38 protein-coding genes are annotated in these 41,635 nt (G+C 64.1%); 23 read left to right on the top strand and 15 right to left on the bottom strand.

The window, feature by feature from the left end:
• Positions 1-334: 334 nt before the first annotated feature.
• The 6 genes from ABTX60_RS40490 to ABTX60_RS40465 all read left to right on the top strand — a co-directional run bounded on the left by ABTX60_RS40490 (position 335) and on the right by ABTX60_RS40465 (position 5,238).
• Positions 335-658, top strand: a complete 324-nt coding sequence (locus tag ABTX60_RS40490; RefSeq protein ID WP_351944480.1) for an NYN domain-containing protein — start codon at positions 335-337, stop codon at positions 656-658.
• A gap of 94 nt (positions 659-752) precedes the next feature.
• Positions 753-1,169, top strand: a complete 417-nt coding sequence (locus tag ABTX60_RS40485) for a hypothetical protein (RefSeq protein WP_350834936.1) — start codon at positions 753-755, stop codon at positions 1,167-1,169.
• 184 nt (positions 1,170-1,353) lie between these two features.
• Complete coding sequence (locus ABTX60_RS40480; protein ID WP_081377651.1) at positions 1,354-2,043, top strand: 8-oxoguanine DNA glycosylase OGG fold protein; 690 nt, start codon at positions 1,354-1,356, stop codon at positions 2,041-2,043.
• Between the two features lie 132 nt (positions 2,044-2,175).
• A complete protein-coding gene (locus tag ABTX60_RS40475; RefSeq protein ID WP_003945410.1) occupies positions 2,176-3,459 on the top strand; it encodes an IS256 family transposase in 1,284 nt (427 codons plus the stop codon).
• A 298-nt stretch (positions 3,460-3,757) separates the two neighbouring features.
• Positions 3,758-4,198, top strand: coding sequence for a helix-turn-helix domain-containing protein (locus ABTX60_RS40470; RefSeq protein WP_241199208.1), 441 nt, complete (start codon positions 3,758-3,760; stop codon positions 4,196-4,198).
• Positions 4,199-4,611: 413 nt separating this feature from the next.
• On the top strand, positions 4,612-5,238 hold the full coding sequence (locus tag ABTX60_RS40465; protein ID WP_081377650.1) for a TetR family transcriptional regulator: 627 nt from the start codon (positions 4,612-4,614) through the stop codon (positions 5,236-5,238).
• A 135-nt stretch (positions 5,239-5,373) separates the two neighbouring features.
• On the opposite strand, the gene ABTX60_RS40460 is transcribed toward ABTX60_RS40465, so the two are convergent.
• On the bottom strand, positions 5,374-5,589 hold the full coding sequence (locus ABTX60_RS40460; protein ID WP_073513685.1) for a hypothetical protein: 216 nt from the start codon (positions 5,587-5,589) through the stop codon (positions 5,374-5,376).
• 315 nt (positions 5,590-5,904) lie between these two features.
• Complete coding sequence (locus tag ABTX60_RS40455; protein ID WP_073513684.1) at positions 5,905-6,486, bottom strand: hypothetical protein; 582 nt, start codon at positions 6,484-6,486, stop codon at positions 5,905-5,907.
• Between the two features lie 440 nt (positions 6,487-6,926).
• Here ABTX60_RS40455 and ABTX60_RS40450 point away from each other — a divergent pair, with 440 nt between their 5' ends.
• The gene (locus tag ABTX60_RS40450) at positions 6,927-7,172 is read left to right on the top strand and encodes a hypothetical protein (RefSeq protein WP_064113952.1); all 246 of its coding nucleotides are present in this window, start codon (positions 6,927-6,929) and stop codon (positions 7,170-7,172) included.
• 563 nt (positions 7,173-7,735) lie between these two features.
• Positions 7,736-8,098: a hypothetical protein gene (locus ABTX60_RS40445; protein ID WP_350834933.1), complete on the top strand. Its 363-nt coding sequence runs from the start codon at positions 7,736-7,738 to the stop codon at positions 8,096-8,098.
• A 124-nt stretch (positions 8,099-8,222) separates the two neighbouring features.
• Here ABTX60_RS40445 and ABTX60_RS40440 read toward each other — a convergent pair whose 3' ends face one another.
• Entirely contained in the window at positions 8,223-8,831 is a 609-nt protein-coding gene (locus tag ABTX60_RS40440) for a hypothetical protein (protein ID WP_351944446.1), read from the bottom strand.
• Positions 8,832-9,073: 242 nt separating this feature from the next.
• Between ABTX60_RS40440 and ABTX60_RS40435 the strand changes: the two genes are divergently transcribed.
• Genes ABTX60_RS40435 through ABTX60_RS40425 form a run of 3 tightly spaced genes read left to right on the top strand, consistent with a single transcriptional unit; the run spans position 9,074 to position 10,564 of the window.
• Positions 9,074-9,961, top strand: coding sequence for a replication initiation protein (locus tag ABTX60_RS40435; protein ID WP_064114090.1), 888 nt, complete (start codon positions 9,074-9,076; stop codon positions 9,959-9,961).
• Positions 9,958-10,251: a sigma factor-like helix-turn-helix DNA-binding protein gene (locus ABTX60_RS40430; RefSeq protein ID WP_064114091.1), complete on the top strand. Its 294-nt coding sequence runs from the start codon at positions 9,958-9,960 to the stop codon at positions 10,249-10,251. The genes ABTX60_RS40435 and ABTX60_RS40430 overlap by 4 nt, the downstream gene beginning before the upstream one ends.
• Positions 10,238-10,564, top strand: a complete 327-nt coding sequence (locus ABTX60_RS40425; RefSeq protein ID WP_064114092.1) for a hypothetical protein — start codon at positions 10,238-10,240, stop codon at positions 10,562-10,564. Before ABTX60_RS40430 ends, ABTX60_RS40425 begins: the two co-directional genes overlap by 14 nt.
• 894 nt (positions 10,565-11,458) lie before the next feature.
• On the opposite strand, the gene ABTX60_RS40420 is transcribed toward ABTX60_RS40425, so the two are convergent.
• Positions 11,459-12,235 carry a ParA family protein gene (locus tag ABTX60_RS40420; protein ID WP_064114095.1) on the bottom strand — a complete coding sequence of 259 codons (777 nt, stop codon included), beginning with the start codon at positions 12,233-12,235 and terminating at the stop codon, positions 11,459-11,461.
• Positions 12,236-12,508: 273 nt separating this feature from the next.
• On the opposite strand from ABTX60_RS40420, the gene ABTX60_RS40415 reads away from it, so the two are divergent.
• Together ABTX60_RS40415 and ABTX60_RS40410 are read left to right on the top strand one after the other, a co-directional pair.
• Complete coding sequence (locus tag ABTX60_RS40415; RefSeq protein ID WP_350834930.1) at positions 12,509-17,458, top strand: DEAD/DEAH box helicase; 4,950 nt, start codon at positions 12,509-12,511, stop codon at positions 17,456-17,458.
• Between the two features lie 389 nt (positions 17,459-17,847).
• Complete coding sequence (locus tag ABTX60_RS40410) at positions 17,848-18,060, top strand: hypothetical protein (protein ID WP_143173140.1); 213 nt, start codon at positions 17,848-17,850, stop codon at positions 18,058-18,060.
• 42 nt (positions 18,061-18,102) lie between these two features.
• Here ABTX60_RS40410 and ABTX60_RS40405 read toward each other — a convergent pair whose 3' ends face one another.
• Positions 18,103-20,160 carry a DEAD/DEAH box helicase gene (locus ABTX60_RS40405; protein WP_178377376.1) on the bottom strand — a complete coding sequence of 686 codons (2,058 nt, stop codon included), beginning with the start codon at positions 20,158-20,160 and terminating at the stop codon, positions 18,103-18,105.
• Between the two features lie 465 nt (positions 20,161-20,625).
• Between ABTX60_RS40405 and ABTX60_RS40400 the strand changes: the two genes are divergently transcribed.
• Positions 20,626-21,309, top strand: a complete 684-nt coding sequence (locus ABTX60_RS40400) for a recombinase family protein (RefSeq protein ID WP_081377648.1) — start codon at positions 20,626-20,628, stop codon at positions 21,307-21,309.
• Positions 21,310-21,467: 158 nt separating this feature from the next.
• On the opposite strand, the gene ABTX60_RS40395 is transcribed toward ABTX60_RS40400, so the two are convergent.
• Genes ABTX60_RS40395 through ABTX60_RS40385 form a run of 3 tightly spaced genes read right to left on the bottom strand, consistent with a single transcriptional unit; the run spans position 21,468 to position 23,371 of the window.
• Positions 21,468-22,319: a ThiF family adenylyltransferase gene (locus ABTX60_RS40395; RefSeq protein ID WP_073513681.1), complete on the bottom strand. Its 852-nt coding sequence runs from the start codon at positions 22,317-22,319 to the stop codon at positions 21,468-21,470.
• The gene (locus tag ABTX60_RS40390; protein ID WP_350834927.1) at positions 22,312-23,160 is read right to left on the bottom strand and encodes a lysophospholipid acyltransferase family protein; all 849 of its coding nucleotides are present in this window, start codon (positions 23,158-23,160) and stop codon (positions 22,312-22,314) included. Before ABTX60_RS40390 ends, ABTX60_RS40395 begins: the two co-directional genes overlap by 8 nt.
• A 4-nt stretch (positions 23,161-23,164) precedes the next feature.
• A complete protein-coding gene (locus ABTX60_RS40385; protein WP_073513679.1) occupies positions 23,165-23,371 on the bottom strand; it encodes a hypothetical protein in 207 nt (68 codons plus the stop codon).
• A 316-nt stretch (positions 23,372-23,687) separates the two neighbouring features.
• On the opposite strand from ABTX60_RS40385, the gene ABTX60_RS40380 reads away from it, so the two are divergent.
• The 5 genes from ABTX60_RS40380 (at position 23,688) to ABTX60_RS40360 (ending at position 30,284) form a co-directional block, all read left to right on the top strand.
• The gene (locus tag ABTX60_RS40380) at positions 23,688-24,071 is read left to right on the top strand and encodes a hypothetical protein (RefSeq protein ID WP_073513678.1); all 384 of its coding nucleotides are present in this window, start codon (positions 23,688-23,690) and stop codon (positions 24,069-24,071) included.
• Positions 24,072-24,379: 308 nt separating this feature from the next.
• Positions 24,380-25,042: an RNA polymerase sigma factor gene (locus ABTX60_RS40375; RefSeq protein WP_125053153.1), complete on the top strand. Its 663-nt coding sequence runs from the start codon at positions 24,380-24,382 to the stop codon at positions 25,040-25,042.
• 19 nt (positions 25,043-25,061) lie between these two features.
• Positions 25,062-25,706, top strand: a complete 645-nt coding sequence (locus tag ABTX60_RS40370; RefSeq protein ID WP_073513676.1) for a hypothetical protein — start codon at positions 25,062-25,064, stop codon at positions 25,704-25,706.
• Positions 25,703-28,828 carry a CHAT domain-containing protein gene (locus ABTX60_RS40365; protein WP_125053151.1) on the top strand — a complete coding sequence of 1,042 codons (3,126 nt, stop codon included), beginning with the start codon at positions 25,703-25,705 and terminating at the stop codon, positions 28,826-28,828. The genes ABTX60_RS40370 and ABTX60_RS40365 overlap by 4 nt, the downstream gene beginning before the upstream one ends.
• A gap of 520 nt (positions 28,829-29,348) precedes the next feature.
• On the top strand, positions 29,349-30,284 hold the full coding sequence (locus ABTX60_RS40360; RefSeq protein WP_238587940.1) for a tyrosine-type recombinase/integrase: 936 nt from the start codon (positions 29,349-29,351) through the stop codon (positions 30,282-30,284).
• Between the two features lie 157 nt (positions 30,285-30,441).
• Here the strand turns inward: ABTX60_RS40360 and ABTX60_RS40355 are convergent, their stop codons facing one another.
• Genes ABTX60_RS40355 through ABTX60_RS40330 form a run of 6 tightly spaced genes read right to left on the bottom strand, consistent with a single transcriptional unit; the run spans position 30,442 to position 34,678 of the window.
• Positions 30,442-31,821 (bottom strand): dihydrolipoyl dehydrogenase family protein, encoded by a 1,380-nt coding sequence (locus ABTX60_RS40355; protein WP_050655197.1) that lies wholly within the window; start codon positions 31,819-31,821, stop codon positions 30,442-30,444.
• Entirely contained in the window at positions 31,818-32,720 is a 903-nt protein-coding gene (locus ABTX60_RS40350; protein WP_050655198.1) for a cytochrome c biogenesis protein CcdA, read from the bottom strand. The genes ABTX60_RS40355 and ABTX60_RS40350 overlap by 4 nt, the downstream gene beginning before the upstream one ends.
• Positions 32,720-33,250 (bottom strand): TlpA family protein disulfide reductase, encoded by a 531-nt coding sequence (locus ABTX60_RS40345; RefSeq protein WP_050655199.1) that lies wholly within the window; start codon positions 33,248-33,250, stop codon positions 32,720-32,722. The genes ABTX60_RS40350 and ABTX60_RS40345 overlap by 1 nt, the downstream gene beginning before the upstream one ends.
• Before the next feature lie 39 nt (positions 33,251-33,289).
• Positions 33,290-34,048, bottom strand: a complete 759-nt coding sequence (locus ABTX60_RS40340; RefSeq protein WP_134999797.1) for a hypothetical protein — start codon at positions 34,046-34,048, stop codon at positions 33,290-33,292.
• On the bottom strand, positions 34,029-34,349 hold the full coding sequence (merT, locus tag ABTX60_RS40335; RefSeq protein ID WP_350834922.1) for a mercuric ion transporter MerT: 321 nt from the start codon (positions 34,347-34,349) through the stop codon (positions 34,029-34,031). The genes ABTX60_RS40340 and merT overlap by 20 nt, the downstream gene beginning before the upstream one ends.
• Positions 34,346-34,678 (bottom strand): ArsR/SmtB family transcription factor, encoded by a 333-nt coding sequence (locus tag ABTX60_RS40330; RefSeq protein WP_350834920.1) that lies wholly within the window; start codon positions 34,676-34,678, stop codon positions 34,346-34,348. The genes merT and ABTX60_RS40330 overlap by 4 nt, the downstream gene beginning before the upstream one ends.
• A 179-nt stretch (positions 34,679-34,857) precedes the next feature.
• On the opposite strand from ABTX60_RS40330, the gene merA reads away from it, so the two are divergent.
• From merA to merB, 3 genes are all read left to right on the top strand, one after another.
• Positions 34,858-36,294 (top strand): mercury(II) reductase, encoded by a 1,437-nt coding sequence (gene merA, locus ABTX60_RS40325; RefSeq protein WP_050655202.1) that lies wholly within the window; start codon positions 34,858-34,860, stop codon positions 36,292-36,294.
• A 37-nt stretch (positions 36,295-36,331) separates the two neighbouring features.
• A complete protein-coding gene (locus ABTX60_RS40320) occupies positions 36,332-36,763 on the top strand; it encodes a MerR family transcriptional regulator (protein ID WP_238587942.1) in 432 nt (143 codons plus the stop codon).
• 142 nt (positions 36,764-36,905) lie between these two features.
• Complete coding sequence (gene merB, locus ABTX60_RS40315) at positions 36,906-37,547, top strand: organomercurial lyase MerB (RefSeq protein WP_050655203.1); 642 nt, start codon at positions 36,906-36,908, stop codon at positions 37,545-37,547.
• Between the two features lie 73 nt (positions 37,548-37,620).
• On the opposite strand, the gene ABTX60_RS40310 is transcribed toward merB, so the two are convergent.
• Entirely contained in the window at positions 37,621-40,650 is a 3,030-nt protein-coding gene (locus tag ABTX60_RS40310; RefSeq protein WP_050655204.1) for a Tn3 family transposase, read from the bottom strand.
• A 222-nt stretch (positions 40,651-40,872) separates the two neighbouring features.
• Here ABTX60_RS40310 and ABTX60_RS40305 point away from each other — a divergent pair, with 222 nt between their 5' ends.
• Positions 40,873-41,244, top strand: a complete 372-nt coding sequence (locus ABTX60_RS40305; protein ID WP_351642795.1) for a hypothetical protein — start codon at positions 40,873-40,875, stop codon at positions 41,242-41,244.
• The last annotated feature ends 391 nt before the right edge of the window (positions 41,245-41,635 follow it).

Below are 41,635 nucleotides of genomic sequence, written 5' to 3'. Positions count from 1 at the left end.
AGTGAGATGCCCAACCGTTCCACAGCCCTGATCCAGAGCCTGAATACACTGCTCACTCCCGAACGCCTCGCACCGTACAAGGCCGCGGCCGGAGACGACATCGAAGGTGCACTGGATCTCTACGAATGGAACAGTCGCATCAGCGCTGCAGTGTTCGAAGACCTCGGTTACCTCGAAGTCGCGCTACGCAACGCCTGCCACAACCAGCTCATAATCTGGAATCAGCGCGAAAACAACGACGTGCCTTGGTATTTCAGAACAATATTCGGCCAGGAATCCCAGAAGGACATCGAAAAGGCTCGCCGGCGCTCTACTCGAACTGCCGATGTTGCGGGTGTATTGGTACGACTCTGCCCGCAACGGGATCCCGGACGCGCAGCAGGAACGCATCGGCGAACTCCCGAAAGTGAAGCTCCGACTCGGACGGTTCGGCGTCAACGGCGAGCAGAAGGGCGTCGATCTTCGGATCGGCCTCGACCTGGTGGCCCATGCCCGCAACAGGGCATCCGATGTGTTCTTCCTCGTCTCCGGCGACGACGACCTCGCCGAAGCAGTCGAAGAGGCCCAGGTGCACGGAGTGCAGGTCCTGCTGCTCGCGGTACCGACCGCCGACGGTAAAGCGCACGGCGTGAGCCGGCATCTGGTCCGCGGCCGATGACCTCGACAACATCGACGGCGCGGCGCTCGATGCCGCAGTGGTCAAAGTCGATCGCCACCCCGGGCCGGCGCCGAGACCCCCGCACCGGCCGTCGATGTCGACGACGACCGCAGCGGCGGCGCACCCGCCCACTCGCACTCCCCTCGACCTCGCGAGGCCTCAGCACACCCCGACAACGCCGCGACCGACATCGGTTCTGGCGTACAGTGTTTCAACGGGATCGCCCGCCCACAACCCGCACGGGTACGGTGACGACAACGACGAGCACGGCCCACTGATCGACGACGTCGTCTCCCGCGTTCTCACAGCGTTTCAGGAAAGCGCGACCGGTGAGGACCAACTCGAACTTCAGGCGGCGCGGCCCTCGATTCCACCGGACATCGACCGCGCACTTCTGCGGGACGCCTGCGACGTCACCCAGAAGTACGACCTGGACGAGAAGATCCGATACCGGTTGCGGGCACGGTTCTGGACGAAGTACGACCACTCCTGCGCCACGCCGCGAAGCTGACACACACCGACCCCGACGAACACCAGAGCACCGGCGCGAAAAAATGCAGTGCTGCAACAGATTCCGAACACACTGGACTGTCGGTGGGTACTGTCACGATGTTCCCATGGACCCCCGTGATGAACCGTTGACCGTTCCCGACGACTGCGTTCGGTGGTGCAGCGCCCGCGATCAAGGTCTTGCGGTGCTCGACGACATGGCCCTCGTCGACCTCGACTGGTGGAACACCCGCCTCGATCGCCACCGGATCCCGGTGCGGATCGCCGGCCACGACCGCGACGGACACCAGATAGACACCGGGACAGCGTATCTGAGCCGCAGTGATCTTCAGTGCGAGAGCGGCACCCTCGAAGTCGACGGTTGGCGGGATCTGAGCGCCCTCTACCTGTGCGCGGCGTGGCTCTACGCGCACCCGCACCGGGGCCGGGCACGGCGCTTCGTCGACGTCCGCACCCCGAGCACCCCGGATCAACCGTTCCGGGTCATCACCGAAGCGTTCGCCGCGTGCGAGCGATCCCCGGCGCTGACCGACGCCGGCCCGTTCCGGCAATGGTCCGGATGGCCGAAAACCCCCGGCGTCGGGCCGTCACTGTTCTCGTTGTACTGCTGGGCCACCCACCCCGACAGCATCTGGCGACCGCAACTTCTCGATCAACAATCCGTGTCGACCCTGCTCCAGCACGGCTGGCTGGAAAACCCCTCGGTCCCCCAGTTCACCGTCGCCCGCTACACCCGCTACACCGACCTGCTCCACCACTGGGCCCGACAAGCCGACACCACCGCCGAACTCGTCGAAATGTGGCTCACCCACCACTGGCGCACACAGATCACCGACGCCGACCGGGTGCGCCGCGCTCACCGCAACAACACCTGAACCCACACCCGTCGAGGCACCGGAAAAGACGGGCCCACCTCCCCGAACAGTCTCAGCCGGCGAACGGGGGGCGGCGCGATCTCATCGGGACTGTAAGAACAACGGTGTAACTCTGAAAGGAGATACGCCACTATGACTGATGTGATTGATCGTGAGACAGAGACGAACTCGGCTCAGCCGGGTATCAGCGATGCGCGGCTCAAAGAGCTGGTCGAGCAGGCGCGAGCCGAAGGGCTGCAGTTGACCGGAGATGGTGGATTGCTGTCGAAGCTGACCAAGCTAGTCGTGGAGTCCGCGCTCGAAGGCGAGATGGACGACCACCTCGGATACGGCAAGAGCGACCCGGCAGGCAGGGGCAGCGGCAACTCCCGCAACGGTAGACGCACCAAGAACGTGTTGACCGAGGCCGGCCCGGTCGAACTCGAGGTGCCCCGTGACCGGGATTCCTCCTTCGAACCGAAGATCGTGGCCAAGCGGCAGCGTCGGCTCTCAGGCGTGGAGGACATGGTGATCTCGTTGTCATCCAAGGGTTTGACGACCGGTGAGATCGCTGCACACCTGGCCGAGGTGTACGGAGCCGATGTGTCCAAGCAGACGATCTCGACGATCACCGAGCGGGTGATGGAAGGCATGGCCGAGTGGCAGAACCGGCCGTTGGACCCTGTGTACCCGGTGCTGTTCATCGACTGCATCCACGTCAAGATTCGCGAGGGCAACGTCGCCAACCGGCCGATCTACGTCGCGATGGGGGTGACTGTCGACGGCACCCGCGACATCCTCGGATTGTGGGCCGGTGAGCACGGCGACGGGGAAGGGGCGAAGTACTGGCTTCGGGTGTTGTCCGAGCTGAAAAACCGTGGTGTGCAGGATGTTCTGATCGTCGTGTGCGACGGTCTCAAGCATCTACCCGACTCGATCGAGCAAGTGTGGCCACAGACCATCGTGCAGACTTGTGTGGTCCATCTTCTCCGTAACACCTACGCCTATGCCTCCCGCAAGGACTGGTCCGAGATCGCCAAGGACCTCAAACCCGTCTACACGGCGCCGTCGGAGCAGGCCGCGCTCGACCGATTCGCAGAGTTCAGTGACAAATGGGAGAAACGCTATCCCGCGATCATCAGGCTCTGGACCAATGCCTGGGCTGAGTTCGTGCCGTTCCTACAATTCGACAACGCCATCCGGCAGGTCATCTACACGACCAACGCCATCGAAAGTGTCAACGCCCGAATCCGCAGGGCTATCAAGGCCCGTGGACACTTTCCGACCGAGGCCGCGGCCTTGAAATGCGTGTATCTGGCCATCATGAGCCTCGACCCGAAAGGCACCGCCCGCCAACGCTGGTCCAACCGATGGAAGGCAGCACTGAATGCCTTCGAGATAACGTTCGACGGACGGCTGTCTGCCGGACGAAAGTAGTTAGAAATCAATCAATTACACCGTTTTCTGGACAGACCCATCTCATCCGATACAGTCCCAAGGTTCAGCGGCTGGGGAGCCGGCATCGGCCGACGGCCCGTCGGTATGGGGAAGGGGAGAGTCGGCTGTTCAGGGCATTGTGCGCAACCGCAGCGATAAGTCGAGGGAAATTCGCATTCTGTGCCCGCATGGTGGAACCGTTCGGACACGGCGTGCCCGGCGTGCCGAGCGGCGGTCGGCCCCTGGTTCTCGTTTTCCGCTCGGTACTGTTTTCGGCCTTTTCGACGTGAGGAATCGTATGTTCGCTGACCGGTTGAATATGTTGTTCGAGGATTCACCGCGACTCGGTCACCCCGTCACCCAAGCAGAGGTGGCAGACGATCTGACAGCCGGCGGCTGGCGTATGTCGCGGCCCTACTTGTCTCAGTTACGCCGAGGTCTGCGGACGAGCCCTTCTCCGGATGTCGTTGCCGTGCTTGCGGATTACTTCGGAGTCGATCACGACTACTTTTTTCGGCCGGCCGGCAGCGAGTCCACGGACGCGTCGGCCGTCATCGACCGGCTCGAACAGGGGCCGCTGCGGCGCTTGTTGTCCTGCGTGGACGGTCTTTCCGAATCGTCCGCAGGGCTGGTCCTCGACATGGCCGAACGTTTGCGGCGCGCAGAGAAGTGTCCGGCAATCACTGCGGGCGACGGGTGCCACCAAAAAAATCTGACGTCCGGCCGAAGGCGAGTCTGAGATTCACACACGACCACCGATACCGAAACCTCGCGCGGGTCCTGGGACTGGCGCCACCCATTTGGGTCGATTCCGATACGCCCAAGCTCCTGTTTCGTCGGTCGCTGTCGGGTCGGGTTTCTCGGTGCCGCCACACTTGGGGTCGGCTACATCGGAGGCTGCTGCTCTCGCTCGATCGGGATTTGTGAGCTTGTGGCCGTGACGGTCCTCGATTGTTCGGCACTATTGATCTCGACAAAGATGTGACGGCTTTGCCGCCCACGATCGGGAAAAGGGAGTTCACTGATGGGCATGGCGAGTACGGGGCCGCGCACGGTCGTGCCCTCGGGCGTTCGGAATGAGCTGTACGAAATTCTGCGGAGCGGTGGTCCTCGCACCGCCCGAGACCGAGCGACCCTGATTGGACTGGTGAGATGACCGAGCGCAACGGGACGTACGTCGTCGCCGACCGTAAACCCTTGCAACCTCGAGCCGAACGAACGCGAGGAAAACTCCTCGCCGCGGCAGCCGCACGATTCGACGCCGAAGGCTACACACTCGCCAACGTCAACACCGTCATCGCCGACGCCGAAACCACCAAAGGTGGAATGTACTTCCATTTCGCATCCAAAGAATCGATGGCGCAAAACCTCATCGAAGAATGGTCCCGCGCGGTGCACCACGCTTTCGCAGATGCCAAAGCGACCCGATCTACCGCCCTGGCGCAGGTGGAGATGATCTTTCGGATACTCGCCCGCCGCCTCGACGCGAACCAGATCCTCCGGGCCGGAATGAAACTCAGCCTCGAACCCTCGATCGAGGGCTCGCACCAGACCTACCTGCGGTGGGTAGAGAACACCGACGACCTCGTCGCACGCGCCATCGAGGCCGGCGACGTCCGTGAAACCCCGGCGGTACATCGACTCGCCTGGAACCTGTGGGCGGGAACAATCGGCGCCACACAAGCGATTCCCGCGGACTGCGACGAGGTCAGCCTGTCGACCCGAATCGACGATGCCATCGCAGCGCACTTCTCGTCCATCGCGACCAACCACATCTGACATCGAGACCGGCAACACCTCCGGCGAAGACGCGAACCGCGCCGGGTCGGCAAACCCCCACCGCGTGCTGCACCGCATCGGACAGCGTCGAGGGCATCGGAAAGGACGGGCACACCCGGCTTCCCCCGGGCGGTCTCAGTCGGCGGGTGGGGGTGCGCTCGAGGCGATATCGGATCGTCGCCGGATGATCGCATCGAGGGCATCGCACAGGCTGATGCTCTCCTGCAGCAGCTGCATGAGCAGTTGTTGGCTGTGCTCGTCCATCGTGCGGCCCTCCACCGCCATGATCGGGGTGAGCGCGGCGAGCTCCGAATCCGCCTGCGCCTCGGTCACACCTCGCTGTGCCGCCACTACCGCTCTCCTCTCGCTCCCTGATCCAGTCCACCGTCATCGACGGTGGCTCCATCCCATCACCATCAGTACATCGGTGGAGGGAACGACAGCGAGCCTGCCATCGTCGAGTGCTGATTCCACACCATTTTCGTGGACTCCGCGCGGGCCTGAAGCGGTACCACCCTGGCGGATCAATGCCCGGAACGGCCGGCTTCAAGCCTCCGCCGCGCCGGCGACATGGACGTCGACGACATGATTTCGTTCGGCCCACGCCGCACCTACCCGTCGACCCTTGTCGTGAACGGATCGGTGCATCTCACCCACACAGCGCAACTATCGGCGGACGTGCGCGGTACGGATGAGGTCTGCCACAGCGCGCCGGGTCCGGTCGTGCCGGGGGTCGTGGGCGAGGTCGCCGGTACGCACGCGCTCGGTGAGTGCGGCGATCACTTCCGCGCAGGCGCGGGGACTACCCAGCACGATGGGCACCGCCGTCTTCGGGTCCGGCGCAGCGGGGCTTTCGGTCCGGTAACTGATGAGGCCCACGGCATGCGGGGGGACGGTTCGGCGGAACGTCGCCCGCAGATCGTTGATACCCCGGTACAGCCGGTCGAGGTCGGTGAGGGCGACCTCGTCGGCAACGAGCCTGCGTTGCAGAGCGCTGAGCACCGACAGTGCCGCGTCGATGTCCTCGGCCGCGCGGGCCGCCGCGACGGTCGCGCTCATCCGCTCCGGAACCGGTTTCTCCACCACCCGCGTGTGGTCGCGGATCTGCAACCCGATCGCGCCGCGTTCGCCGGCGCGACGCTCCTCGGAGGCGAGTTTGCGGCAACGATCCGAACACCACCGGGCCGGCCGGCCACGTGGCTTGACGGTGACCGAGTTACCGCAGCGTGGGCACAGGTTCGGGTCCATTTCGTCAGCATAAACATTTCGTCGCCCGAAAACATTGTCAGTCTCGTCACCTGAATGCAAGAGGTGTGTGGCACCTGGGGCGAGCGAGAAAGAACCCTTCGGGATAGAGGGCGGTAGAGATCGGTAGAGATCGGTAGATGTGGGCAGAAGCGCGTGACGAGCGAGCACGGCCAGGAGAGCAGCGCGGGCGATGAGAAGGCGTCGAGAACTGGGGAGGTAAGCCGGGAACGGCACCCGAGCCCGGCAGGTTCATCGCCTGGTGCCGAGGTCCGGAACGGCGTCCGCCGCCTGAAAAACATTTCGTCGCACGAAAGTACGCCCCCGCAGTCTGAAATTCAGCAAGAGGTGTGTCTGAAATATCTGGGTGAGGTCGTCACGGACAGCGACGCGCGTTGCCATGGACCCTTTCAGGGAGTAGGTCGTTGTCGGCAGGTGCTGCGATGCTCGAAGGCGTGCAAGAAATTCGGGTGAAAGTCAGTCGATGGGAATCGCGCCGACTGTGGTGGCGCGCCGGCACCCGGGCGCCGGGGTTGGTGCTCCACATCGAGGGATACAGCACCCCGACCCAGACCTACCGAACCCGCGATCTCGACCGCGCCCGCGCGATGGTCCTCGACTACCTCGAGGTGATCGGGAAGCCGGCACCGCCCGACATCGCCATCTGCTGGATCGAGACCGGCACATAGCCGAGACCCTCGGCGGCCCCAATCGAAGAACACCGGCACGAGCACGCCGGAGCGTCTCGCGGCTTCGCAACAGAAACCCCGCGCTGGGCGGGCGCGGATGTGATGCCGGAAACGACGCGTGACCGATTCACCGGCAGATTCTGTCGAGCTGCTCTGCGCGTGAGCGACCGTAGCCAGCTCTCTGGTCGACGGTTATCGAGGTGTCGGTTTCTCGTTGCCCAGCGCAGCGCCCCGGACACCGGGACGCGGCCGGCAGGCCGCGGTAGCCGACTTAGGGCACCTAAGTTTCTATCTTGCTCCGTTGCCTCCCCCGCGGAGTTCGGCGCGACCGCTCGCGCACCCGACCGCACGGGCGGAATCCAAAACCACGGGGTTTTGCAATATCTTGCTCTGCTCGAGGTGCTCTGCTCGAGGAGGGCGGCGCACGGGGAATCTGCCCGTGGTGTCACCGCGCGATCAGCCCACCGACACGAGGACGGCCGCGGGTGTGGTGCTCGGATCAATGCCGACGCGATGCGCACAACGCCCGCAAAGCAGCCCGCGCCGGCGTCGTCGGAATGCGCGTGATCCGGCAGACGGAGACCGTCGCACCCTCGGCCCCACCCGTGCAGCCGACCGAAAGACCCGGCGCCGCATCCGAGACGTTCGACCCCGCCGACGCGCTCCTGCACGTCACCCACTCCCCCGAACTGATCGCCCGCGTCCTGCGTGTGGTCACCGCCAACCTCGGCCCCCGCAGCATCGACCGTCAACTCCCCGGCCCCATGCACGACGCCGCCGTCGAACTCGCACCGCTCCTGGCCGATTACATCCGGCGCACCCGTGCGCCGGCGGCCGAGGCGACACCGAAAAACGGAGCCGCCGCTGCCTTGTCTCGTCAACAGCGGCGGGCACTGCAGCGCAGCACCGGAAAAAGTCGGCACTGACACCCGACACCGAAAAACTTTCCACCCACCCCGCTGTGGCGATGCCTCCACGTGACGATGCGAAACGAGACCACCGGATTGACCGGGTCGATCAGTGTCCGTGCAGATCGCTGATCACCCCTCCCTACGTCTGCCGCCGCAGTGAAGGTTGCAGAAGCAGATACCTGAGTCCGAAGGACTGCGTACCGCCGTAGTCCCGCCACGAACACCGATACCCCGATTCGAACCCCAAGCTCTCCCCGACCCGGTCGTTCTTGAGCTGCCACTGCAACGATCCGGGTTCGACACGACGGCCCTCCCACAACCGGAACTCGTGCGCCTGCGAGCGCACCGTGGAATTCCGCTCACTCCAAAACGGGTAGTTCGTCAACGTCAGAGAAGCCCCGGCCTCGACACTTCCGTCGAGAATGAGCCGTTCGACGCGTTGAGCGTCCCGCCAGGTTGCCGCCGTATCGAGATCCGGCGCCCCCGAAGAAGAAAGCTCGAACACCTCACCGTCGACGTCCGCCAGCAGACGCTTCTTCGGGTACTTCAGCTCCAACGCGATACGACGACCACCGAGCCGCCCGAGCACATCGACCGCCAGCCGAGACCGTCCGCCCACCCGCTCACTGACGGCCACCTTCTTCTCCAACCGAACCTGCTCCACCTCATCCGCCATCACCGTTGCCAGCGCAAGCTGGAAGTCGCTCTCCGAGTGGAACAGAGGCCGCTCTTTACCGAGTCGTTCCATCCACGACTCCACGTACGGTGCAAGATCGAACATTCAGCAGCTCCACTTCGATAGACGGATGCTCTCCAGACCCGGTCAGGGAAATTCCGTAGACGTAGCTTTCCAGCAGGAGGCCAAGCGCGCGGATTTTGGGTGGGGGGCCGGGATACCTGATATGGCTTGGCACGTCCCACCCGAATAATTTTCTATATGGCTCGGCGTGTCCGACCTGAATAGTGATCGTGATGCGGCACGCTGTCCCCATGGACACCTCGGGGGCACTGTTACTCAATGACACGCAGTGGGCTGACGAGGTACTCCTCCCACACCGCCCCTACGCGACGAACTACCTCGAGCGTGGCCAGTACCGGATGCACCGCGACGACGCCCTGACGATGCGTTACGTCGAGCACTCCCCCCACGCACTGCTCGGCTCGATCGTCATCGACTGCGACCATCCAGATGCGGCGATGCGAGCCTTCGAGAAACCCTCGGACCATCCCGCCCCGAACTGGGTCGCCCAGTCCCCCTCCGGACGCGCGCACCTCGGCTGGTGGCTCGGACCCAACCACGTCTGCCGCACCGACTCCGCCCGCTTGACCCCCATTCGTTACGCGCACCGCATCGAGACCGGGCTCAAGGTCTCCGTCGGCGGCGACTTCGCCTACGGCGGGCAACTCACCAAAAACCCCATTCACCCCGACTGGGAAACCATCTACGGACCGTCCACTCCGTACACGCTGCGGCAACTGGCCACCATCCACACCCCCCGCCAGGCACCCCGCCGCCCCGATCGCGCGGCCGGCCTCGGCCGCAACGTCACCATGTTCGACACCGCCCGCAAATGGGCCTACCCCCAGTGGTGGCATCACCGGAACGGCACCGCCGATCAGTGGCTACGTCTTGTCCTGCAGCACTGCCACGCCGTCAACACCGAGTTCGCCGATCCCCTGCCCTTCGTCGAGGTTCGGGCGACCGCGTACTCCATCGGTAAATGGATCTGGCGCAACTTCGACGAAGCCGCCTACCGCGCACGCCAAGCTCACCTCGGACGTAAAGGTGGCAAGGTCATGACACCTGCAAAGATCGAAGCAAACCGGAAACGAGCCACGAAGTTCGATCTCGCCACAGCAATGGAGTACGCGCTATGAGCCAAGGTGGAGCACGAGCCAAGCAACGTCGAACCATCACTGCACGAGAACTCGCGGAACGCCTGGGGTCTTCCGAGCGAACCGCTCGACGCCTCATCGCCGAACCACGGGATGAGTTCCTCGAGCGCGCCAAGGTCCGCCGTGACCGCGTGGTGTCACTACGAAACCAAGGCATGAAATACCGGGACATCGCCGAGGAAATGGACATCACCATCGGAGCCGTCGGGCGGATACTGCATGACGCCCGCAAAATCGAAGAGAAGGAAAACCCGGTCCGTGACGCCTGCTGACCTGAGCGGTCCCCCGTGGCAGCCGAACCCTGCTCACTTGCGCGCTGCGTCTACCGTGCCGATGCAGTATCCGAGTGCACTGATCCGCACTATTCATTACGCGCTGAATTTCCTCGACCGTGAACTCGCCGAACACCCAGAAGACGAGATGATGGCTCAAGCCGAGACCCGCGACGTCTACAGCCTTCTCGTGGAGATCACCGCGGCTCTGCATGGTCTCAGCTCCGAAGCCGATGTCACCGACGAGCAGATCCAGAACGCCCGGTACTGGATGCTCGGACAGTTCGATAATCCTCTTAACCCCACTACGTAGGACTGTACTTAGGACTGAGAGCAAACTGGCTTGCATCCTGGTCCAGGCATCGAATACTCCAAAACTCAAAATTTCTAGAAAGCTTTATTGTTAGAAACAATCTGCAACCTGCAAAATATCCGTTCAACCAAGGACGAGGAAAGATGCCCCCCACTAACTACGCAGCCTGCAAGCACAGCGCCACCTTGAAGGTGACGGATGAAGCTGTCCTGAGCATGCTGAGAGGACTCGCTCAGTACTGCGAATCAGGAACCTACCCACAGATCGCCTGGGGAGGCACCAAAGTCAATCACTGGCTGGCAGCTCGTAAGCACGCCACCTTCCGGTTCACGCAGCCCGACGACCGGGAATTCTTTATCAAAGAGGCAACCCGGCTACTCCCTGCAGAAACATGGGAGCTCACGATAACTAGCGACCACGATCCAGCCACGCCGCAGCGCAGGTAGGTGGTCCGGGTAGATCATTACCTCGCTACAAGAAGAAGACCCTGATACGTGGTGGCCTACTCAAGACGAGTGCACCGCGAGTTCCAACTGATCACCAAACTAACCTGCGTGCCTTCGCCTTCGTGGTATGGGCTACACCAAGAAACTCTAGAAAGTTATTTTGTTAGAAACGATGATTGTACTTGCGTTTCTTGGTTGTTGAGCCACTGCCAAAGCGCCTCGTACACAGCGTCCTGCATGCGGATCCCTCGCTGTGCGCAGGCGGTTTTGACCATTCGCTGCAGATCAGGCGGAAGCCGGGTCGCGAAAGCGGTCACCGTGGCGTCCTTTGGAAGTGTGGGCGGCGCCGCCGCAACCTCCCGAGCGAGTTGCGGAGTAAATGGGTGGGGTCTAGCGGTCTCGGTGACTCGTGGTGTTGCGAACGCGGATGGCTTCTTCTTGGCGGTACTCATGCGACGGTCACCGTAGAGAGCACTCGGTCCAGAGCCGCGTCGAATGCAACTGTCACCTCATGAACTGCTGGACGGACGCTGTGCACCGGGAGATGGTCACCAGTAGCTTCGGCGACCGCAGCACGTTGGGGGACCACCATCGGCAACACCATCTCTCCCAACGCCTCCCGAATTTCGCTGGCCCGATGCGTAGCTTCTCGACCCTGCGCCGGAACCCTGCCGAGCAGGACACCGGAGACGGTGAGGCCGGGGTTGTAGTAGCGGGTAATCGTCTCTATCGCGTCCAGAATCTTCGACACTCCACGGCTAGCCATGAACGATGGTTCAGTCGCGATCAGTGCAGTGTCGGCGGCGATGAGAGCATTGGAAACAAGTTTGCCGACGCTGGGAGGGCAGTCGATCAGCACCAGTGGGTATCGCTGGCGAAGATCGTCGGAGTCGAGCGCTGCTCGCAGACGCTGTTCGACTCCAAGCCCGGAGACCGCGTCCAAGTCGGCCAGATCCAGATCCGAGGGGATCACGCTGACGTGGTCCCACGTCGAGGTGTGCACCGCATCGGCTGCGCTACCGCGAAGCTCCTGAGCGAGTAAATTCGCGGCGGTCTTGCCTGCGAGCGGGTACTCGATACCGAGCGCCTCTGACGCGTTGCACTGCGGGTCGAGATCGATCACCAGAGTTTCGATCCCGCGGGCGCTCGCTGCTGAGGCAAGCCCGAGCACGGTGGTGGTCTTGCTAGACCCACCCTTCTGATTAACAACAGCAACCACAGTCATAACCAATACTCTAACAATCTAAATTGTTAGAAATAGCTATCTAGCATGCGTGTCGAACGACCAATCCCCAACAGTCTCCGTAGAAACCTCACTCGTTTCAGTCGCGCGGACAAGTAGTCGTCGAGCGCTGCCTCTCACACCCGTCCTTACGAGACCTAGTGATTCGTACGCCGTCTCCTAGGTGCGAAAAGAAATAGCACCTGCGCTGTTCCTCGACTGAGGGGTGGGCAAGGATGATCCGAGCACGTTTGTTGTCGCGGAGGGATTGGGTTCATGGGTTCAGTGCACGAGGTCATCGAGGCGTTTCGGCAGGCACCGTCGAATTCGGAGCGGGGCACGAAGTTCGAGCAGTTGATGGTCCGGTACTTCGAACTCGACCCACTGCTCTCGCAGCAGTACGAGAAGGTGTGGCGGTGGACCGACTGGCCGGGCCGCAAGGGCAAGCCCGACACCGGTATCGACCTCGTCGCCCGTGAACGCGACACCGGCGAATTCACCGCGATTCAGTGCAAGTTCTACGAACCCACCCACACCCTTGCCAAAGGCGACATCGACTCCTTCTTCACCGCATCCGGAAAAACGCCGTTCTCCAACCGGGTCATCATCTCCACCACCGACCGCTGGGGCAAGAACGCCGAAGACGCCCTCGAGGGGCAGTCAATCCCCGTGCAGCGGATCGGGCTGGCCGAGATCGCGGAATCGCCGATCGACTGGGACATCGCCTGGCCGCAGGGCGAGCTGCAGGTCAACCTGGCCGAAGCGAAACGTCACGAACCCCGCCTGCATCAACAGTCCGCCATCGACGCCGTCTTCGCAGGCTTCGAGGCCGGAAACGACCGCGGCAAACTGATCATGGCCTGCGGTACCGGTAAAACCTTCACCGCCCTCAAGATTGCCGAACGTGCAGCGTTGGAGAACGGCGGCAACGCCCGGATTCTGTTTGCGGTGCCGTCGATCTCGCTGCTCTCGCAAACTCTGCGGGAGTGGACCGCGCAAACGCAGTTGGATCTGCGGGCGTTCGCGGTGTGCTCGGACACCAAAGTGTCCCGCTCGGCCGAAGACGTCAACATCCACGACGTCGCGATCCCCGTCACCACCGATCCGGTGAAGTTGGCTGCGGAGATGGCGCACCGTAAGCGCGCCAAAGGTTTGACTGTGGTGTTCACCACGTACCAGTCCCTGCCCACCGTCGCGAAAGCACAAGAGCTGGGGGTGGATCCGTTCGATCTGGTGATCTGCGACGAAGCGCACCGCACCACCGGCGTCACGCTGTTCGGTGAGGACGATTCGAACTTCGTCCGCGTCCACGACGCCGACTTCCTCAACGCCGCCCGCCGGCTGTACATGACGGCGACACCGAAGATATTCGTGGACGACGTCAAAGAGAAGGCGGAAGAGCATTCCGCCGAGCTCACCTCGATGGACGACGAAACCGTTTACGGTCCCGAGTTCCACCGACTCTCATTCGGTGAGGCCGTCGAGCGAGGTCTGCTCACCGATTACAAAGTGATCGTGCTGACCGTCGACGAATCCCTGGTGGCAGCGCCGCTGCAGGATCAGCTTGCCGGGGTGCACAGCGAACTACGGCTCGACGACGCGTCGAAGATCATCGGCTGCTGGAATGCACTGGCCAAGCGTGCTGGCGAAACCCCCGAAGGAACAGGCTTCGCACCGGGTGCGGCGCCGATGCGCCGCGCGGTCGCGTTCGCGAAGGACATCGCCGCGTCCAAGCAGGTCGCCGAAGTGTTCCCCACTGTTGTCGATGCCTACCGCGATCTACTCGAGGGCAGCGAAAATGACGGGCGCACTGTCGATTCCACCAACCTGGACTTGACGTGTTCGGTGCACCATGTGGACGGCACGTTCAATGCGCTACAACGCAACGAGCAACTCTCCTGGCTCAAAGCCCCCCTGCCAGAGGGGGAAGCCCGGATCCTGACCAACGCCCGCTGCCTCTCCGAAGGAGTCGACGTACCGGCGTTGGATGCGGTGATGTTCCTGCACCCCCGCAACTCTCAGGTCGATGTGGTGCAGTCCGTGGGCCGGGTGATGCGCAAATCCGACGGCAAGGATTACGGCTACATCATCTTGCCCGTTGCGGTTCCGGCCGGTGTCAGCCCGTCCGAGGCGTTGTCGAACAACACCCGGTTCAAGGTCGTCTGGCAGGTACTCAATGCGCTTCGCGCGCATGATGATCGGTTCAATGCGATGGTCAACTCCATCGCATTGAACGCCACCTCGGACAAGAAGGACGGTAAGGGCAACGATCGCCTACTCGGTGGGCGCATCGGACCCCTCGTCGAGGTCGGCGAGAGCTTCGACAACGGCAGCCGTAGCAGTGGAAGCAGTGCTGACGTCGCTTCCACCAGTGCAGATTCTGCCGAAGGTGCCACCCCCACCGGAGACTCCGGTGGGGGGATGGCAACGCAGATGGCGTTGTTCTCCCTCTCCGAATGGCAGGAAGCGATCTACGCGAAGATCGTCGACAAGGTCGGCACCCGCGCCTACTGGGAAGACTGGGCCGGCGACGTCTCCGACATCGCCGCCGCGCAGATCACCCGCATCAACGCCCTCCTCGCCGGCGCCGACACCTCAGTCGCCGAGGAGTTCGAGCGGTTCCTCACCGGACTGCGCGACAACCTCAACGATTCGATCAGCCGCGACGACGCGATCAGCATGCTTTCGCAGCATCTGATCACCAAACCGGTATTCGATGCCTTGTTCGCAGAGCACGACTTCGCCTCCCATAACCCCGTCTCGCGGGTGATGCAGTCGATGGTCGATACCCTCGACGACACCGGGCTAGAAGCGGAAACCGCCGGCCTCGACGGCTTCTACGCCTCCGTCCGCGTCCGCGCGACCGAGGTGACCAGCGCCGAAGGCAAGCAGAAAGTCATCGCAGAACTGTATGAGCGATTCTTCAAGATCGGGTTCAAGAAGCAGTCCGACGCCCTCGGCATCGTCTACACGCCGGTGGAGATCGTCGACTTCATCCTCCGCGCCGCCGACGCAGCCTTGCGGGATTCGTTCGGGCGTGGTCTGACCGACGAAGACGTGCATGTCCTGGACCCGTTCACGGGAACCGGTACGTTCATGACGCGGTTGCTGCAGTCCGGGCTGATCAACCCCGAAGATTTGGCGCGTAAGTACACGAACGAGTTGCACGCCAACGAGATCACGCTCCTCGCCTACTATGTGGCGGCTGTGAACATCGAAACCACGTACCACGCGCTCGTCGATCAGGGCGGCGACGCAACATACATGCCGTTCGAGGGTATCGTCCTCGCCGATACCTTTCAGATCACCGAAAACGGTGACAGCCTCGACTCCGAGATGTTCCCGCAGAACAACGATCGCATCATCCGCCAGAACGCCACCCCGATCAACGTCGTGATCGGAAACCCGCCGTACTCCGCTGGGCAATCGAATGCCAGCGAAAACAATGCGAATCGCGCCTATCCCACGCTCGACCGCGCCATCCAGAGTTCGTACGCGGCGAAGTCGACTGCGACATTGAAGAGCAAGCTGTACGACTCGTACATTAGGGCGATCCGGTGGGCGACGGACCGTATCGGTGACTCCGGCGTAGTCGCCTATGTGACAAATGGAGGGTGGATCAACGGAAACACCGCCGACGGAATTCGCTTGTCACTGGCCGACGAGTACTCGACTATCTACCTCTACAACTTGAGAGGAAACCAGCGCGGCGACTGGAAAAAGGAGGGAGGCAAGGTATTCGGCGAAGGCTCACAGGCCACGATTGCGGTTCTCATTGCGGTGAAGGATCCTTCTCACAGTGGACCGTGCCGTATCCACTACCGCGACATCGGTGACTACCTGAGTCGCGAGGAGAAGCTGGCGATTGTTGGCGGAGCAAGCCTCAGCACAATTGACTGGGCCAGTATCAACCCAAATCCTGAAGGGGACTGGGTCGATCAAAGGAACGCAGCATTCGGCGCATATACACCAATAGCAGTCAAGAAGACCGCGGGAATCGAGACAACTTTCTTCGCTGATTACTCTGGTGGATTGAAGACCAACAGGGATGCCTGGGTTTACGCATTTTCGCGCGAAGCCCTTGGAGAGAAAATCAAGGGCACGGTCGACTTCTACAACGAGCAGGTTGACGCCTATGAAGAAGCGGTGAAGAGCGGCTCTCAGTCTGGCGCCAAGGACACTGTGTCCTACAACGACAAGCGAATTAGCTGGTCGTCAGGGTTGATTCCGAAAGTTGAGCGTGGCCGGCGCCTCCAGTATCAGTCCGAACATCGCCGAGTTAGCGTCTATCGGCCCTTCTGCAAGCAGTACGCGTACTTCGACGACGATCTCAACGATCGGCGAGGCAAGCTGCCCCGGATGTTTCCGACTCCGCAACACAGGAACATCGGAATCTACATCCCGAATCCAGGAAACCTTGCTCCGCAGTTCATGTGCCTCATGACTGATTCAATACCGGACCTCGGTGCCGCCGGGATCAGCGCAGTCAACTTCTATCCCCGCTGGACCTACGAGAAGTACGAATCTCCGGACTGCGAGCTCGATCTCGCTTCCTCCGACACACTCCAGGTCGACGAGCACGGATACCGCCGTATCGACAACATCACTGACGGAATCCTCGCGCTCTATCGGGACGCGTTTGGCAACCAGGTCACCAAGGACGACATCTTTTTCTATGCCTACGGCCTGCTGCACGATCCGGCGTATCGCCAGGCTTACGCGTCAGATCTGAAGAAGATGCTCCCGCACATTCCGACACCCGAGTCCCGAGAGCGGTTCGAGCAGTTGCTCTCCGCCGGTCGTCGCCTGGCAGATCTGCACGTCGGCTACGAGAGCGTCGATCCGTATCCCCTTGACGTACAACTCAAGACGGGCTCATCGGCCGAAGACCGTGAGACGTGGCGGGTCTCGAAGATGAAGTGGGGCAAGAAGAAAGACCCCGAGACCGGCAAGAATGTAGACGACCGCACCACGCTCGTCTACAACCCGAAGGTCACCATCTCAGGGATTCCGGAAGAGGCTGAGCGGTACATGCTCGGCTCGCGTTCAGCGCTGGCGTGGATCATCGACCGCTACCAAGCCAAGACCGATAAAGCCTCCGGGATCGTCAACGACCCCAACGACTGGTGCGACGAACACGACGACCCCGCCTACATCGTCGACCTGATCAAGCGTGTCACCACCGTGGCAGTCGAGACCATGAAGGTAGTCGACTCGCTCGAATAAGGAGAAGCCGAAAGATCAGTAACAGGCGAGTGCCGATCTCCGGTAGCCGTTGTCTCTAACAATCTAGATTGTTAGAAATAGGTCTTTATCAGTACTTTCTCGAGAATTTCAGATCGGTCCGGTATCTCGCGGATCGGACCGATCTAGAAGGCACTTCAGCGCTTTCACTATCGGCGCCTGTGCTTTGACCTTCCGCTGCACGAGCGGATCAGACTCGGTGCGGCACTCGTGCAAACAGATACCCAGATTTAGGACACCAGAACGGCCGGTATTGCGCTGCGCGGTGACGGTGGCACGTCTGAGGGTGATCCTGGTGGGCGGCCAGGTAGGTATCGACGGCCCAGCGCGGAGTGTCAATACGTTAACGCGACTTACTCCAGCGCGCTGAGTTGTTTTCGGAGAAGTTCCAGATCTATTCGGGCGCGGTCGAGAATCTCAGTGGCCGCGCCCGGGCAGTACCTGATCTCCTTGCCGTCCTCAACAATGACGAGGTGGGTATCACCGGCAAGTATGTAATGCGCCTGCTTGCCAGTCCGGTGCGCTGCGCATTTACGTTGATGGTTTGTTCGGGGCGTTTCAACTCGGATGTGTCGCAGGACTGATTTGACGGGCATTTCAACTCCTATCTGCTTATTCGCTGCGGCTCAGTTACGTTGATCGAGTTGGATTCTCAGTGAATCCCGAACTGAATCAGCGATTTCGTCCAGGCGATCGAAGATGCTGGTCATCTGTTCGTGTGACCATTCACCGCGTGTCCCGTTGGGCATACCAATTTCCTGATTGATAGCAGCAGCGACACGACGAATCGCGATGACGGAATTGTGCTGTCGCGGACCCGGACTCACGACCATGAGCTGGTGACCGCGAGGTGGCAGCTTCAGATCTGCCAGTACACGGTTGGCAACTGATTTTGTGCGCTCGTTGACACGGGTCTTGGCTGACTGGCGGGCACGCTGCGGCGAGACCGGGATCGATTGCGGAACTTGCACTTCTGCAGCTGCCTGTTGCGCGAGTAGGCGTTCACGGAGCTGGTCTCGGCTGACCAGGTCACCCAACTTCAGCCCGGGCGCAATGTCCTTGTCGAGCATCTCGTCCAGCACTCGGTCATCGGAGGGGTCGAGATAGGTCTGTTCAACGAAGCGAGTCAGAATCTCGCTGTCGACCAGCATTCCACCATCGAACCGGCGGGCGCGTGGACCGCTGTTTTCGCCCTCCGCATCGTTGTCAGTCTGTCCGTCAACCCAAGAGTGAACGAGTGCTTGATCATCAAGGTCAAGCTCTCGAAACTCAGACCAACGAGCGTCGTTGTTCAGCCCGACGTGCGAAACTATGTGGCCTTGATTGTCAGGATGCTCGGGAGCGGACTCCTGGACTACGCGCATGACTCGGCCGACGAACTGAATGTACGGGGCAAGACTGCGGAAGGGTCTGAAAATGGCTGCGACGCTAAGTCGTGGATGATCGAAGCCTTCGCCCAGCATTTGAACCTGCACGATGCAGTCAAGTTGGCCTCGCCGCAGCCGTTCGATGACGGCGTCTTGGCTGTCGGGGTCCATCCCCGAGTGAATCTCAGCGGCCCGGTAGTTGCACTCGTTGTAAATGCTGGCAACTTGTCGGGCGTGGTCGACTGAGCATGCCGCGGCGATGATTTGATGCTGGATACCTGTTTGTGCCCGCATGCGCTCGCATTGCTGGATGCTGGTCTCGACGATGTGACGGTTACATTCGGGGCTAAGCGCAACGCCACGGCGGAACCACGCCTCTTCTCGCAGCTCAAGGACTTCTTCGAGAGTATGGCGGCGGTTATCGTCGGAGTAGTTAAAGTAGATTTCCGACGGCGCGACGTTGCGGGAGTGGATCTGCTTGATGTAGCCGTTGACCATCGCTCGAGTGAACGGGTAACGGTAAACGATCTCGCCGTGGAGTTGCTGCTGATCAGAGCGGAACGGTGTCGCCGTCAGACTGACGACCTTCGCATTGGGAAACCGACGGAATACTTTCTGCCAACTCTCTGCGGCGGCGTGGTGACCTTCGTCGACGAGAATCATGTCAAAGAAATCTTCGGGGAACTGGGGAAGCCAACGGTCGGCTTGACTCGCCAACTGCTGGATGTTACAGACAACGAAGTCGCTTTCGATCGCGTCGTGGAGGTTGGCATTCGGTCCGTCGAGCACGGCCATCCAGGGGCCAGCCGTGAAGTCAGACAGCACCCGAAACTTGGTCCAGAAGCATTGTGGACTGGTGACATCGACGGCGTCGGCGACGCCTTTTCGAATCGTAAGGTTTGGCGTGATTACCAAGACTCGCCCTTGGGCTATGCCGAAAGGCAGTGTGGCCATGATGCCGGTCTTTCCGCAGCCGACCGGAATCTGCACGATCGCAGGACTCCTGTCGGCCGAGAAATGTTCCCGGACCGCTCGGTGTGCTTCGCGCTGCGGTTCCCGCAGGGATGCGTTAGCTTCGACATCAGCGTTCGCTGTCGCGAAGACGCTGCTGTCAGCCCCGCTCGCTGCGGCTTCCTCGGCGCGTCGGTACTGCAGCCGAAAGGGTTCAAGGTCAGCTTGGCGGTAATAGCGGTAATTGCTTCCAGGTCGCCTTACCGCGCTCAGCGTTCCATCACGATCCCAGCGCCGAAGGGTCTGCGCGGAAACTCCCACGTAGGAAGCAGCTTCGGCAACTTTCAGAAAATTTTCATCAGACATAAGCAAAACCATACAACATTGCACAAGTCTAACAACATTGTTCATAACCTATTAGTGCTCACAACATTCAGAATAATGAGTCGAATCCAACCCAAAATGCTTCTAGGCGGAGCGGGTTTGCACCAGTCACAAGCTCGCGCAGTGGCAGAGAAACTATGGGGCGGAGCCTTGCCAGAAATGCAGACATTGGCGCGGATATCGCGATGACCGCATCTCTAGTTTGGCCGCGACGTCCGACGCAGAGTCCTGCGGCTGACATAGAAAACTTCCCGATCCTTCCTGATCTCGCCGACATGAGGAATCGCCGCAAACCTATCTGCGCACAGTCTCATTTCCTTGGTTCTGGGACGGACACGCGGCCGGCGGCCCAGATCGGATCACCCCAGCTCATGATGTCCTAGAAGTTAATTCCAAAACATCGTGTCGGAAAATCGAGACGGGAACAACTTTCGGTACTCTCCGGGCATGGAGTTGGGGTATGCGCGGGTGTCGACGACCAAACAGGAACTCGACCGGCAGATCGACGCCCTCAGTAAAGCGGGGATCGACCCGGCGAATATCTACGTGGACAAGAAGTCCGGCGCCACCACCGACCGCCCCGGGCTGACCGCACTACTTGAGTACGCCCGCGACGGCGACGTCATCGTCACGCACACACTCGACCGGCTAGGCCGGAACGTGCGCGACACTCTCAACCTGATCCACGACCTGCGAGAGCGTGGGGTCGGAATCCGTAACCTGGCCGACCCGATCCGGATCGACTCGAGCAACCCGGATGATCCGATGGCCCAACTCGCCGTCGTGCTGCTCGCGCTGTTCGCGCAGATGGAACGCACTTACACCCTCGAACGCGCCGCCCACGCCAGGTCGGTGGCGACAGCGAAGGGTCGGCGCACCGGCCGCCCGTCGGTGGTCAGCGAGTCCCAGCTCGCCCACGCCCTCCAACTGCGCGACGCTGGCGCCACCACCGCCGAGATTACCTCCAAAACCGGGCTAACCCGATCCACCCTCTACCGCCACCTGCCACCGCGGCCGGACGAGCAGGTCACCGCCACCGCACCACTCCAACGGTTGAGACCACGGACCGAAAATCCCACTCCTGCAACGGAAGTAGCCGCACTGACCCTCGCGCCGCCGACGATCGGCTGAGGCGCCGACGGACGACGGACGACGACCTGCCCGTCACGATCCGCAGATGGATCGAGACCCAAGGGTGAAATGCGGACCTTGATCTGTTGTGTGCCAATCACTCTCGACTAGTTAAAGCCGTCCCCGGCATCGAAACAACACGACGACAACCGCCTTGTTCAGCCGACCGATCGACCAATCGAGGCGATGGCCGCAGAAAGATAGAAGCGCACCCGCGACGGGCGCAATGTCTTCGCCTTGCCTGTCCGTGCATCGAAGTGGTGGACACGCGGAGCCGATGCCGGCGGGCGTCGGCCAACCAGAAGCGATATGGCTGTCGTCGAAACCACCGCGGCAGAGAGTTCGACGGCCGGAGCCACAGCGGGCGCTTCCAAGTGCCCCTGCTCGACGTGGGCGAGCACGTCCATACCGATGTAGGCGGGAATGCTCAATACCCACCGCCAGAGGGGGACACTGACTCGTCTCGATGCCAGGTCATCAAAGGTGACGGTGGGGGCCAAGCCGAGAAGCCGCTCGAAGCGATTTCCGTCCGGAGGGATCACTGTGTGCCACACCCCGAATCCGATCTCGACGGCCAGAACGACAGATACGGAGGCGCCGCGTGCCGTTCGAGCCAGCCGAAGCCCCACATCGGGAACGGTGTAGTCGGTGCCGTCGATCACCAAGTCCGACGAGGCAACCAAGTCCTCGACATTGTCCGGGGTGATTCCTTCTCGAACCACCTCCACGATCGCGCCGGTGCCGATCCCTCGGCACAGTTCGGCGACGACTTCGGCCTTGTTTCGGCCCAATGTGGCGGTCGTGGCAGCGGCTTGCCTGTTGAGGTTGGTGACCGAGAAGGTGTCCGGGTCGGCAAGCACGAGTGTTCCGACTCCGAGTCGAGTCAGGGTCTCAGCGACCCGTCCTCCCACACCACCGACACCCGCCACCAGTACCCGTGCCCCGGCAAGTCGATTCTGCTCGGAATCCGAGATCAGGCCGCGATTCCGCGACAGCGGGGACTCAGACATCATGACGAACGCGGGTGTGGGCGGGCGGCAGAATGTCATGCGAGGCGAGCGTCCAGGTGAACGGCCGGCGGAAGTACTCACCGAACGATGTGGTTCCTCCTCGAGCATTATCGGCCTCGGTCAGGGATGCGGCGATGCTACTGACTCTGACGAGCGCGGCCACGTTGTAGGTGTTGTATACCCACCGCGGTTCCGAGACGACTTCCACCGGAAGTCCGAGGACCTCAAGCGCGGCCAGGAACGGTTCCTCGACCTCCATGTAGGCGTACTCGTAACCACGTTCTTCTGCGAGATGCATGAGGGCGCGGTAGAAGCCGAGTGTCGCGAACGTCTTGCGGAATGGCTCGAACACCGCTGTTCCAGAGATTTCACAGGAGTAGTGGGGTACCTGGAGGTCGAACTGCGTGGTGACCTGAAGGGTGTTCATCCCGCCTTCGATCATCCGGCAGCACCCCACGGGCTGGCCGGCGGCGTCGGAGGCCAACAGGTGGATTGAGTGTTCGTCGTACTCGTCGGTGAACACTCCGATGCCTGGATTTATGCTGTCGGACTCGATGAACCCGGCCTCGAGGTACAACTGGGTCCGGATTTTTTTCCACTGGTTGAAATCGTCACTACCAGGATCGGCGATCCGATAATGGAACATGGGGATCATACGGGTTTTGTCCTCTCTCGTGCCGCGTTCGACGGAAGGCGGGGTGTAGACGGTGGAAACCCCGCTGCGCGGTCGAATGACGCGGGGCCGGGCTGTCCCCGGGCTGTCCCCGGGCGACGACCGAAGGCCGTCGTCGATGTTGACGGCCGAGCTGGCGGTCGGGTTCGGGATCTGACCGGTGACCAACCAGTCAGATCCCGGCCAGCCCCGCGCGCCGCAGCTGCGCACGGGTGTTAGCTAGTGACCGGAACTCACCCGGGGTGCCGGCCACGGTGACCGGGCGGAGTGCGCGGTCCGCCGGGTAGACGTAGAGACCGTGCTTGCAAGGCCGGTACGACCACCCTGCGGTAGCGATCGCCTTGATCACGGTGTCCCATTCACGGCTGCGTTTGGTCATCGCTGTTCTCCCCGTTCGTCCTCGTCGCCCATGCAGGAAAGGACGAGTGAGGGTTCGATTGAGGTTCGCGGACCGCGCGGGGTGATCCGTCTGCGGGAACCTCGGTCAGGCGATGCCGACGGACTCCCGCTGCCGGAGGCAGCCTCTGACACAGATCGCACCAAGGCGCGCAACGGGTGTCGCTCAGCGCAGGATGCGCACGGATCGGTGTTCATGACGGCGGTGGGCTTCCCGCTGCGCGAACCGCACGGCACCGTCACTCGTCACCACTGCATGTACGGCCCGCCAACAGCAGGCCCCACCGGCAGGAGAGACCATGACCACCACCGCCACCGCACAGACCGCGGCACCCACCCTGTGGGCCACCATCGTCAAGCGGATCACCCTCGCCACCATCGCCGTCGCGGTGCTACTCGGCGCCACCCTCGCCGCCACCGGCACCGCCTCGGCGGCGACCCCCCGCTGCGGTGACGGCCGCTGCGTCATCTACCTCGACAAGCAGGAGACCCGAGACTTGGGCAACGGCCGCGCCCCGAAGCTCCCCGGTGGCCTGCCCTGGCAGATCAACGTCAGCTACACCGCGCTGGCCAAGGGCCACCAGCTGATCGCCCGCCAGTACGCCAACCGCGGCTGGTGCTCCGCGTTTCTGATGTCCGTCCGCCCCTGGGAGAACCAGGGTTACACCGGCTACAAGTGCTGACCCGGCAGTAAGACCCCCGGACGCCGGGGCCGGTCGCACTCTGTTGCGGGGTGCGACCGGCCCGGGCCGTGCACCGGTCCGCCCGTGCTGCACACCGCAGCAACCGCTCTTACGCACCATCCCCGTCGCGAACCCGAACGTGGCATCAGTCGTCAATACCTGGAGAGCCAGGGGCAGTGCCGGTGAATCGGCATGCACACGGCGAACCGAGTTCATAATTCATCCGTCACTACTGACACACCACGCAAGCGACCGACATCGAACACAGACCCCGCAGAAACAGCGTGGGCGTACGGAGGAGCGGATACATGGACGACCCCCATCAGCCAGACCCGACGTCAGGTTTCCCCCGAGTGCTTCCCCGGACGGGGAAGCATTCGCAGATCGACCGCGCCTACATCGAACTCGTCGGAGAGCCGCAGAGGGACCTCCTCGCCTTCGCGATGACGCACGCGCTCAAGCTGACCCGCGGCAACCGGGCCGACGCCGAGGACCTCGCCCAGGACGCATACGTAAAGCTCATCGGATACACCTTCACCCGACCGGTCAACGGACGGGCCTTCCTCACGCGCGTGCTGACCAATCGGCACATCGACCTGTATCGGCGGCGGCAGACACAGAAGGCTGTTCTGGGGGTCAACACCGGCTTCGAAATCGCCCTCGACGACCTCTCGTCCGACCACGTCACCCGCGACGTCGCCGAGGGAGTGGTGTTCTCCACCGAGATCCGTGTCCACATCGGAGTCGTGATCGACTCCTACCCCGACGCTGAACAGCGCCCCCACCTGTGGGCCCTGCTTGACCTCGACGACGGTGACCTCCGGCCCCTCGAGCAGGTCGCCGCCGTTACCGGATTGAGCCTGTCAAAGGTCAAGAAGCTCAGCTCGTGGCTCAAGACCCGACTGCAGGCCGCCTTGGCTGAGCTGGCCCCGAATCGACCGTCGACCGCACCCGACGCCCCCACCCTCTAAAAAGTAGGAAGAGACAACGATGACGAACTTCGACAACGACCCCGGACGTCTGGCTGCCGAGGCCGAGGCGTTGCTGGCGCTGATCGACGCCGAGCTGCACGCCGACGACCCCGACCACACTCTGATGCCTTCCGACGAGGAACTGCTGGCGATGACCGAGCGAGCTTTCACCCGGGCCAGCGCGATCGTCGAGGCACAGGAGGCCATCGGGGACGCCCGGATCGACGACGACACCCTCGCCGATGTCCTGGCGACCTGGACCGCCGAACTTGGACTGGTGTCCTCGACCCGCGCGGCCGCGACCGCCGACGAGGGCCGGCTATGGAAGGTGCGGGTGACCGACCCCGACCTGGTCACCGCGATCCTCGGCGTCGACGCGGTCGGCCCACTGTCGCTGACTGTATCCGATACCCCGGTGGCGGACGGGACCGCGGTGAGCGTGACGTTGCCGCTGCGCAGCACCCCTGACCCAGGTATCACGCTCCTCGCGGTGATCGACTACGGCGACGGTGCCCGCATCCGGATTCCGCTGTACCAGGTCGATCGTGGTGAGGCCGCCGCGCAGATGGGTCTGGCCGAGCTGTCCGGCAAGGCGATCCTGCCTGCGAGCATCGAAGCCACCCACCCGGTGCTCACCCTCTCGGTGCTGGCCGGCCCCGCGTGAGCATCGACGCCGCGCCTGGCGCCACCTGGGGGGAGGTACTCGACCAGGCCCGCACGGGCACCGATCCCGACCGCGCCGAATCCCTGCTGACCGCGATCATCGCCGCGGCCCTGGCACTGTCCCCGGAGTCGATCCACGAACGTCGCGTCGGCGGGTTCCCGCCCGGCGTCCCGAGTAAGAGCATCGTCCGCTCCGCCGCACAACTGCTGCTCGACCTCACCTCCGTGTCCCACACGGCGCGATCGCACGTGCGACGGGCGCTGGCGTGGACGCAACTCCTGCGATTCCCGCAGCAGAAGGTGGTCACCGCTGTCGCGCCCGGAGGTGAAATCATCCAGGCTGTCGAAAACTGCCGGCATGCACTCACCGAACTCGGCGACCACGGCGACCCTGTCGATCGGGCCATCGTGGAAATCCAACTCGCCCGATACCTCCGCAGGGTGAATCAGCCGCACGACGCCATCGCTGCCCTGACACACATTCAGCCGGGTGACCGCCAGATCGTCGGCGACGAGGTACGACCTCGAATCCTCCGCGAAGCACCGTTTCTGGGTGACTTCCTCGTCGAGAAGATCGGATTCAAACGCGCAGAGTTGCTCTGCAACGCGTACCGCGACGTCAGCCTCGTCGAGCATTCGATGCGGCAGGTCGAGATTGCCCGCGAACACGCCCGCCGATACGCCGATGCCGACCCAACCAATTTCACCTATACCTGGCTGTTGGAAGGGCATCTGCACCGCCGCAGTCGAGACGTGCACGCCGTACTGCGGATGGAGAAGAAGTCCAGGGACCTGGCGGCGCAGTACCCGCAGTCCTCGACTGCCCGGCGTCATGCCAATACCCAGGCGAGCGCGAACGCGGACCTGTTCCAGGACTTCAGCCGAGCACAGGAGTTCCGCTATCAACGGCTGCAGAACCGTCTGAAGGACGATCTCGGGATAATGTTCGAGGGGCAGCCGTCGATCGAGGAATTGATGGGTTGCGTGGCGCACTACCGTCAGCTCAACTCGAAGGCCGCGATCACCTGGCTGGGGAACATTGCCTGGGCCATCACCTCCGGCTACGTCCGATCGGGTGACACCGCCGTGGATCCACAGATCAGGGCCTACGCGGAAGGCCTCCTGGATGTGGCGGAAGCGGCGTGGGATGGTTTCGCCGGAAATGGTGTCAGCTCGCTTCTCTACGGTCGAGCACGGTTGGCCTTGATGTCGGGTGACGCCCCGACCGTCGAGTTGACCACGGACCTGCTGACCGCGAGCCGCAATGCCTACCAATGGGCAACGGCCCAGAATGCGCTCACCTCCGCAGTCCGGCATGGGGTGGCCGGCAGCGACGAGGTACGTCATCGCCTCGACGAACGGCTCGCCGAGTTCGATCTAGGAACGAGTTACGTCGCCCACGCGAAAACCCTTGGCCTGTCAGCGGAGTGGTGGTGGCGCGCCGCCGCCACAGGCATCGACATCGACTGGGTGCGGGTCGAGACCGAAGCCCTCACCGCCACGGAGATGCTACGTATCGAGGGAGTGAGCCTGGCCCCGGAATCGGAGGCGACCGCGTGGATGGCCGCTGCCCGCGCGGTGGCCGAGACCACACCGGATGAACAGACCGAACGATTGCGACGGCTTCTACGCGGGATCGGGTGCGTCACCGAACTGATGCTCACCATCGCCACCACCATCGACCGCCGCCGGATCGCGGAAAAGTTCGCCGCCTTGTTCACCGACGCGGCTGATCTGGCTGTCACCCTGGGCGATCACGAGGCGGCCGACCTGATCATGGAAGCCGTCCGGCGGGACCGGGTGGGCCTGCTTCTGGCCGAGTTGGCCCGCAACCGCGACGTCGACACCAACATCCGGGCCGCGGCACTGGCCGTGCAGGACGCCGGCTCTGCCACCGTCGACTTGAGCGGCACGAACCCCGACGAGGACACCAAAGGGAAGGAGAACGGGCGAGGGCTGCGGGGCCGATCCAACGAGATCGCCGTCGATCGGGCCGCCGCAGTCAAGGCCGCCGAATCGGTCCTCGGCCCCCTGTCGGCTCTGGCCGACTCGTCCCATCTCTACACCGCCACCGCCACCGCTGTTCTTGACCGCCGTGGCCTGACCGCCGTCCCCACCGCCGTCCTCCAGCTCCTCCCGCTGTCTCGCGGTACCGACGCAGTCGGCTCCGGCGGTGAGTGGGTGCCGTTACTGCGAAGGGTCACCATCTCCATTTCCGGAAGGCCCACGGAGCAGTTCACCGATCGAGTCGAGGTCGCCCGGCTGACCCTCGACCTGCATCCCGGCGACGACGACACGTTCGAATGGCGGGAGAACTACACCCCTCGGCTGCTGCCGCAGCCGTTGATCGAACTGCTCGCTGCCACCAATCCGGAAGCACCGATACGGCTGATGATCGTGCCCACCGGGTTCTTCCACATCCCTTTCGACGCCCTCCCAGTCACCGCCGACACCGCTGTCCTCGACCACGCCCTGGTCAGCATCCACGGCTCACTGACCAGCGCCCTGTCGCTGATGGCACTCGACGAACAGCGGACCCCGACCCCCTCGCTGGCCCTCTACGACCACACTCTCACCCACGCCCGGCCCGAGCTCGACACCTTGCTCGCCGCCCTCGACGGAGTCCGGCGGGTCGAGTCACACCAGGATCTCGACCTCGAGATGTCCGTCGACGGCGCGCAACCGTATTCTCTGCTCGCGATGGCTGTGCACGGCAGCGCCGACGAGCACGGCTGGGGGCAGGCGAAGAAGCTCCGCGACGCCGACGGAAACACCGTCTGGGTCACCGCCGCCCAAGCCCTCAGCTGGACCGTGCCCCGGTTGTGTGTACTGGCCTCCTGCAACACCCCAATCAGCGCACCCGACGGCATCGAGATCGGAGGCTTTCCCCTGGCATTGATGCTGCGCGGCGCGACCACCGTCATCGGTGGCCTCTACAACATCGACGACAAGGCCACCAGCGCGATCATGATCGCCTTCTGGAACCGTCTCGCCGCCGGCGAGACCGCCCTGGCCGCGTTGCGTCACGCCAAACTCGACTACCTGCAACAGCATCCAGATCACCGGCACACCTGGCCCGAGTACTGGGCCGGGTTGACCGTCTACGGCGCACCGAACACCTGACCGGCTGCGGAACCGGGCGGTGTGCCGCCTGCGAACCGCGCACCGGCGCCGGCAGGTCTCGCGTTGGCCACCACCGGCACCGCCCACGCGAATCCGCCCCGGTCTGCGTCACGGGGTAGGGGTGGTGCGGCCCGACCCGCTACGGATCGCGATTATCGACGATAGCGATACCCGCCATGCCGGTGCCTCCGGGAACCAGTTCTACTGCATAAGTAGATAATTCGAAGAAATAGCTCTCCACTTCGCGACATGACAGCTTGAGCCGAGCCCGCGATCCACGTCTCGAAGTGCTTGGGCAGCGACACCGAGGGGTGGACCCCCACAGCCGAACCGCACCGCTCCCTCAGCCCGATTTAGGGGGTCGAGGAGCATATCCGCCCGATCCGGCGCTAAGGAGTTACCGCAGACAATGGCCTATTATCTGCGGTAACCTCGATCGCGACCAGGCGCTTCACCCCGCTCCGAACGCGGTGACTCCGTAAATTATCTGCGGTAGCGCCGATCGGGCTTCAATGACCGGGTGGAAGGACTGACAGTGGGGCAGGTGCGGGCGTTGCCGGTGCGGGGGGTGCGGTTGAAGGACGCGGTGGATCAGTACCTGTCGACCATCCCGAGCGTCAACACCCGACGCGGGTACGCCGTCGCCCTCAACCAATTGGTGCGCGACTTCGGCGCCGATTCGGATGTGGGACTGCTGGAGGCCGAGCGGGTCGGTGGCTGGTTCACCTTCAAGTGGGGCGGCAGCTCGGCACAGACGTTCAATGTCCGCCTCGCCTCCTTGCGTGGGGCGTGCGAGTACTGGCGGGCACAGGAGTGGCTCCTCGGCGATCCCGTCGTCCGGCTGGTGCCGCGCAGAGTGGCCCCGGACCATTCCCGGGCGATGACTCGTGACGAGGTCACCGGGCTGCTTGCGCAGGATGTGCCGCTGCGGGAGCGGGTGTTGTGGACCATGCTGTACGAGACCGCCGCCCGAGCCGACGAGCTGTTGCTGCTCGACATCCCGGACCTGGACACGGCGAACCGATGTGGCACGGTCACCCGCAAGGGCGGGGCAAGAGATGTGGTCGCGTGGCAGACCGGGACCGCGCGGCTGTTGCCGCGGTTGCTGGCGGGCCGGAAGAAGGGGCCGGTGTTCCTGACCGACCGGAAGGCGAAACCCGGTGTGGCCGTGGACGATATCGACCCGTCGACCCTTCGCGGGCGGTTGTCGTATCGCCGGGCGCTGGAATTGTTCGAGACACACACCGCTGACTTCACCCGCGGCCCCTTCACGCTGCATCAACTTCGCCATAGCCGTTTGACGCACGCCGCGGAGGACGGGGCGTCCACGCCGATGCTGATGCGCATGAGCGGCCACACCTCGGTGCGGTCGCTGGCTAGGTACGCGAACCCGTCGGCCGAGTCCCTGATGCGATGGCAGGCCCAGACCGACCCCGCCGCCCGCCGGCGGCGATGATCCGTGAAATGTACTGGTGTGACGGTGAACTGGCACACCGCAGGGCGGCAGACGCGTCGCCGCAGACCGGATTCCAGTTCGCCCCGGATAACAGCGTGTTATCCGGGGCAGTCGGAGTTCTGCATCACCCGATAGCCGGGCGATGCTCGTGGGGTGTCTATGCCCCGATTTCGCGGTGGACGCCGCCGGCCGCGGTGTTGACCCCTTCGGCGAGGGTGGGGTGGACGTGGATGGCTTGTGCGAGTTGGGTGTAGGTGGCACCGGTGGTCATCGCGATGACGGCTTCGTGGACGAGGTTCCCGCCGTCGGGTCCGGCGATGTGACAGCCCAGGATGGCATCGGTGGCGGCGTCGGCGACGAACTTGACCAGGCCACGGGTGTTGCCGATGGCGCGGGCTTTCACGACGCCGGTGAAGTCCTGGCGGCCGATGAGGACGTCGTAACCCGCTGCGCGGGCGGCGGGTTCGGTGAGTCCGACGGATCCGACTTCAGGGTCGGTGAACACCGCGTGCGGAACGATGCGACCGGCGGCGGTGCGGTCCTGTCCGCGGTAGGCGCTGCGGTAGACGATGTCGGCGTCGTCGCGGGCGGTGTGGGTGAACATCGGCCCGCCGCGCACGTCGCCGATGGCCCACACGTCCTCGGCGCTGGTGTGCAGGGTGTCGTCCACGGTGAGGAAGCCGTGCGAATCCGGTTGCAGGCCAAGATGTTCCAGGCCGAGGCGATCGGTGTTGGGGGTGCGGCCCGTGGCGATGAGTAGGTGGCTGCCCTTCAACTCGCCGGGTTCGGTGCCGGTACAGCCGATTCGGATGTCACCGGCAGTGCCGGTGGCGTGGGTGCAGGTGGTGCCGGTGAGCACGGTGATGCCGTCGGCGATCATGCCGTCGGTGACGGCGGCGCTGATGTCGGGGTCCTCGCCCGGCAGCAGCCGCTCGGCCCGTTGGATCAGGGTCACGGCGGCGCCGAATCGCCGGAACATCTGGGCGAATTCGCAGCCGACGTAGCCGCCGCCGACGACGAGCAGGTGGGCGGGCAGGTCGGTGAGGTCGAGCAGGGTGCGGGAGGTGTAGTAGGGCACCGTGTCCAGGCCGTCGATGTCCGGGAGGGCGGTGCGGGTGCCGGGCGCGAGGACGATGCGGTCGGCGGTGAGGTCGGTGCCGTCGATGGTGAGGCGGCGTGCTCCGGTGAAATGGCCTGGCGCGTGGTAGAAGTCGATGCCGTCGGATTTCTCGACGGCTCGGTAGGAGCCCGAGCGGATGGAGTCGACGAGCTGGTCTTTGCGGGCGACGACAGCGGCGAGGTCGACGGTGACCGGGCCTGTCACGAGGACACCGAATTCGGCGGCGCGGCGGGTCTGATGGGCGACGGTGGCGGAGGCGATCATGGTTTTGGTGGGGATGCAGCCGCGGTTGAGGCAGGTGCCACCGAGGAGTTCCTTCTCGACGAACGCGACGCGGCCGTGGCGGGCGGCGCGCAACGCGAGGGGCAGACCGGCCATGCCGCCACCGAGGACCAGGGTGTCGTAACGTTCGCTCATTGCTGCTGCCTTTCCTCGATCGGGGTCGTGGCGGGGGCGCAGCAGTCGACGGAGCCGGGTGCGGTGCCGCGGCGGCGGGTGCGGGTGTAGTGCGCGAGGACGGCGACAACGGTGGCGGCCACGGCCAGCGCGGTCACGGTGGTGACCAGGGTGGTGTGGGTTTGCAACCAGTTGCTGACGGTAGCCGACCACGTAGTGGATCCGCTGGAGTTCCCGGTGGTGTGGCCGGTCGCGGCGGGTAGCCAGTACCAGATCAGGTAGGCGCCGGTGGCCGCCAGTACGAGGGCGGTGATGCGGGTGCCGTAGCGTGCCAGGACCGCCAGCCGGCGGGTCAGTGCGGTGCCCGCGGCGGCGGTGGCGAGGGCGACCAGCAGCAGGATCGTGGCGGCCCCACCGGTGTAGGCGGCGAACACCGCGGTCAGCCCGCCCCATCCGGCGGTGGCCTGGGCTTGCGCGATCACGGCCAGCAGCACCCCGAACGTGCACGACAGGGACGCCGCCGCGTACCCGGCGCCCGCGGCCATCATGCCCGCGGTCGTCGACGCCGCGGCGTGTCGGCGGGTGCGGGCGGGCAGGCGCAGTCCGAGGCTGCGGCCGGTGAGCATGAGCAGGCCCAGCAGTACCAGCACGACTCCGACGGCCAGGCCGAGCCTTGGGGCGGCGCTGATCAATATCTTGGCTCCGGCGCTGATGGCCAGGCCGGCGGCGGCCAGGGTGCCGGCGAATCCGACGGTGAGCGCGGATCCGGCGCGCAGGGCACGTCCCATGCGGATCGGCAGGGGCGCGGTGGTGGTGTCGCCGAGTGTGTGGGTGATCCAGGCGGGTAGCAGTGCGAATCCGCACGGGTTGACCGGGGCGAGCATCCCGGCGGTGAAGGCCAGCGCGAGGAGCCCGCCCATCAGGCGGCCCCGGCCTTGCGCAGTGCGTCGGTGATCTGGTCGGTGGACGGGTCGGTGGCCCGGTAGCTCACCTTCCCGGAGGGGTCGATCACCAGCAGCGTCGACAACGCGGCCACCGAATACCGTGTGGTCAGGGTTGCGCCGGTGTCGATCACGGCGGGTATCGCCTGGGTGCCGGTGTCGGACTGGAACCCGGTGACGGTCTGCGCCGATTCGCCCGGATTCATGTCGACGAGCACGAACGACGCTGCACTGCCGAGCTTTTCGGCCGCACCCGCGAGCGCCTTCGCGCCGCCGACGCATGCCCCGCAGCCGACGGAGAAGAAGAACACCGCGGTCGGTTTCTCACCGGGCACGCTCACGGTGCTACCGGAGACGGTGGTGAACTGGGCGGGTGCGCTCGTGCCGGTGGGTGCCCCGGGGGCGGGCGGTGCGGAGTTGTCGGTGCTATTGCAGGCGGTGAGCATCAGCGCGGCGGTGAGCGCGAGCGCGGCGGCGGCGGTGCGGCGGGTACGCAGCAAAGGGGTCATCGGAGGATACGGGCCTTCCGTGGGTGGGGTGGGGGTAGTTCAGGTGCTCGGGTGGGCGTGGGCCGGGGGATGGTGCACGCCGGGCAGGGTGCGCGGTGCCAGCAGCAGGCCGCGGTCGCGGGCCAGCCCGTGCATCACCGCGGCCAGTGCCAGGCCCATGGCGATGTGGGCGAGCAGGGTGTCGGCCACGTACGGGTTCCAGGCGCTCGCGTATTTGCCGGTGCCGAACGCGCCGAGCATGGGTGCCATCGGGGGCAACAGCATCATGCCGACCCACACGACGAACACCGAGAACGCCACCGGACCCCACCAGCGGGTGCGGCCGAACACGATGGAATACACCAGCGCGAAAGAGATGCCATTGAAGAAGTGGTAGACGATTCCCAGCGTGTAGGAAGCCAGGGTCGGGGCGGCCATGTGGTCGGCGCCGGTGATCATCGCACCGAACATCGTCGGCTCATCGTCCGACAGGTATCCCAGGTGCACGCCCGCAGAGCGGACGACCTCGAGGGCGGCGGTCAGCGCGATCCCGCCGAGGACGCCGACCGCGATCCGGTTGGCCAGCCGCGGGTATTCCGCGAAATGGGCGTAGCCGCCGATGGCGAAGACCAGCAGCATGCCGGGCAGCCCGATCGCCCAGAACAACACCTGCATCGAGGCCAGGCCGCCCCTGGTGGTCGCAGCCACGATCAGCAGCGACGACAGGCCGCCTGCGGCCAGCGCGAGCAGCGTCAACACGGTCTCCCGCACGCCCATCGGGGTGTCGGTCGGCGTGGTCTCAGTATTCGAGGTGGTCATGGCGCACGCTCTCGAGGTGGTGATCGCCCGGGGCGGCGGGCCCGTCCGCACCCGGTGGTGTCGGGCAACACCGGGCGGCCTTGCCTGCGGCGCGCCGCCGCAGGGTGTAGCCGACGGCGGCGGCCACGACCAACAAGCCGGCGCCGAGCAGCCACGGGCTGGTCAAGACGCCACCGAGACCGGCGAGCACACCACCGGCGATCAGGGCGGGACCGGCACAGCACACGACCACCGCCAGCGCCCCCCCCCCCGCGACCGCGAGCGGCCCGGCGACACCGCCGGAACGCTTGGGCGCGTTCATCGTTGGCCTCCGTTCTCGCCCGTGGGGATGCGGGTGCAGCACTCGAGGGCGGCGGCGTTGTCGGCAGCCAGCGACCGGGCCAGCATTACCAGGTCCGCCACCCGTGGGTCACCGACCGAGTACCGCAGCTTCTTGCCGTCGCGGCGCGCGACCACATACCCGCAGTCGGCGAGGCACGACAGATGTATCGACACCCGTGGCTGCGAGATCCCCGCATGCTCGACGCAGTCAGCCGAGGTGCGCTCACCGGCCAGGATGAACTCCAGCAGTTTCAATCGCGTCGGATCCGACAGGGCGCGAAAGAACTTCGCCGTCGTATCCAGATGCATACACGCCGTCTCACCACCAGAGACGGTGAGGTCGGCGGTCGTAGACCGGGGCATAAGGATCGCCTCCACAAATGGGGTTGAACTATTCGTGTAAACGCATAGTATGGTGCCGGTAGATATTCGTCAATACGAATAGCAGCCGTGGATGGTTCACCGGTTGCCCGACCAGGAGGCCCCTTGTGACCCCGACAGATTCCCGCGCCGATCTGGCGATCATCGGTTCCGGATCGGCGGCGTTCGCCGCCGCCATCGCGGCGACAAACCTCGGCAAACGTGTCGTGATGGTGGAGCGCGGCACCGTCGGCGGCACCTGCGTCAACGTCGGGTGCGTGCCGTCGAAGGCGCTGCTGGCCGCCGCCGAGGCCCGCCACACCGCCGCGGCGGCCGGCCGGTTCCCCGGGCTCACTGCCGCCACCGTGCCGGTCGACTTCGCCGACCTGATTGCGGGTAAGGACGCGCTGGTAGAGCACCTGCGGACCGACAAGTACGTCGACCTGGCCACCGATTACGGGTGGGAGATCGTGTCCGGCACCGCAGTATTCGACGGGGCGCCCGCGACGCCAGCGCTGCGAGTCGAGTTGACCGGGGGCGGCACCCGGGTCATCGAGGCCGACCACTATCTGATCGCCACCGGCGCTTCGCCCTCGGTACCGCCCGTGGCCGGGCTCGCCGAGGCCGGATACCTGACTTCGACCACAGCCATGGACCTGACCACCCTGCCGGAGTCGCTGATCGTGCTGGGCGCGGGGTACGTGGGACTGGAACAAGCCCAGCTGTTCGCCCGCCTGGGCAGCACGGTGACGGTGATCGCTCGCACTCGGCTGACCTCCGGTGAGGAACCGGAAATCTCGGCCGCGCTCGAGGCCGTCTTCACCGACGAGCACATCGATGTGCACACCGCCACCACCGTCGAGAAAGTTCTGGCCGTCGACGGGCACAAGGTGATGACCGTACGCACCCCCGGCGGCAACTCCACCGAGCTGCGGGCCGAGCACGTGCTCATCGCCACCGGCCGCCGCCCCAACACCGCGGGCCTGGGCCTGGAGTCGGTCGGTGTCACAGTCGACGCCGACGGCGCGGTCGTCATCGACGATCACCAGGCCAGCAGCAATCCGCGGATCTGGGCCGCCGGGGACGTGACCGGGGACCCGCAGTTCGTGTACGTGGCCGCCGCCCAGGGCACCCTGGTCGCCGACAACGCCCTCACCGGCGCAGACCGGACCCTGGACTACACCACCGTGCCGCGCGTGACGTTCACCAGCCCCGCGATCGCCTCGGTCGGACTGACCGACGCCCAAGCAGCCCAGGCCGGGCTGGCCTGCCAGTGCCGGGTCCTGGACTTGGCGTACGTGCCGCGGGCACTGGTCAACCGCGACACCCGCGGCCTGGTCAAAATCATCGCCGAGCAGGGCACGGGCCGGATTCTGGGCGTGCACGCACTCACCGACAATGCCGGAGACCTGATCACCGCCGCCGGCTACGCCATGACCGCGGGCTTGACCGTGCACCAGCTCGCCCACACCTGGGCGCCGTATCTGACCATGGGCGAAGCATTGAAACTCACCGCCCAGACCTTCACCACCGACGTCACCAAACTCTCCTGCTGTGCAGGCTGAACGCGCACGCCCACCCCACGCGAAGCCGGGAACACCCATGGACACGACAACACGGACGATGACGATCGGGGAATTGTCCGCGCGCACCGCGGTGCCGGTGAAAGCGTTGCGCGAGTATACCGACCTCGGGCTGATCTGCACCCTGGGCCGCAGCCCGGCCGGGTACCGGCTCTACACCGACGACGCCCTGTGGTGCGTGCGGTTCATCGGCGAGCTCCGCGGGCTCGGGCTCACCATCGCCGAAATCCAGCACCTCCTCACCGCCGGCGGTGACACCAGCGGCCGGTCGGTCGGCACGCACCTGGCCGAGCTGCTGCACCGTTCCCGGCAACGACTCCACGAGCGGATCGGCCACGCCCAGCAGATCCTCGACCGCATCGACGAATTCGAAACAACACACAGCGCGCATGTGACCGCCGACGACCTGTGTTCAGTGGGCGATCTCTGCGGATGCGACCTGCGGGCTTGACCCTCACCCCGGGGACAGACCCTACCGTCGAAGCCACCCCGCCAAGTCACCCGGCGCACACCACCGAAAACGCTGTGGCCCTGGACGTTTCCCCCAGATACCGGCCTGCCCCGGGTCCGAACCAGACAAGGAGCCCACACTCATGAACAGCCCGATCCAGCAACTCGCCGACCGTCTCAACGACACTCTCGGCACCGCTCATACCCAGCCCTGGCTGTGGCCGTCGCTGCTGCGGCTGCTCGCCCACGGCGAACCCGTAACCCTCGACCAGCTCGCCACCGCCACCGGCCGCAGCGCCGAGGAGATCCGCCACGCCCTACAAGCCATGCCCGACACCGAATACGACGAGCACGGCCGGATCATCGGCAGCGGCATCACCCTGAAGCCCACCCCGCACCGCTTCGAGACCGGCGGCGCGACGCTGTACACCTGGTGTGCCCTGGACACCCTGATCTTCCCCGCCGTCCTCGGCCGCACCGCCCAGGTAACCTCCCCCTGCCACACCTCCGGCACCCCGGTACGGCTCACCGTCGAACCCGACCGGGTCGCCCACCTCGACCCGGCCACCGCCGTCGTCTCGGTCGTCACCCCCGACGCCCCGGACTCCATCCGCACCGCGTTCTGCAACCAGGTCCACTTCTTCGCCAGCGCCGACGCCGCCCGAGGGTGGCTCGACACGCACCCGGGCGCCACCGTCCTGCCGGTCGTCGACGCCTACGCCCTGGGCCGCCCACTGACCCAGCAACTGTTGACAGGCGACACCCCGCCCAGCTGCAGCTGCTGACCCGACCCGCCGGCCACCCGAAAGCCTGGACATGACAGAACGGGTCGGTCTGTCCAGTGAGTTCCGAACGTGCTCAGTCGTCCTTGTCGGGGGCATCGGGATCGCGCAGGGGCCGGTGGCGGTCGCCGAAGTCGGGCAGGTGGAAGGCATAGTGGCCGTCGATGCCGATGTGGGCGCGGATGAACGCCGACAGCCGCTGCGCGTCGGTGTCGAGCACCGGATAGCCTTGGGCGCGTAGCTGTTCCAGAGCGCGGTTGGTGTAGAACGTATTCCACAGAACCGTGCAGTTGAGCACCAGCCCGAGCGCGGAGAGCTGATCTTCCATGCCCTCGTAATAGGTGCGGGTCATCTCCCCTTTCTTCCCGTGGTAGATGCGACGCCCCAGGTCGTGGCGGCCCTCGGTCAGGTTGGCCTGGGCCTTGCCTTCGCGCCGATACGGTTCGTCGTCGGCCAGGCGCAGGATGTGCAGGGTTTTGAAGATCCGCCCGTAGTGCGCGATCCCTTGGCCCAACGGGGTGGGGTTCCCGTCACGGGAGATCATGCGGGTGACGTCGTGAGCGGAGACCTCACACTCATGGATCGACACCGCGACCCGGCACATATCCTCCCAGTGCGCGGCGATTTTTCCTGTGTCGATTCGCCCCCGTGCGGCCTGGTTGAGCGGGCCGTAGTCGGCGCCCTGGTCGAACCGCCACAACCGCTGATCGGGCAGGTTCGCCAACTGCGGCCGATACCGCTTGCCGATCAAATGCACCAAACCGAACACGATGTCGGAATAGGAACCGGTATCGGTAATGATGGCCTCGGGCCGGCGGCCACCCTGCTGAAGCTGCACGACATCGATGAAGTTCAACGAGTCGCGTGGCGTGCCGGACACCACCTTGGCCGCCAGCCCGGCGGACTGGTCGTTGAGCATGTTCAACCAGGTAATACCCCGTTTACGGCCGAAGTACTTCGGGTTCGGTCTCGCATGGATCGTGCGGACCGGAACCACGAACCGCATGCCATCGACCGAGGCGAGCAGCCCACCACCCCACAGCTGCGCCAACTCGATCTCGGCTTGGGCCTTGACCAACTCCACGTTGGCCGCGGTCAACGTCTCCAAACGAACATAATTCTGATCGACGTGGTGCAGGCGGTCACGAGTCAGCGCGTCCACACCGGGGCTGGTCACCGGCTTGAAACCCACATTCATCGCATGCGCGCACAGCACCGCGGCGACCGACAACCCCAGATCGGCGACGCGGGCACCATTTCCCGAGGCGTGGGTGAACGACTCGGCGAACCCGGGCACCCACGACATGACTTCCAGGACCAGCTCGGGCAGGTCGACCTCGGGCACCATGGCCTGGACCCGCCGGCGCAGATCCACCAGCGACGGCGGATCCGGCTCCGCCTTCAACGAGGCGACATGCAGACGGCCATCCTCATCGACCGTCGCCGGACCGTCGCTATCGAGCCGCGCGACGACCTCACGGTAGGCGGTGTCCACCGCGGCAGCATGCTCGCCGAGCAACGAACCCGGATCATCGGGCAGGTTCAACGCGTTCATCCCGGCCTCACGGGAACGTTCCCACGCGGGCCCGGCCAGCAACTGGGCTCGCGGGTCACGCCATCGCGTCGAGTGCGGGGCAAAGATGTTGCGGTGCTTGAGATGTCGATGGAACTGCTCGAGCAGGCACAGCGTGTAGGCGGCCCGGTCGACAGTTTCCGGTGGGCGGCCCTCGCGATAGACCAGCCGCTTCCACCCGCCACCGATGAGATCGTGGTCGACCTGACGAGCATCGAGCCAGCTCGCGGACAGTTTCGACTTCGCCGACATCAACTCGGCGAGGGTCTTCATCGCCGCCAGCACCGCCGCACCGTCCGCGGTGGCCCCGAACACCACGGTGCGCATCATCGGTGGCAGGAACACCCGGACCGTGGCCAGGCGCCCCGCCAACTCTTCCAGGCGCTGCTCGTTCAACTCGACGTCATCCACCGGAACCAGCTCGTCGATCACCGCGACAGCGGCACGGAGCTCGCTCTTGGTCGCGGTGTTCTCGATCAGATCCCACATCATCTCCAAGCTCAGGTCCGGTTCGACCTCGGTCATCTCCAACAGCACCTTCACCGCCGCGGCGAGCTTGCCCGCATGACGCGACACCCGCGGATACCGGCGCAACTTCTCCTCACGCGATTCCCGCTCGGCCTTCGACATCAGATCCGTGACCATCAACAGGTCGAACAACTCCAGCACGTCATCGGTCGCTCGGCCCGACAGCACTTTCACCGTGGCCACCATCACCGCCACCCGATGCTGGCGGGGCTCGAGGCGCCGCAACGCAGGAGCCTTGCTCGACAATCCATAGGTGGCCAGACCAATCACCCGGCGCTGCGGAACCATCGACACATCCAGGGACTGCCCTCCCACCGCGATAAGCTCGGCGAGGCGGTCCAATGCCGCCAGCATCCCTTTGGAACTGGTCCGGAACACGCCCCGGCGAAGCCGTTCCAGCTCGCTGACACGGCGCTTGCCCTCGGGCGCGGTCAGCAACGCCAGCAGCGCTGAAGCCGAACCGGCGGTCAGTTGATCGGTCAGCTGACCCCACAACCGCTGATCAGCGGCCTGGCGACCCTCGGTGACCAAACGTTCCAACGTGCGCAGACCCGGCAGCAACGCCTGGCGTTTACGTAGCCAGTCGACCGCGCCGGCGAACATCGCTTTCGGTCCGTCGCCGGTCACCCACGCCTGGTCGGAGACCCACGCCGCCAACTCCGACTCGACCTCGCTGTACGAGGTCAACCCGTACTCGCGCTGGATCTCCCAGGCATGTTCGAGTTTGGTCTTGTCCCGCTCGGTGTACTGCTTCACACACGAGGAATCCTCGATACCCAACTGCTCGGCGAGATATTCGACCAGCTCCGGGGGCACGTCGAGCGGATCGGCCAGGAACATCCCGAGCTGCCGGACCGTCACGACCTGAAGCGCGAACCCTAACCGGTTGTAGTCCCGCCGCCGACCCGCGACCAGCTTCCGGTCTTCGTCATCGAGGTAGAAGAACCGTTCCAGCTCAACACGGGACAACGCCCCGAACCGGCCGTAGCCGCCCTCATCGGTCACGCCGACATGAAATCACCTACAGCCCAGCACCGCTCGATGTTTCCGTGCTTAGCGCCGGATTGGGCGGATCTGCTCCCCGACCCCCGATTTAGCCGAAACCCGACAGGTCCGCGAGACACGGTTCGGAACCCGTACCGCATTAACAAACCAATCAGTTTCATCATATTATTTATCTTGTGATATGATAAACCCGCTAAAGAAACATTTAAGGAAGAGGATAAAATGGAATATTCAAATATCGATGATCTCAAGTCAGAAGTAGACCAACTTGGGCTCGTAGTGGCCTCACTACAAGACTTGAGGGAAATGCTCGACTACCGGAAGCTTGGACCGCGCGTCCTAACTGAAGTAGGTACAACTTTGGCGGGAGTTGGTCTCGGGTACTACCCCAAGCAGACCATCGACAGCAACCCGCAGCCGCGACAATGGGAAGAAGTGCGCATATACGCAAAGAGTTCGGCTGTAGGGAAGGTGATCGACGCAGTTCTCGAACCGGGAGCATCGAACGATACTTTCCTTCTCGAAGTTGCCGATGCAGACGACGCGAAGGCTGCTGAGATCCTCGATCAGATCCGCACACTCATCGACGGTTAGATAAAAGAGCTTAGGCGCCGTGATCGCGACAGTTCCTTGCCGCCGGATGGGGACTTCCGCTATCGAACCGGAGGACGGATTTCATGCTTCGAAATACCCACAGAGCTGCGGACATCGGGTCCGGCCGCGAAGTTCGGTTGCGTTCTCCACTCCCACATAAGAAGTGCGGCGACACAGCACTGCTACCCAGGAAATGATCAAAACCCCGGTGACATGCACATAGTGCAGAGGCCGATCCGGGGTCTTCGATAATAATCCTACAGCACTTCCACATCAAAGCTCTACAGAACCGCCGGAGTGAGATGCCCAACCGTTCCACAGCCCTGATCCAGAGCCTGAATACACTGCTCACTCCCGAACGCCTCGCACCGTACAAGGCCGCGGCCGGAGA

Source organism: Streptomyces sp. NPDC126510 (genome assembly GCF_040302345.1).
In the GTDB taxonomy this organism is placed as follows: domain Bacteria; phylum Actinomycetota; class Actinomycetes; order Streptomycetales; family Streptomycetaceae; genus Streptomyces.
This window is presented reverse-complemented; position numbering and strand designations above follow the sequence as displayed.

Excerpts from the sequence above, each read along its gene's own strand:
- ABTX60_RS40320 (WP_238587942.1), top strand. The coding sequence starts at position 36,332 with ATGGACACGACAACACGGACGATGACGATCGGGGAATTGTCCGCGCGC.
- ABTX60_RS40470 (WP_241199208.1), top strand. The coding sequence starts at position 3,758 with ATGTTCGCTGACCGGTTGAATATGTTGTTCGAGGATTCACCGCGACTC.
- ABTX60_RS40330 (WP_350834920.1), bottom strand. The coding sequence starts at position 34,678 with ATGCATCTGGATACGACGGCGAAGTTCTTTCGCGCCCTGTCGGATCCG.
- ABTX60_RS40395 (WP_073513681.1), bottom strand. The coding sequence starts at position 22,319 with ATGTCTGAGTCCCCGCTGTCGCGGAATCGCGGCCTGATCTCGGATTCC.
- ABTX60_RS40305 (WP_351642795.1), top strand. The coding sequence starts at position 40,873 with ATGGAATATTCAAATATCGATGATCTCAAGTCAGAAGTAGACCAACTT.
- ABTX60_RS40375 (WP_125053153.1), top strand. The coding sequence starts at position 24,380 with ATGGACGACCCCCATCAGCCAGACCCGACGTCAGGTTTCCCCCGAGTG.
- merT (WP_350834922.1), bottom strand. The coding sequence starts at position 34,349 with ATGAACGCGCCCAAGCGTTCCGGCGGTGTCGCCGGGCCGCTCGCGGTC.
- ABTX60_RS40455 (WP_073513684.1), bottom strand. The coding sequence starts at position 6,486 with ATGGACCCGAACCTGTGCCCACGCTGCGGTAACTCGGTCACCGTCAAG.
- ABTX60_RS40485 (WP_350834936.1), top strand. The coding sequence starts at position 753 with ATGTCGACGACGACCGCAGCGGCGGCGCACCCGCCCACTCGCACTCCC.
- merB (WP_050655203.1), top strand. The coding sequence starts at position 36,906 with ATGAACAGCCCGATCCAGCAACTCGCCGACCGTCTCAACGACACTCTC.
- ABTX60_RS40430 (WP_064114091.1), top strand. The coding sequence starts at position 9,958 with ATGAGCCAAGGTGGAGCACGAGCCAAGCAACGTCGAACCATCACTGCA.
- ABTX60_RS40340 (WP_134999797.1), bottom strand. The coding sequence starts at position 34,048 with ATGACCACCTCGAATACTGAGACCACGCCGACCGACACCCCGATGGGC.
- ABTX60_RS40355 (WP_050655197.1), bottom strand. The coding sequence starts at position 31,821 with ATGAGCGAACGTTACGACACCCTGGTCCTCGGTGGCGGCATGGCCGGT.
- ABTX60_RS40400 (WP_081377648.1), top strand. The coding sequence starts at position 20,626 with ATGGAGTTGGGGTATGCGCGGGTGTCGACGACCAAACAGGAACTCGAC.
- ABTX60_RS40345 (WP_050655199.1), bottom strand. The coding sequence starts at position 33,250 with ATGACCCCTTTGCTGCGTACCCGCCGCACCGCCGCCGCCGCGCTCGCG.
- ABTX60_RS40475 (WP_003945410.1), top strand. The coding sequence starts at position 2,176 with ATGACTGATGTGATTGATCGTGAGACAGAGACGAACTCGGCTCAGCCG.
- ABTX60_RS40350 (WP_050655198.1), bottom strand. The coding sequence starts at position 32,720 with ATGGGCGGGCTCCTCGCGCTGGCCTTCACCGCCGGGATGCTCGCCCCG.
- ABTX60_RS40450 (WP_064113952.1), top strand. The coding sequence starts at position 6,927 with ATGCTCGAAGGCGTGCAAGAAATTCGGGTGAAAGTCAGTCGATGGGAA.
- ABTX60_RS40420 (WP_064114095.1), bottom strand. The coding sequence starts at position 12,235 with ATGACTGTGGTTGCTGTTGTTAATCAGAAGGGTGGGTCTAGCAAGACC.
- ABTX60_RS40370 (WP_073513676.1), top strand. The coding sequence starts at position 25,062 with ATGACGAACTTCGACAACGACCCCGGACGTCTGGCTGCCGAGGCCGAG.
- ABTX60_RS40385 (WP_073513679.1), bottom strand. The coding sequence starts at position 23,371 with ATGACCAAACGCAGCCGTGAATGGGACACCGTGATCAAGGCGATCGCT.
- ABTX60_RS40405 (WP_178377376.1), bottom strand. The coding sequence starts at position 20,160 with ATGTCTGATGAAAATTTTCTGAAAGTTGCCGAAGCTGCTTCCTACGTG.
- ABTX60_RS40440 (WP_351944446.1), bottom strand. The coding sequence starts at position 8,831 with ATGGAACGACTCGGTAAAGAGCGGCCTCTGTTCCACTCGGAGAGCGAC.
- ABTX60_RS40380 (WP_073513678.1), top strand. The coding sequence starts at position 23,688 with ATGACCACCACCGCCACCGCACAGACCGCGGCACCCACCCTGTGGGCC.
- ABTX60_RS40415 (WP_350834930.1), top strand. The coding sequence starts at position 12,509 with ATGGGTTCAGTGCACGAGGTCATCGAGGCGTTTCGGCAGGCACCGTCG.
- ABTX60_RS40435 (WP_064114090.1), top strand. The coding sequence starts at position 9,074 with ATGGACACCTCGGGGGCACTGTTACTCAATGACACGCAGTGGGCTGAC.
- ABTX60_RS40465 (WP_081377650.1), top strand. The coding sequence starts at position 4,612 with ATGACCGAGCGCAACGGGACGTACGTCGTCGCCGACCGTAAACCCTTG.